The sequence below is a fragment of the Kosakonia sp. genome (assembly GCF_032104925.1).
Classification (GTDB): Bacteria; Pseudomonadota; Gammaproteobacteria; order Enterobacterales; family Enterobacteriaceae; genus Kosakonia.
This window is the reverse complement of the sequence record NZ_DAMCGF010000003.1, coordinates 556,678-613,452: the sequence shown is the minus strand read 5'-3', so window position 1 is coordinate 613,452 and position 56,775 is coordinate 556,678. Positions and strand designations below refer to the sequence as shown.

Genomic DNA, 56,775 nt, shown 5'->3' with positions numbered 1-56,775 from the left:
ATTCTTCTGCTGTCACAATGCGTTCAAACGCGTTCAGTTCCGCCAGCTTGCCGTGATACCACTGATCGCAAAATGCGCTGCCTAAATGGTCTGCCAGGTAAGCGCATTGGCGAAACGCCTCCAGCGCAGGTTGCTGGAACAATGGCAGATCGGGCGAGGCGTGGGTGAAGTTGGCCAGCGCCTCATCATCAATACGCTCCAGGCCGTATAACATACCCGTCAGTAACGTCGCCATCACCAGATAAGGGTTGGCGTCCGCGCCCGCCAGGCGATATTCGATCCGCCGGTTGCGCGCATCAGAGCAGGGAATACGCAGTGCGGCGTTGCGTTTGTTGTAACCCCAGGAGTGAAAAAGCGGTTCGTCCAGATTCTTACGCAACCGCCTGAACCCATTAACGCCCGGCGCCATGATCGCCAGCGACGCGGGCATCAGTTCCAGCATGCCGGCAAGGGAGAGCCGCACCATCTCATTGGGTGCCTCTGCCGGGCTGGCAAACACATTGTCGCCATTCGCGTCATTAAGGCTGACGTGAAAATGCAGGCCATTACCGGCCAGTTCTGAGAAGGGTTTCGCCATAAAATTGGCCTGATAGCCGAATTTCCCGGCCACGGTGCCGGTAAGTTTGCGCAGCGCCAGCACCTGCTCGCAACTATCCACCACGTTGTGCGAATGGCACATGTTCAGCTCAAACTGTCCGGCCTCGGCTTCGCTAACGATGCCGGATAAGGGAAGACGCTGCGCTGCCGCCATACTTTCCAGCTCTTCAATAAACGCAGAGTAGGCAGACGGCACGGCCAGATGAAAACAGCCCTGCGGGCGGTTTTGCTGTGCAGCAGGATCTACAAGGTAGAACTCCATTTCCGCTGCCACCACCGGGTAAAGACCATGCTGGTGAAACTGACGCAGCACATTTTGCAATATAACTCTTGGCTCCAGCGGCCAGGGCATATTATTGCTGTCGAGCATGGTTAATAATAATTGCGCGTTATGGCGCGGATCGTGCGCGCTCGGGCGTAGCGTGCCAGAAACGGGTAAACATACATTATCAGGCTCTTCGTTAATAAGTCTGTCGGGTGAAGAGGTGATTATTTTCCCTTCGCGATCCATGGCGTAAACAGATTGCGGAAAATAACAACCCGAGCTTAGCGAAAATAAGTTTTCGACGGCGACTCTTTTTCCGCGGAATGTGCCATGGGTATCGTTAAGATATATATCAACGTGTTTTGTTTGCGGGTGTTCGTTCAGATATGCCTTGATTTCATGAGAAAAATTCTGCTGAAGCTGTCTGATCTCCTGATCCACCATCAACACAGATCGCGAATGCAACGGTGTTGGAAATGTTGTGGTGGTAAAAAAGGTGCGGATATTTTTCAGCAGCGGAATAGTCATCAGCGAGTTCATATTTTTTCTTTCTGTCAGGCCTTTTGGCGGTGAACTCAGCATAAAAGAGCGCTTTTTATTTTGATATAAACGCCGCGTAAAAAGGAAATACGCGGCGATAAAAATAGTATAAAAATGGCGAGTTTAAAGTGTGGAAGGCATTTTTAGCAGCGGCGAGGGCGCGCTATCCGCGAAATGCGTTTTTACCCAGTCGAGTGTTTTGCGCTGGCCTGGAAAAGTGAGCAATTCGTGGGCATCGGCAAAGCTGACCCAACGGTATTCGCTGTGCTCGTGGTTAAGCGTTATCTCGCAGGCTTCATCGACGTACGCAACAAACACCGGCACGACGGTGATGGCGTCGCGGTGCGCTTCGTAAAACTGCTCGCAGCAGTCGGCGGAATAGAGTTCGCTAAGCTGCAAGCCTGTCTCTTCCTGAGCTTCACGCAGTGCGGTTTGCCAGGCCGTTTCACCGTGTTCAATGCCGCCTGCAATCTGGCACCACAGGCCGTTAAGCATTTTACCGCTGCGTTTAAGCAGCAAAACGCGCCAGCCCGCTGCGGAGTTGCACAGCACAAACAGGGCTATCGAAAAGCAGCGTATCGGGATTTCCTTACTCATTGTTTTCTCCGTGTTAATGGCTAAAGCAGCAATATCAGGGGCTCGACAGGGCTTGTTATGGTTTCGCGCAAATGGCCTTTTTCCTGATTTTTCACAACAACCAGGCAGCAGATCGGTTACACTCGCGGCACAGAAAAGCCACATGACAGGAGGTTTATATGCTGGAAAAATTACGTACCCGCGAGGGGAAAAAATTTATCATTGCGGTGGTGATTGTATTCCTGGTTGCCGTCAGCGTCATTTCGAAAGTGACCTTCGAGGGCGTTGAAGATCAGTACAATTTGCCGATGGAATCCTGGACGGTAACGATGTTTATCATGCAGGGCGCATGGGTTGCTATCTACAGCCTGATGTTCACCATCATTGGATCGCTGCCGTTTGGTTTTTATTTCCTCGGCCCGAAAGACGAGCGCGGCTAATCCTTCCCGCCCTGGCGTGCTGTCGGGGCTGTCTTCTTCGCTCTGTTTAACCTTAATCGAAATCGTGATCTCTCGCGTCCTCAGCGTAAAGCTCTGCAGTAAGCCTCAGTGACCGATAGGTTAACTGCCACTACATTCATTGACCCGTGCAGGCTGCTGTTTCTCGCTTTAAGAAGCGTTTTTACCGCGCAATAACACGTTCGCCAACAATTAAAGATCAAAAAATAACCGCCGATAGAGATCTCACAGGGAGTTCGTGCTGAAAGGAAGATGACGTAAAGGCTGACTCCAGGAGAGCCGTAATGGCCAGAGAACGTGTGACCAAAAAAATGAGCACCCGCGCGCAAATGTTGCTGACGGGGGCCATCACCATCACCCTCGGTTTTGTGGTAACTATCGGGGTACTGAGCTGGCAGTCCAGCAGTGAACAAAAACACCTCGCCGAACAATATCTGCAAAAAATTGCGGAAAGCCAGGCGCTGACTATCCAGCAACAACTGAACTATGCCCGCGATGTGGCGCATAACCTCGGTCACAGTATGATTGCCTTGCCAGAAGCCGGGATCACTGACCGCCAGGCGGCAGATAAACTGCTGATCTCCGCCCTGCGCGATAATCCGGACTATCTCTCTATCTCGGTTATTTTTGAAGAAAACGCCTTTGACGGTCGCGATGCAGAGTTCGCCGACAAACCCGATCAGGCACCGAAAGGCCGCTATGCCTTTTTTGTCGACCACGATCAATCCGGTAATTTTAAGCTCCACCCGCTGATCTCGATCTTTACGCCAGGCCAGGGCGATTACTATCTGCTGCCGCAAAAAAGCCAGAAAGACACGTTAATTGAGCCTTACAGCTACGCCTATAACGGCGTGCCGACGCTGCTGACATCGGTGGCGGCACCGATTGTCAGTGGTGGCAAACTGCATGCGGTTGTGACATCGGATATTTCGCTGGCCTCATTACAGCAGAAAGTGAATCAGATCAAACCGTGGGAAGGGGGCGGCTATGCGGTGCTGCTCTCTACCGCCGGAAAGGTGATTTCTTACCCGGATAAAAACCTGACCAGCAAGCCTTACCCGGGTAAAACGGAGGGCTTCACCAGTAAAGTCGTGGAACAAGATGATCCGATCCTCGGCGAAAAAGCGCTGATCACCTGGCAGCCAGTCTCTATTGGCAACAGTACCGATAACTGGTATCTCGGCGTCGTTGCGCCGGTGAGTTCGGTGATGGCGGCGGCCAACCGTCAACTGATGTACGCCATTGTTCTGGGGGTTATCAGCATCCTGTTGGTGTGTGCGCTGCTCGGCCTGATCTTCAGCCGTAAAGTGTTGAAGCCGATTGGTGGCGAACCGCTGGAAGGGGCGAATATCGCGCTGGCGGTCGCGGACGGCAAACTCGATAACGCCATCCCGGTGAAAGGTAACGATCGCAGCAGCCTGTTCTATGCCCTGCATACCATGCAGGCGCAGTTACGGCAGATTGTCGGGCAGATCAAAGAAGCCAGTGACTCGGTGCGTCAGGGAGCCGGGGAGATTGTCAGCGGCAACATTAACCTCTCTTCGCGTACTGAACAGCAGGCCGCGGCGCTGGAACAGACCGCCGCCAGTATGGAGCAGTTTAGCGCCACGGTGAAACATAACGCCGCCAACGCCCACCAGGCGACGGCGCTGACTGCCAATGCCACGCAGATTGCCAGCCGGGGTGAAACGCTGGTCGGCCAGGTGGTCGAAACGATGGCGAAAATTGACGACAGTGCGAAAAAAATCGGCGATATCACGGCGATCATTAACAGCATTGCTTTCCAGACTAATATCCTGGCGTTGAACGCCGCGGTAGAGGCGGCGCGTGCCGGTGAGCAAGGGCGCGGTTTTGCGGTGGTGGCGTCTGAAGTGCGCAACCTGGCGCAGCGCAGCGCCGATGCGGTGAAAGATATCGGTGCGTTGATTGAGGAGTCCGGCAAACGCGTCGAAGCCGGGGTGCAACTGGTGAATGATGCCGGTCACACCATGCAGGAGATGACGCAGGCGGTGAATTCCGTGCAGACCATCATCAATGAGATTGTCAGCGCCTCGGATGAGCAGGCCAAAGGCATTAGCCAGGTGACAATTGCCGTCAATGAAATGGACGGTGTCACGCAACAAAACGCCTCGCTGGTGCAGCAAATGGCCGCGGCGGCAACGTCACTTGAAGATCAGGCGCAGCAACTGGCGCAGACGGTGCATCAGTTCCGCCTCGACGCGTAACCTGAACAGGGAGTCTGGCAACAGGCTCCCTGCCTTTCTTAGCCGGCAACCAGTTCGATACGGTTATTATCCGGATCCAGAATCACGGCTTCATAAAAACCATCTCCCGTCCACCGCGCGGCGCTGGCTAACCGTCCCTGCTGACGGGCTTTTTCTGCCATCTTATCCACCGCCCCGACATCTCCGACATGAATAGCAATATGCGCCCAGCCGACAAACTCTGCGGCGTTTGGCGCATCGGCCAGCTCCGGCACGGTCATAAGTTCAATGGTTGGCCCGTTGTGCAGCGACATAAAATAGGATGCAAAACCGGGGCGGTTTTGACTGACATATTTCTCGTTACTGGTGGCGGAAAAAAAGTCGCGCCAGAATGCGCGCTGTTCGTCGAGATGGCGTGTCCAGAGTGCGACATGGGCAATGTTCAAGGTGACCTCCAGGGCGTAGGGGATGTGAATTGACAGCGTAATTCAATTGCACGATTATGCTCACTGTTGCTCGATATGAATTTTATAAAGAGGATTTATGCTCGATTATGCAGCTTTCCCCGATCAACGACAAGATCTGATCCGCCAGCGTCTGCAGACGCAGGGACGGGTAGTCTGTGCGGAGTTAGCCGTTGAATTGCAGGTTTCAGAGCACACCATTCGCCGGGATTTGCAGGAGCTGAGTAAAGCGGGCATCTGCAAAAAGGTGTATGGCGGCGCGGTGTTGCAGCTGGCAACCGCCGGGAGTTTTACGGAAAGGAAAGAGCAGGACCGGGCAAAAAAAAGCCTCCTCGCGCAGCGCTGCGTGCAGCTGCTCAAACCCGGTACCTGCGTATTTATCGATACCGGCACTACCAATCTTGAGCTGGCGAAAGCATTGCCGCCAGCGCTAAACCTGACGGTAGTGACGAATTCACCGGAAATCGCCATTGCCGCGAGTAAACAGCCGCATTGCGACGTGATTATGCTGGGCGGGCTGGTGCAGCGCAGCACCGGCGGTTGCGTGAGCGGCCCGGCCATCAGCCAGCTTAATGGGATCATTTTCGATCAGGCGTTTATCGGCGGCTGCGCGATGTCGCCGGAGATGGGGCTGACCGGGTTTGATTACGCCGACTGCGAATTTAAAAAGGCGGTGATCGCCCAAAGCAACCAGGTGGTGGTGGCCTTAACGGCAAATAAGATCCCGGGCGTGGCCCGCTACATTGTTGCCGCCAGCCAGCAGATTGATGTGCTGGTGGTCGAAACCGATCTCAGCAAAGCGTTGCATCAAGCCTTTCGCGCAGAGAATATTGAAATCCTGACGGTTTAAACGCAACCGGCCGTTTCGCGCTTTGCCGCTCAGGGTTCATTTCTTGCCAGCCCACAGCGGAGATGTTAAAAGGTGCCCCTTTAAATGAAACCACAAAGGGGAAGGACGTGAAAAACGCGTCACAGGCGGCGGGAAGCAGCACCGATGCCACGTCGGAAGCAGGGCCAACACTACAACGAGGTTTAAAAAACCGTCATATTCAGCTGATTGCGCTGGGCGGCGCGATCGGCACCGGGCTTTTTCTGGGTATTGGCCCCGCGATCCAGATGGCCGGGCCTGCCGTGTTACTGGGCTACGGCATTGCCGGGGTTATCGCTTTTCTGATTATGCGCCAGCTCGGTGAAATGGTGGTTGAAGAGCCGGTGTCCGGTTCATTTTCCCATTTCGCCTACAAATACTGGGGACCGTTCGCCGGTTTCCTCTCTGGCTGGAACTACTGGGCGATGTTCGTGCTGGTGGGAATGGCGGAACTGACCGCCGCCGGTATCTACATGCAGTACTGGTTCCCGGACGTGCCGACCTGGATTTGGGCCGCCGCTTTCTTTGTCATCATCAACGCTGTCAACCTCGTCAATGTGCGCTTGTACGGCGAAACCGAGTTCTGGTTTGCGCTGATTAAAGTGCTGGCAATTATCGGCATGATTGGCTTTGGCCTGTGGATGCTGTTTACCGGCCACGGCGGTGAGCGCGCCAGCTTCGATAACCTCTGGCGCTATAACGGCTTTTTCGCCACCGGCTGGCACGGGCTTATCCTCGCGCTGGCAGTGATTATGTTCTCTTTTGGCGGCCTGGAGCTGATCGGCATTACCGCCGCGGAAGCCAGCGAGCCGCACACCACCATTCCGAAAGCGGTTAACCAGGTGGTGTACCGCATTTTACTTTTCTATATCGGCTCACTGGTCGTGCTGCTGGCGCTCTATCCGTGGATTGACGTCAAAGCTAACAGCAGTCCGTTTGTGATGATTTTCCACGAACTGGACAGCAATCTGGTGGCATCGGCGCTCAATTTCGTCATCCTGGTGGCGTCCCTGTCGGTGTATAACAGCGGTGTCTATTCCAATAGCCGTATGCTGTTTGGTTTGTCGGTACAGGGCAACGCGCCGGCCTTTTTGACGCGCGTCAGCCGCCGTGGTGTGCCGGTGAATTCGCTGTTTCTCTCGGGGGCTATCACTTCGCTGGTGGTGTTGGTCAACTATCTGTTGCCGCAAAAAGCCTTCGCCATGCTGATGGCGCTGGTGGTGGCGACGCTGTTGCTAAATTGGATCATGATTTCACTGGCGCACCTGAAATTCCGCGCGGCGATGCGCCGCAAAGGGCGCGATCCGCAGTTTAAAGCGCTGCTCTTTCCGGCGGGTAACTATCTGTGCATTGGCTTCATGCTGATGATCCTCGTTTTGATGTGCACAATGGACGATATGCGCCTGTCAGCGGTGTTGCTGCCGGTATGGATTGTGTTCCTGTTTGTCGCTTTCAAACTGCTGCGTCGTACGCCGAAGCGCGGGTAATTCGCGCGACTCCCTACCAGATCCGGTGGGCTGCGGCCTGCCGGACGGGTGATGATGTCTATATCTCAACTGTGATAGCCTCGGATCTTATGGCCAATCGCAGAATATATTGTTGTTATGTCCATTCAGAAAATTGCCAGGATGGCGGGCGTTTCCGTTGCAACGGTTTCACGTGTGCTGAATAACAGCGAATCAGTGAAACCGAAAAATCGTGAACGCGTATTGCAGGCCATCAAGGCGTGCCAGTACCAACCCAACTTATTAGCCCGCCAGTTGCGCACCGCGCGCAGCTCAATGATTCTGGTGTTGGTCTCTAATATCGGTAACCCGTTTTGCGCCGAAGTGGTGAAGGGCATCGAAGAAGAGGCGGAAAAAAACGGGTACCGCATCCTGCTGTGTAACTCCGGTGCAGATATAGCGCGCTCGCGCTCAGCACTCAAATTGCTGTCGGGCAAGATTGTTGACGGCATCATCACCATGGATGCGTGTGCGAAATTGCCGGAACTGGCCACCATGATTGGCGCCGCGCCCTGGGTGCAATGCGCCGAATACGCCGATAACGGCGACGTCTCCTGCGTGGGCATTAACGATGTCGACGCCGTCCGCTGCGTGATTGACCGCTTAGTTGAACGCGGCTGCCAGCGCATTGCCATGATTAACCACGATCTGAGCTATAAATATGCCCGGCTGCGTGAACGTGGCTACCGGAGCGGTTTACAGGCAAAACGCCTGCGCTATGAAAATGTGGCGTACGCCCGCGATTTGAGTTTCAGCGCCGGGAAAACCGCGATGCAGCAACTGCTTAATGCGCCGCAACGCCCGGACGCGGTGTTTGCCGTTTCCGATACGCTGGCCGCCGGGGCGCTGCTGGCGATCCATGAAGCCGGGCTGACAATGCCGCAGGATATCGCGGTGGTCGGTTTCGATGGCACTGAACTGGCAGAAATGGTTACGCCGCCGCTCAGCACTATCGAGCAACCTTCACAGGCGATGGGGCGCGAAGCCGTCCGGCTGTTGCTGAACCGCATTGATAATCCGGCGAGCCCACCAGAAAGCGTAATCATGGACTGGCGTTATATTTCCCGCGCCAGCGCCTGACATTTCAGGCATGATGTGTATAAAGATTTCGCCAGCCGCCGCGCTGGCTTTTTTATTGCTCAGGGAGCCTTGCCATGACCCGGCAACGACAAGCTGATTTATTTCTGGTTCTGACCACACTGATCGCCGCCTGCGGGTGGATTTTCTCGCGCGAAGCCATTAGCGGAATGCCGGTTTTCGCCTTTCTTGGGCTGCGCTTTTTTGGCGCGGCGCTGGTGCTGCTGCCGTTTTGCCGCGGGCAACGCATTGCGCTGGAAAAAGTGCGCCAGGTGGTGATAAGCGGCGTATGGATGGCGCTCAACCTTTGTCTGTGGATCTGGTCGGTATCGACCACGCCATCGCTGGGCGAGGGGGCATTTATCATGAGCCTGTCGATGCTGTTTGTGCCGCTGGTGGCCTGGGTGATGCTAAAAAACCGTCCGGTGCGCGCCTACTGGGAGTGTTTGCCGGTCGCCATTATTGGGTTAGCGCTGCTGAGCCTGCACATGCCCATCACGTTTCATGCCAGCCAGGGCTGGTTTTTGCTGACGGCGTTCGTGCAGTCGATCTATTTTTGCTACACCAGCCGCTGTGCCAGAGAAGTGCCGCTGCTGCCGCTCACGGCGGTACAGCTTGCGATCACCGGCATTGCCGGGCTGGTGATTTCTGCGCTGTTTGAGTCCTGGACTCAACCCTTTACCAGCACCACGGCGATGTGGCTGGCGGCGAGCATTTTAATTGCTACAAGCCTCAGGTTTGGCCTGCAACTGCAAGGGCAAAAATATGCTGCCGTCGCCAGCGCTGCCATCATTATGGTGCTGGAACCCTTACTGACGGTGATTGCCGCTTCGATTTGGTACGGTGAGCGCTTACCGCTGCAAAAAATCCTTGGCGGCGTGTTGATCCTGCTGGCGCAGATTTGGTTCCGTTGGCGGATGATTGCGCGTCTACCGTCAAAGCCGTAACGTGCCGGCCAGCACCGTATGCGCACCGCCACCGATCAGCACGCGTCCATTTTCCCTGAGCGCCAGCGCTAAAACGCCGCCGCGCGGTGAGGCCTGGAAGGCGGTAAGCGAGCGCTTACCCAGTCGCGCCGACCAGTAGGCCGCCAGCGCACAGTGCGCGGAGCCGGTCACCGGATCTTCATTCACCCCCACCCACGGGGCGAAGTAGCGTGAGACGCAATCATACTCATCCTGACCGGGCGCGGTGACTGCCACGCCGCGGCCTGGCAAGGCGCGAAGCGCCGCAAAATCAGGCGTGAGTGCGTAAATTAATTGCGCATCCTCGACCACCACCAGTTGCTTCGCGCCGAACAAACCGTAACCACTCACCTGTTCATGCGCCAGTCCGAGTGCCTTGAGTAATTCCGCTGGCGCTTCGGGCTGCATGTGCGGCGTCAGTAGCGGGAAATCAAGCTCAATGCCCTGCGCTGCGGCGGTTGCCGTCAGCGGGCCGGAAAGGGTGTGAAAGGTGATGGCGTAGCCTTCGGCAAGCCGCCCGTTCTGGCGCAGAATATGCGCGGTTGCCAGCGTGCCGTGGCCGCATAAATCGACTTCGGCCTGCGGTGTAAACCAGCGCAGGTTATTGTCCGCAAGGTTTAAAAACGCGGTTTCGGATACCGCCATCTCTTCGGCTATCTGCTGCATTAATGCGGCAGATAGCCCCTGCGGTGCCATGCATACCGCTGCCGGGTTACCGGAAAAAGGACGCGTACTGAACGCGTCCACCTGGTAAATATCAAGTTCCACTACGGCGCTCCCTTTGTTAACAAGGAGATAACATTATCCCCTTTTTACGCCTGCGGATAGCGCGAATCAGGAGTTAGCCGGGCAGCGCGGCGCCAGTTGATGGCGGGCGCTCACTGCCGCTGCGGCCAGTACCAGCATCATCACCACTTCTGTTGCCAGAAAACCACTCAGCGCCGTGCTGTAGTTGCCTTGCGACTGGCCGACAAGATGCAAAAACAACCCGCCGAGCACCGCCGGACCCAGGCCGAGTGTCGCTTGTTGCAACGTGCTAAGCAGGGCGCTACCTGCGCCCGCATCCTGGGTGGTGATATCGCGCATGCCGATGCGGTAAAAGCTATTTACGATCAGCGCCTGGCCATAGCCAATCAGCGCGGTAGACGGCGCGAGCGCCAGCGCACCCACCGTCCTCCCGGAGAGCTGCAGGGTAGCAATTAATGCCAGCAGGCCACTTACCTGGATTATCAGCCCGGTGAGCAAAATGGTACGCATGGTATAGCGACCAATCATTTTGGGCGCATACCAGGCAGAGACAAAATAGGCGACGCCCAGCGCGACAAAGCTGTTGCCCGACTGGTACGGCGTCATGCCCATTCCGGCTTGCAACGTGAGCGCCATACAGAACATAAAACCCGACCACGCGCTAAAGAACAGCAACGCAATCAGCAGGCCGAAACGGATGCTGTGCAGCTTGAGTAAGCGTGGCGGTAGCAGCGGGATTAAACCCGCTTGTTGCTGTTTTAACGCGCTGGTGCGCATCCACCATGCCAGCGGAATCAGCGCCAGCAGCGCGGCTTTCGTTTCCCAGGGCCAGTGCAGCTCCGGGCCAAGCGCCAGCGGGAACAGCAGGCAGCAGAGGATCATCGCAAGGGCGATCGTGCCTTGCCAGTCAATGCGCGTGCGCGTTTCGTTTTGCGTTTCCGGCACATAGCGGCGGCTGAGCGCCAGCACCAGAAGGCAAATGGGCACATTGATAAAAAAGGCGTTACGCCAGCCAAGACCGGCGATATCGGCTGAGACCAGCCAGCCGCCGCCCATCTGTCCGATGATAAACGCCACGCCGCCAATACCGCCGTAGAGACTGATGGCGCGCGCGTGGGCTGTGCCTTTTAGCGTGACATGCAACGTTGCGAGGATCTGCGGCACAATCAACGCCGCACCCATGCCTTGCAGTGTTCGCGCGCCAAGCAATGCGGAGACCGAATTTGCCAGCCCGCACAACAGCGAAGCGATACCAAACAGGGCAACGCCCCATAGAAACACACGCCGGCGACCGAGGTTATCCCCCAGTTTACTGCCCATCGCCAGACAGACGGCGAAAGCCACGCCGTACAGCGCGACAATCAGCGCCAGCTGTGTGGCGGTGGTGTGCAGCGACAGGGTGATGGAGTCGAGCGCGACATTGGTAATTGAGGTGTCAATCAATGGCAGCATCTGCCCGGTCAGCAGAAGGATCAGGCCTGCCCGGCCCGGAGAAACAGCAGACGTTTTCATGGGAACTCCATTGCGTCATTCATCGGATGGACGTAGCATCGCTTAACAGAAAAACGGGTACCAGTTCTTGCCTATACTGGTACTGGCACTACCATGCTGGAGAGGGTTATGACGTCGATGGTCGAAAAGATCCCGGAACTGACGGTGCTCGATGAGAACCGCAAACAGCTTGGTGCGTTTTTACGTGCGCGGCGGGAAAGCCTCGATCCGCAGCGGCTGGGGTTGCCGCGCAGTACGCGTCGGCGCACGCCGGGGCTGCGGCGTGAAGAGGTGGCGCTGCTGGCGGATGTGGGTGTCACCTGGTATACCTGGCTTGAACAGGGCAGGGACGTCAATCCTTCCGCTACCGTGTTGCAGGCGATTGCCGCTGCTTTGCAGTGTTCGCCAACGGAAACCCGCCATCTGTTTTTGCTGGCCGGGCTAACGCCAACGGAAGCGCTGAATACGCCGCAATGTGAAGGCATCAGTGAAGGCACCCGGCGTTTGCTGGATAGCCTGCTGCCGCAACCGGCCAGTATTCAGAAAACCAACTTTGACATTGTGGCGTGGAATGCCGGTTTTGAGCGCCTGATGGGGGTTAATTTCAGCGAAATCCCCGACGATGATCGCAACTGTATTTATCTTTATCTCACCCACCCGCAATGGCGTACCCGGCTCGGCTATGATGAGAGCGTGTTACAGACCTTTGTCGCCTATTTCCGCGCGGCCATGGCCGAGCACCGGGGCGATGCGGTGTGGGAAGCGAAGCTGGCGCGGTTTTGTGCGGCTTCTGCGGAATTTGAAGCGTTGTGGCGCAAGCATCTGGACGTGCGCGGTGTGGAAAATAAGATAAAAATCTTTAACCATCCGCAGTTAGGCGAGTTTTCACTTCAGCAAATGTACTGGTACTCAGCACCGCGTAACGGCTCGCGGCTGCTGGTTTATCTGCCGGTGGATGAGGCCGGTGAAAAGGCGTTGAACTGGCTGGCGGAAAACGCTTAAGGGCGCAGACGTTTTTGATCTTTGCGCGGCAAGCCGTCGACCACGCGGTTCCATGATTCCTGAATCAGGAACGCGAGCAGCGATTCGTCGATGTCTTCGCCAGCGAATACCGAAATCCAGTGTTTTTTGTTCATGTGATACCCCGGCTCGATGCTGGGGTAGATCTGCTGGTTGAGCAGCGATTTTTGCGGCTCGGCTTTCATCGTCACCATCGGCCTGCCGTGCGCGGTGGTGGTCATCATAAAAATCTTCCCGCACACTTTGAACACGTCATGTTCCGGCCCAAACGGCCAGCAATGTTCGGTGAAGGGCAGTTCGAGCGCAATACGGTGCGCGCTCGCTTGCAGGGTTTTACTGTCCATTATTTTCCTCAATGGCCAGCGCACGCCACATGGCTTCGAAGCCAAGGCGCTTAAACTCGGTGATGCGAGAAGCATCCCGGCTGGCGAAAGTGATCGTGGTGTCCGCCATCGACAGGAAAATCGCATCGCCAAAAGGGGAGTATTCATCGGTCAGAAACACCGGCCGCACTGAACGATGGCATAACTCATGCAGCTCCGGAAAAATTTCCGCGACTTGCTGGCGGGTTGCGTCGGTGAGTTTGTCGCTGACAGCAATCTGGCGTACGGCGCAGTGGCCATTCGGGTGGCTGATGCCCCAGTCAATATAGCTGTTCCAGATGCATTGCGTGTGGTGCCTGGAGTCGTTGATCGAGAGATCGATATTCGCCAGCATGGTGCCGCACAAATCGCTTTTCAGATGCAGGTAAAGTGCGTTGAGCAGATCGTCTTTGGTGGCGAAGTAGCGAAACAGCGTCCCTTCCGCAACACCCGCATTGCGGGCGATTAACGCGGTGGAGGCAGCGATCCCCGACTGTGCAATGGCTTCGGTAGCCGCTTCCAGTAACGCCAGTTTTTTATCTTCACTCTTTGGACGAGCCACTACACTTTTCCTCTCACATTGTAAAAACCACGATTGAAACATGCCCTCTGTAACGCTGCAACGTCGAATGTCATAGAAAAAAATGATCTTGACGGTTGAGCGTTGCTTTCTATAATGAGTGCTTACTCACTCATAATCAAGTTTAACCAGCGTCGTATCTACGGAATGGATCGATTTTGTCGGGTCAGGATATGAAGCGTCTCATTTTCAGCGTGGTTCTTGTTATGCTCGTTGCCTCTGCCGCAAGTTTACCTTTTGTTCTGAATGCCGGATTTGGCCAACTCCCGCAGGGCGAACAGCTTACTGAAGTCGAAAAATCACCGCATTATCGTGACGGGAAGTTTCAAAACCAGTTGCCGACTCCCGGTTTTACCGGAAAGAAAAATATGCTGGCAGCATGGTGGGATTTTCTGGTCACTAAACGCGAGAACGCGCGTCCACAGCAACCGTTACCGACGGTGAACACCGATCTGGCCAGCCTGCCGCTTGAGCAGGATACGCTGGTGTGGATGGGGCATTCGTCCTGGTATTTGCAACTGGCGGGCAAGCGCATTCTGATCGATCCGATCCTGAGTAATTACGCGGCACCATTTTCATTTCTCAATAAGGCGTTTGCCGGTAACGATCTCTGGACGGCGCAAAATATGCCGGAGATCGATCTGCTGATTACTTCGCACGATCACTATGACCACCTGGATTACGCCACGATCAAGGCGCTGATGCCGAAAATCAAAAAAGTGGTGACGCCGCTCGGTGTGGGCTCGCACCTGCGTTACTGGGGAATGGATCCGGCAATCATTCAGGAAGCGGACTGGCAGCAGAAAGTGGTGGTGAGCGACGATTTGGCTGTGCACGTTTTACCCGCGCGCCACTTTTCCGGGCGCGGTCTGAAACGTAATCAGACATTGTGGGCCAGCTTTATGTTCACTACTGCCACGCAAAACGTTTATTACAGCGGCGATAGCGGCTATGGCCCGCATTTCAAAGCGATTGGTGAACAGTTTGGCGTGGTTGACCTGGCGATTATGGAAAATGGTCAGTACGACGAAGACTGGAAGTACATTCATATGATGCCGGAAGAGACTGCGCTGGCAGCGCAGGAACTTAATGCTCGCGCGGTTCTGCCGGGCCATGCGGGGCGTTTTGTGTTGGCAAAACATACCTGGGACGATCCGTACAAACGGCTGGCGGCAGCAAGCCGGGACAAAAGCTATCGCTTACTGACACCGAGGCTGGGCGAACTGGTACTTGCGGCTGACACTGCGCAAGTTTTCCGCGCCTGGTGGGAATAAACCCGTTTATTAATCGAAGAGCAGAGGGGGATCGCAGTATGACTATTTCCGCTCAGGTTATCGACACCATCGTCGAGTGGATCGACGACAATCTCCATCAACCATTACGTATTGATGATATTGCAGCGCATGCGGGCTATTCCAAATGGCATCTGCAACGGCTTTTCTTGCACTATAAAGGGGAGAGTCTGGGGCGCTATATTCGCACGCGCAAATTATCTCTCGCTGCGCGCGATTTACGTAATACCGATCAGAAGGTTTACGACATTTGCCTGAAGTACGGTTTTGATTCGCAGCAGACGTTTACGCGCATCTTTACCCGCACCTTTAATCTGCCGCCGGGTGCGTACCGGCGGGAGAATCATCAGCATACCCATTGATGGAAAACAGATAAAAAAATCGGCCTGCATAAGGCCGTTTTTTTTATTCTGCCAGCGTTTTCTCAATGCCTAAACGGTTTAAAAGCCCGCTAATACCTTCGCGCGCCAGCAGCGTTGAAAGCTGTTTTTGTTCCTCTGCGGTCATATTTTGCAGTACTTTGATAATTTCATGCAGCGCGCTATTTCCACTGGCGTAAACAGGCGCGGGTTCGGCAATAGAATAGGAAGAATTCTGATGGCGCATAGAGGGCGTTTTCATAATGAAACTACGCACCTCTTTCGTAATGTGAATCAGCCTGGCTCGACCGCCTTTTACACCGGGTAACGGTTCTGTTGTCCAACCTTGCTGGCGGATCCAACGATTTACCGTCTGTCTGGCGACGCCGAGAAACTCCGCTAATTCTTCGGTGGTCATTTTGTTAGGTAATTTCATCATATTATTTTTGATCGCGGAGCCCCAGACGTTGCAACAAGCCGGTAATGCCGTCGCGTAATAAAAGCGAAGAGAGTTGTTTTTGCTCCGCGTCTGTCATCTCTTTTGCCAGCCGGATTAATAATGCCTCGAGTGAGGTATCGCTGGCGGTAAGTGTGGCTTTTGGTTGGTCTTCAGTACGCTGTGCGCTGCGAATAAATGCGCGGACTTGTTCATTTACATGGACCAGACGGGCTTTACCTCCTTGTACGCCGGGTTTTGGTGATGTAACCCAGCCTTCTTTGCGCACCCATTTATTGATGGTTTGTCGGCTATATCCTGTAAGGCTTGCCAACTCTTCTGGCGTCATTCGTTCCTTGAGCATGTAATTTCCCGAATTGTTGTAAGGGTAATTAATGGTTTATGTTATAGCACCATTTTAGGGGAAAATGTGACATGTTTAACTACTGGCTGCGAGGGCGTTCGCAATGTCTTTCATTTGCATGCTTTTTCAGCGATTGAATAATGCGGCGCGATTTTGCCGTTGACACCTGGCAAGGGAATTCATATTATGCCGCCCGTCAACACGACACGCTTTACGCGATGGGGCTATAGCTCAGCTGGGAGAGCGCTTGCATGGCATGCAAGAGGTCAGCGGTTCGATCCCGCTTAGCTCCACCAAATTCCGCACCCAACGGAATTGGCGCATAAGGCATATTGTGGGGCTATAGCTCAGCTGGGAGAGCGCTTGCATGGCATGCAAGAGGTCAGCGGTTCGATCCCGCTTAGCTCCACCAAAATTCAAACCCTCGCGTTTACGCGGGGGTTTTTCGTTTTATTCCGCGCTGTGTTAATTCTTTCTGCTATACATTAATAAGCAAACATTCGGTGAAGCGTCAGTAATGGCGGTTATTCGAGCCGCTGCTTACTTGATTCGCTTAATAAATAAACCTATTATCTCGGCTCTTCATTTTTTGACCAGCCCAGAGCATTTCATTAATACTGATGAAACATAATCTATACAGTGCGATAAGAAAATTCTTCCTCGCGTTAATTTTATGCCTGGTAGCTACCTCTCTTTCCCGTTTTATTTCTCCTGTTACTCTTGTTGACGCCAGTGAGGTTTATCTTGCGTGGTTGCCGTTAAGTGTAGCGCTGGCAATAATTTTTTTATTCGGACGGCACGGAATACTGCCTGTTATTATTGGTTTTGCTCTGGTAAATGAGGCTTTTTTTCATTTATCTTTTGCCGAGGCAGCAGTGCTTTTGTTTTGTCAGTTGTTTTTTGTGTTTCTGTTCTGCGGTGTGGTCCGCTGGCAACTAGGCTCCCGCTGGCGGTATAGCCTAACAAACAGAGCTAAAGACATGGGCACTCGTATCCTGTGGTTAGGTGTTATTGCCCCCATAGGTATAAAAATTTCGATGTATACTGCTGGCGTTTGGTTTAACTATCCATTTAGTTTGTCTAATTATTTTGGCCCTGCATCAGTTATTTATTCTATCATCGATATTCAAAGCCTGATTTGCTCTGCGATTATTTTTACCACCTGTGCCTATTATTTTTTACGGATGATCCTCAATCCACGGTTTGCCCGTGCATTATGGTTAAGAAGCATTGAACCGTGTTTTTCAAAAAATAATCGTGTATTTACATTAGGTTGGATTTTTTCGCTGGTCGTTATTGTTACTATTTTATGTATTCCATATAAAAATGATTATATTGCTGGCTATTTAGTGCCCATTGTTTTTATTCTTTTCACCTTTGGCATCAGCAAGTTAAGTACAACGTTGTTGTTATTAAGCTGGGATATTGCGGCGTTTATGCTACTGGCATACAACGATAATTTCCTGCATGGCGTGCGTTCCGATTATTCCCTGGCATTTGTCATGTCCGTTTTTATCAGCTTTACCATCTGCATGCTTTATATGATGCGCGTTTTTAACCGTAGCGAGTGGTTGAAAGCGCGCTGGGAGGTGCAGGCGATGAGCGATCCCTTAACGGGTTTGCCCAATTTGCGCGCGCTTGAACAACAGATGGAACAGCAGCCAAACAGTGTGGTGTGCTGTCTGTATATGAAAAATCTGGAGTTCCTCAGCCGCCATTTTGGCCTGATGATGCGTGTTCATGTGAAACGCAGCATCACCCATGAACTTCAGCCTCTGTTACATAACGGTGAACGTTTTTTTCAGCTTCCGGGCAGCGAGTTATTGTTAATACTCAATGGGCCGGAAATATTATCGCGCTTACAACATATGCTGGATTACCTGAACAGTCGCCGTATTTACTGGAACAATACCGCCCTGGATATTGAGTTCGGCGCGTCCTGGGGGGAATTACAGGGCTCGGGCGAAGAACTGCACCACACGTTGGGCCAGTTAAGCTGGCTCTCAGAACAAGCTAGTGCGGATCATCAGGTTCTGGCTCTTACAAACAGCTTGCAAGAGGTTACCGACCAGACTACGGAGCGCGTGTTACAGCTAAACAAGGTGAAGTGTGCGCTGGATGAAAATGGCATTGTTCTCTATGGTCAGCCGATTGTGAATGCCGAAGGGCGCGGCTACCAGGAAGTCCTCACGCGGCTGGTTGTTGATGGCGAATTTATTACGCCAGATGTTTTTATTCCCGTTATTGCCCAGTTCAACCTTGGTGCACGGTTTGATATGCAGGTAATAGAGTGCCTGCTCCAGTGGATGCAGGCGCATCCTGAGCCTGGCGATTCGGCACGTTATTCTGTGAATTTAATGCCGCTTACCCTGATGCAAAAAGAGTTTGCTACACAATTTCTGGCTCTTTTCGCGCGTTATGCTGTCTCTCCGCGGCAGGTAATTATTGAGATAACGGAAGAGCAGGCCTTCTCTAATTCAGAAGCGAGTATCCAAAATATGAAGCAGTTGCGAAAAGCAGGATTCAAAATCGCGATTGATGACTTTGGCACTGGCTATGCCAACTTTGAACGTTTAAAAGGGCTGCAGGCGGATATCCTCAAAATCGATGGCTGTTTTATCCGGGATATTTTACAGGACAAGCAGGATGCGATGATCGTCAAAGCGATATGCGAACTGGCGAAGGCCAAATCGCTGACTGTTGTTGCGGAGTATGTGGAGAATGAAGCGCAGCGCGAGTTATTGCTGAATGCTGGCGTCGATTATTTGCAGGGCTATTTGCTGGGTAAACCGCAGCCGCTGGCTAAAGCTGAATAAAAAACCGGGGAAATCCCCGGTTTTTTTAGCCTATGACAATCAGATAACCAGTGCGGCGATAGCCGCAGACAGCACGCTCACCAGCGTGGAGCCGTACACCAGTTTCAGACCGAAACGGGAAACCACGTTACCTTGTTCTTCATTCAGGCCTTTGATCGCACCGGCGATAATGCCGATAGACGAGAAGTTCGCGAAGGAAACGAGGAACACGGACAGGATGCCTTCTGAACGCGGAGAGAGGTTAGCTGCGATTTTCTGCAGATCCATCATCGCCACAAATTCATTCGAAACCAGTTTGGTGGCCATGATACTGGCAACCTGCAGCGCTTCGTGAGCCGGTACGCCCAGCACCCAGGCAATCGGATAGAAAATGTAGCCCAGAATGCCCTGGAAGGAGATGCCCAGCACAGCGGCGAACAGTGCGTTCAGGCCGGAAATCAGGGCGATAAAACCAATCAGCATTGCCGCAACAATAATGGCAACTTTGAAGCCCGCCAGAATGTATTCACCCAGCATTTCAAAGAAGCTCTGACCTTCGTGCAGCTTCGCCATTTGCAGGTTTTCTTCGCTCTCATCCACGCGGTACGGGTTGAGAATCGACAGCACAATAAAGGTACTGAACATGTTCAGCACCAGCGCCGCAACAACATATTTCGGCTGGAGCATGGTCATGTACGCACCGACGATGGACATCGAAACAGTCGACATGGCGGTCGCTGCCATGGTGTACATGCGGTTACGGGACATTTTGCCGAGAATATCTTTGTAAGCAATGAAGTTTTCAGACTGTCCCAGAATCAGGGAGCTAACAGCGTTAAACGACTCCAGTTTGCCCATGCCGTTCACTTTGGACAGCACCGTACCGATGGCGCGGATAATGATCGGCAGCACACGAATGTGTTGCAGAATGCCAATCAGAGCAGAAATGAAGACAATCGGGCACAGCACTTTCAGGAAGAAGAACGCCAGACCTTCATCATTCATTTTACCGAAGACGAAGTTAGTACCTTCGTTGGCGAAACCGAGCAGTTTTTCGAACATCTCGGAGAAGCCTTTAACGAAGCCGAGGCCAATATCAGAGTTCAGGAAGAACCAGGCCAGTAAAACTTCAATCACCAGCAGTTGAATAACAAAACGAATGCGGATCTTCTTGCGATCGCTGCTTACGAGCAGGGCAAGCAGCGCCACAACAGCAAGCGCCAGGACAAAGTGCAAAACGCGGGACATATTTGCTCCAAATATGAGACGGGTAGGAATTTCGTGCACATTCTATGTAACAAGACAAAAGAAAACGAGATCAAACACACACTATATTAATGACCTGTGACCAGACTCAAAATTAGTGATCCAACATACATTTCTGTTATGTTAAGTAAAAGCGTGAAAAGTTGCGTCATACTGCTAGACTCTTAACATAACGCTGCGGCAAATGCTGTTGTCGCCGTCACCATCCTTGACATTCAACCCTTCTATTGTTTCTGGCTATCAGAGAAATCAGGTAAACCCATTTAAATGAACTTGATAATCATTCTCATTTTGGTAGCATAAAACATAGCAAAGGCTATATTTAGGGGCAATAAATGAACAGTAGTCGCGTTGAGAATAGTAATGGGCGTGCAGCGCGCAAATTACGGTTTGCCTTAATGGGACCGGCGTTTATTGCTGCTATCGGTTATATCGACCCGGGCAACTTCGCCACCAATATTCAGGCGGGCGCCAGTTTTGGCTACCAACTGCTGTGGGTGGTGGTATGGGCCAATATTATGGCGATGTTGATCCAGCTGCTTTCCGCCAAACTGGGGATTGCCACCGGGAAGAACCTCGCAGAGCAGATCCGCGATCACTATCCGCGCCCGCTGGTATGGTTCTACTGGGTGCAGGCGGAAATTATCGCCATGGCAACCGATCTGGCGGAGTTTATCGGTGCCGCCATCGGGTTTAAGCTCATCCTCGGCGTTTCGTTACTGCAAGGTGCGGTGCTTACTGGCGTGGCGACATTCTTGATTTTGATGTTACAGCGGCGGGGGCAAAAACCGCTGGAGAAAGTGATAGGCGGCCTGCTGCTGTTTGTCGCTGCGGCTTATATTGTTGAGCTGGTTTTTTCTCAGCCGAAACTGGCCCAGCTGGCGCAAGGCATCGTGATCCCGAGTTTGCCGGGTAGTGAAGCCGTGTTCCTCGCAGCTGGCGTACTGGGCGCGACTATTATGCCGCATGTCATTTATCTGCACTCGTCTCTGACGCAGCATCTGCACCAGGGCACTCAGCGCGAGCGTTATTCCGCCACCAAATGGGATGTGGGTATCGCCATGACTATCGCCGGATTTGTAAATCTGTCGATGATGGCGACAGCGGCAGCGGCGTTCCATTTTAACGGTCACACCGGTGTTGCCGATCTCGACCAGGCGTACCTGACGCTTGAGCCGTTATTAAGCCATGCCGCAGCGACCATTTTTGGTCTTAGCCTGGTAGCGGCGGGGCTTTCTTCAACGGTCGTGGGGACGCTGGCCGGGCAGGTGGTGATGCAGGGGTTTGTGCGTTTTCATATACCTCTGTGGGTGCGGCGCACCATCACCATGATGCCATCGTTTATTGTTATCTGGCTGGGGCTGGATCCGACGAGGATCCTTGTCATGAGCCAGGTGCTGCTGAGTTTCGGCATCGCGCTGGCGCTGGTGCCACTGCTGATTTTCACCAGTAACCACAAATTAATGGGCGAGTTAGTCAATACGCCAATGGTTAAACGGGTTGGCTGGGTGATTGTGGTGCTGGTGGTCAGTTTGAATGGCTGGCTGTTAATCGGCAGTGCGGCAGGTCTGTAAATAGCATGAGAAAAAGGAGCGCTCGCGCTCCTTTTTTTGAATTAGTGGTGATGTCCCCGGCCATGGCCACGATGATCGTCGCGGTCGCGCCAGCCTTCACGGTAACCGCGTTCATACGCGTTCTGTTTGTCCCAGCCGCGATGCCAGCCGCGATCATGTTTATACCAGCGGTTGCCGCGCCACTCATAGTTGCGGCCCCAGTAGTCACGGTCGCGCCAGCGGCCGCCGTCCCAGTAGTTACCGTAATTATCGCGATCGCCAATTTGTAATTTCACAGATGGCAACAGGGTGATTTCGCCAGCATTTGCGACCAGCGGCGCAGAAGCCATTAACACAGCTGCCAGAATCAGTGACCTGAACATACTCTTCTCCTTCACGATCGGGCCGAAACGGCCTGTTACAACAATATTACGGGGCGGCTAAACCCCGTATTATTGGCGGAACTCCTAAATCATGAATGGCAGCATTTTTTGCTAAATTTGCGGTTATTTTGCGCCACTGAGAATGGCGTCGATCTCATCGCTTTCAGTCGTGGTGAAATGGCGGTTTGCCAGCATGCCGACCGCATCGTCAAGCTGGCTGGCTTTACTGGCACCAATCAGCACCGAAGTGACGCGATCGTTACGCAGCACCCAGGCCAGCGCCATCTGCGATAACTTCTGTCCGCGCCGTTCCGCCACTGCATTCAGCGCGCGAACAGTCACCAGCTTTTCATCGGTAATCTGCTCCGGATTGAGAAAACGGCTGCCGCTGGCGGCACGGGAATCGGGGGGAATGCCGTGCAGATAACGGTCGGTCAGTTGCCCGCCAGCCAGCGGTGAGAACGCAATACTGCCGACGCCTTTTTCCTGCAACACATCGAGCAATTCGGCTTCGACCCAGCGTTCAAACAGTGAGTATTTCGGCTGATGGATAAGACACGGTGTTCCGAGATCATTAAGGATATCGATAGCTTCGCGCGACTGCGCTGCCGGGTAGTTGGAAAGCCCGACGTACAGGGCTTTGCCCTGGCGCACAATATGATCCAGTGCGCGCATGGTTTCTTGCAGCGGCGTCTCGGGATCCGGGCGATGGTGGTAGAAGATATCAACATACTCCAGCCCCATGCGGCGCAGGCTCTGGTCAAGACTGGCAATCAGATATTTACGTGACCCCCAGTCGCCGTAAGGCCCGTCCCACATGGTATAACCGGCTTTACTTGAGATAATCAGTTCATCACGATAGGGCAGGAAATCCTCCTGCAAAATCCGCCCGAAATTGCGCTCTGCGGAGCCCGGCGGCGGCCCGTAGTTATTGGCCAGATCAAAATGGGTAATACCCAGATCAAAGGCATGCCGCAACAACTGGCGGCTATTTTCCAGCAAAGTGGTATCACCGAAGTTGTGCCACAACCCAAGCGAAATTGCCGGCAGCTTTAACCCGCTCTCGCCGCAGCGATGGTAGTGCATCTTTTCATAGCGTGCGGGATCGGCCAGATAAACCATGCAGTTACTCCTTTTTATCAGCGTAGCGTTAGTGTATGCGTTTACATTCACTGAGCTTACACCGCCAGGTACCGTAAAGCTTGCTTTCCACTTTCTCTCTGACGCGTATCCTGGACTCTCATCACAGTTCTCCAATACTCAGGTAAGTGTCAGTATTTGGAGACGTAGCGCAATGCAAAACGATTATTCAGTTGCCGACTACCTACTGGACAGGCTTGCTGGCTGCGGTATTCATCATCTTTTCGGCGTACCGGGCGACTACAATCTGCAGTTTCTTGATCACGTTATCCAGCATCCGGCGGTGCATTGGGTGGGCTGTGCTAATGAACTGAATGCCGCTTATGCTGCTGATGGTTACGGGCGTTGTCAGGGAGCGGGCGCGCTGCTAACCACCTTTGGCGTGGGGGAGTTAAGTGCGATTAATGGTGTCGCGGGCAGCTTTGCGGAATATGTGCCGGTGTTGCAGATCGTGGGGGCACCCTGTCGCAGCGTACAGCAACGTGGTGAACTTTTGCACCACACGCTGGGTGACGGTGATTTCAGCCATTTCTGGCGCATGTATGAACCTATCAGCGCTGCGCAGGCGGTGTTAACGGCAGAAAACGCCTGCTATGAAATTGACCGTGTGATCCGCGCGATGCTCAGTGAATCTCGCCCCGGTTACCTGATGTTGCCCGCCGATGTGGCAAAAATGGCGGCAACGCCGCCTGTAAACGTTATCACTCCCGCACCGCTTCAGCCTAATGAAGGGCGTCTGGACAGCTTTCGCCGACGTGTACAGGCGATGCTCAGCGAAAGCCCGCGAGTTGCGCTGCTTGCGGATTTTCTCGCTCACCGCTTTGGTGTACAGAAAATGTTGCAGTGCTGGATGAAGGATGCACCCATCCCGCACGCCACGTTATTAATGGGCAAAGGCTTGTTTGATGAAACGCAGCCTGGGTTTGTCGGCACGTACAGCGGTGCCGCCAGCCCGCCGCAGGTGCGGGAGGCGATCGAGCGTGCCGATGCGGTAATGTGTGTCGGCGTGCGTTTTACGGACACCATCACCGCCGGGTTTACCCAGCAGTTACCTGTGGAGCGCACGATTGATATCCAGCCCTTTGCGGCGCGGGTAGGAGAAGAGTGGTTCAGCGGGATTACGATGCAGGAGGCGGTAAATATCCTGATTTCGGTTTGTCGCAATAACCCACGCTGTGTGCTTGACCCTGTTCCCGCGCCCTCCGCCAATTCGCCGCATCACTCCGGCATTTTAAATCAGCATACATTCTGGCAAACACTGCAGGCTTTTATTCGCCCCGGTGATATTTTACTGGCCGATCAGGGAACAGCAGCTTTTGGCGCGGCGTCTCTGCGTCTGCCAGCCGGGGTTGAAATGCTGACGCAGCCGCTGTGGGGATCGATAGGTTATTGTCTGCCCGCCGCGTTCGGCGCACAAACCGCCTGCCCGCAGCGGCGGGTCATTTTGCTTAGCGGCGACGGTGCGGCGCAGCTCACCATACAGGAGCTGGGGTCAATGCTGCGTGACGGGCAACGGCCGATCATTTTATTGCTCAATAATGATGGTTACACGGTGGAGCGGGCGATCCACGGTGCGCATCAGCGTTATAACGATATTGCACGCTGGAACTGGACACATATTCCGCATGCGCTCAGCCATGACTGCCAGGCCGAATGCTGGCGTGTTAGCGAAACGGTGCAACTGGCGGAAGCACTGGAAGCCGCTTCACATCACCACCGGCTTGCGCTGATTGAAGTGATGTTACCGCAAGCCGATTTGCCGGATCTGCTGCGTGATGTCACCCATGCGCTGGAAATGCGTAACAGTGAGTAGTTACTTACTGCGCCGGGGGACAATCATCATCGGTTTTCCGGCCAGCACTAACCAGGCGGGCAGGATCACGATACACAGCAACGGTAGCAAAGTGGTGTCCGGTACGACGACGGCCGCCAGGAACAGGCTCAGCCAGCCATCGCGTGTTACAACCAATACCAACCCTAATACGGCACAGGAAACGGTGACCGCAGCCGGAACGGCGTCGACATGTTCATGCAGCATTAAGCCTAATGCCACGCCGACAAACACCGCCGGAAAAATACGCCCACCGCGAAAACCGCAGGCGGCAGCGATCACCAGCGCGGCGAGCTTCACCAGGGCAAACAACAGGTAATCGGTAACGGTATAGGTATGGGCAAATGCAAGCTGCTGCATCTCATCCAGCCCCTTAAATAAGGTAACGTGGCCGCCAGCCATGCCCAGAAGGCCAAGCAGGAAGCCGCCAATCCCCAACGTCATCACCGGGTTGTTCAGGCGATGCATTAAGTGATGCAGACGCGGTAAACACCAGACTGCCACCATTCCCAGCGCAATGGCGAACAGCGTCACGACCGCACCGCTAAAAATATCAACGATATGCATCTGCGGATAATGGGGAATGGGTAGCGTGAAATGCGGTGGCGAAAAGAGGCTGGTGGTTAGTGCGCCAGCTGCGGCAGCCATCAACGGGGCGAACAGGCGATCCCACAGTGGCACGTCTTCACTGGCTTTCAGGGTTTGCGAGAAGATAAGCGCCGCCGCCACAGGCGTGCCAAACAGTGCGCCGAGCGTGCCGGCGGAGGCAAGGATTGTCCAGTCCAGCGGCGCAACGCGCGGGAAAATGCGCGCGCCAAGTGCAACGGCAAGGGCGATATTCAGCACCATCACCGGTTGTTCCGGGCCAAGACTTACGCCGCCCGCCAGACCGAGGATCATTGCCAGCGTCAGCCCCGGCAGCGCGGTGACCGCAACCGGCGAACCAATCAGCGGCACCGTCGCCGGATCCGGCCCGCCATGACCGGTGCTGAAACGGATAACCAGGCCTACAGCAACGCCGGTGAGTGTCAAAACAATCAGTATCCACCAGGGGGAATCAGGTGAGATGCCGAGCCGCCACGGTATGCCGCTCCACAACACGGTTTGCAGCAGGGCGGCGATTTTCATCACCAGCGCTAATATCAGACCCGACGCGACACCAATAGTGAGCGCAGGCAGCGCCAGTAACAGCAGCGTTCTCGCACGCGGATGGAGCATCTTTTTATCCTTGCAACGAAGCCTGGTCACTCAGGATGCAACCGGGCTGAAACCTTTAAGGTAATCTGTGACGAAGATCGATAATCCTGGGGCACTCATGATATGGTCGTTGTTGTTACAGCGCCTTGAATTTACAGTGTGCCAAAGATTTATTCTGACTTTAGCGGAGCCGTAAAAGAATGACAAAGTATGCTTTAGTGGGAGACGTGGGTGGCACGAACGCGCGCTTAGCGTTGTGTGATGTCGATAGCGGTGACATCTCCCGGGCCAAAACCTACTCCGGCCTCGATTACCCAAGCCTGGAAGACGTGGTGCGTGTTTATCTGAAAGAGCACGACGTCACGGTGGAAGACGGCTGTATTGCCATCGCCTGCCCGATCACCGGTGACTGGGTGGCAATGACCAACCACACCTGGGCGTTTTCGATTGCCGAAATGAAGAAAAACCTCGGTTTCGCTCATCTGGAAATCATTAACGATTTCACTGCCGTATCAATGGCGATCCCGATGCTTAAAGCGGAACACTTGATTCAGTTTGGTGGTTCCGCGCCGGTTGAAGGAAAACCGATCGCCGTTTACGGCGCAGGCACCGGGCTTGGCGTTTCGCATCTGGTGCATGTGGATAAACGCTGGGTGAGCCTGCCGGGCGAAGGCGGCCATGTCGATTTCGCGCCAAACAGCGAAGAAGAGGGGATTATCCTCGAAGAGTTACGTGCGGAAATCGGTCACGTTTCCGCTGAACGCGTGCTCTCCGGTCCCGGTCTCGTTAACCTCTACCGCGCGATCGTCAAATCAGACGGTCGCTTGCCGGAAAATCTGCAACCGAAAGATGTGACTGAACGCGCGCTGGAAGGCAGCTGCATTGACTGCCGTCGCGCGTTGTCACTGTTTTGCGTCATTATGGGGCGTTTTGGCGGCAACCTGGCGCTCAATCTCGGCACTTTCGGCGGCGTTTACATTGCCGGTGGTATTGTGCCGCGCTTCCTCGATTTCTTTACCGCTTCCGGTTTTCGCGGTGGTTTCGAGGACAAAGGGCGCTTTAAATCCTACGTCCAGGATATCCCGGTATTTCTGATCGTGCATGATAACCCGGGGCTGTTGGGCTCTGGCGCTCATCTGCGCCAGACGCTGGGTTACGTGCTTTAAAGATTCATTAACTGACGAAACTCTTTAACTTTGCTGCGGCTGACGGGCACCTGAAACTCCAGGTCCCGCAGCCGCAAAATATAGGTATTGTTAAACCAGGGTTCGATCTCACGGATTTTATCCAGGTTCACACAGTAAGAGCGGTGGCAGCGAAAGAAGTGCGCCGCCGGCAGTTTGCTGCAAAACTCAGTGATGTTCATCGGCATCACGTAAGATTCCCGCTTCGTATAGACGAACGTCATCTTCTCATGTGCTTCCGCATAATAGATATCATGAATACTAGTGACGATAATGCGCTCGTCTTTCACCAGATTAATGGTTGCGTTTTCCCGTGGCTGCGGGCTGGCAACCGGGCCAGATTGTTGCTGCCAGGCCGTTTCCAGTTTTTGCAGCATGCTGATGATGCGCGACTCCTGGTACGGTTTCAGAATATAGTCGAACGCTTCCAGTTCAAAAGCCTCCACCGCATGCTCTTTCCAGGCAGTGATAAAGACGATAAACGGCTTATGGGCAAACTGACTGATATTCTGCGCCAGCAATACGCCATCCAGAGAGGGGATATTAATATCGAGAAAAATGGCGTCGACTTTGTTGTGCTGTAAATATTTCAGCACGTCGAGACCATCGTCGAAAGTGCCGACTATTTCCATCTGGCTATGCGCTTTTATAAGCCAGCTCAGCTCCTGTTGCGCCAGGATCTCATCTTCAACAATGATGACTTTCATACAGCTCTCCTGTTAAGGCAACAATGCAGCGGGAGACAGTTGGCGATGCACAAAAAACGCGATCTCCGTGCCCGGCGTTAAACGGCGGATATGCAGCCCTTCGCCGTACAGCAGCTTTACGCGCTGATGCACGTTCAGCAGGCCAATTTTGTTGCCGGGCATCTCATCGGCTTCAACGCGGGCAATCATCTGCGGATCGATACCGTTGCCCGTATCGCGCACCGCAATACGCACGCGGTTGCCACACTCTTCCACACTGATGGTGACCACGCCTTTGCCTTTACACGGTTGAATGCCATGCACAATCGCGTTTTCAACCAATGGCTGGATCAGCAGGCTCGGGATCACACAACTGACCTCTTCATCGATGTCATAAATCACCGTCAACTTGTCGCCAAAACGGGCCTGCTCAATGGCGATATAGTCTTTGATTTGATAGAGCTCTTTTTTGATATCAATGAGCTCATCATCTTTTAATTCAATGTTATAGCGCAGGTAACGCGACAAATTGAAAATGAGCTGCCGGGCGGTGTCCGGATTCAGGCGAATCGACGACGAGATAGCATTCAGGGCGTTAAACAGGAAATGCGGGTTGATCTTACTTTGCAAAGCGCGCAGCTCCGCTTTGTTCGCCATCTCCCGCAGCTGTTCGGCGCGGGAAACTTCCAGTTGTGTTGAGATAATCTGTGATAAGCCAACGGCCATATCCTGTAATGAGGAGGTGATCTGGTGCGCATGGCAGTAATAGATCTTCAGCGTGCCGGTCACGATGCCCTGTTCACGCAGCGGGATCACCAGCATCGAGTGGATCTCCGGCGTGCGGTGGGCTTCATCATTGTTTTTAATGATAATTTCGCCGGTGTTCATCGCCTGGCGAGTGGTTGGGCTGATAATATCGTCGCTGTCGCGGTAATTATTTTCCCCCACGCCAACGTAAGCCAGCACGTGATCGGTATTGGTGATAGCCACGGCATCGGCTTTGATATCCCGGCGAATAATGTCACACACTTTGCGCAGGGACTCGCTATTCACATTGCGGAACAGCGGCAGTGTTTTATTGGCAATATCCAGCGCCAGCTTCGCCTGACGACCGGCAATCGCCTCTTTTTCCCCTTCCACGCTTTGCACCAGCAGCACAATAAAGCCGATGCAGACGCTGCCGAGGATCATCGGCACCCCAATTTTGGACACAATATCGAGGCCGAGCGCGGTAGTCGGCGCCCACAGCACCACCAGCGTCATGGTCAGGCTTTCGCAAATCATGCCGCCGATGATGCCCACGCGCCAGTGCTGCGCTTTAGGCACTTTGCGGTTAATCATCCCGGACATCACGCCGGCAATAATGCTGGTGATAAAGCAGGGGATCGCCGTCACGCCGCCAATATCAATCAGATAGCGGTGCACCCCGGCAATCACGCCGGTGATAATGCCGACCCACGGGCCGAACAAAATCCCGCCGGACATCACCGCGATAATACGCACGTTAACCAGCGAGCCTTCCACCGGCACGCCGGACCAGGTACTGAACAGGGCAAACATTGAGAAGATGGCCGTCACGCCCAGCAGCTCTTTTGGCGAGTGCGCCGTTTTATGCAGCAGTTCGCGGAACAAGCGGATGCGGATCAAGAAAAACAGGCAGATCAGCATGAGCGCCGCTCGGTCAAAGACGGCCAGCAGCATGTCGAATATTTCGTGCACGGGGGACTCATATGAATAGCGTCAAAAAGCTATGATAAAAAACCGCGGCCCAGATGACCAGCCGCAGTATTCATTCGCTGAATGAGGAAAGACCACTTTACCAAAAGGGGATTGAAAAGATCCGAAAGAAATGATGCGTCAGTGCGCTAACTGGTGAATTTTTAAGGTAATTTTATCTTTATTTTATTGTTAAAATATATGATGGATTTTTCTATAAGAGGATAATCTGGCTTTCCCTTTCCTAAATTAAACTTCCCCTTTTATGGCGTTGCGTTATTTTTGCGCTTACCTCTCGACAGCGAGATTTTTTTCGGGCTATGTTCTGAGTACGCCGCAAATGCGGCGACGTCGCTCGGACGGTCCGGGCGCTAACGTTACTCCGAGGAATCTATGGCTGACTTCAGTCCTGAGCGCCGTTTTACGCGTATCGATCGTCTCCCCCCGTATGTTTTTAATATCACCGCTGAACTGAAAATGGCTGCGCGACGCCGCGGCGAAGACATTATTGATTTCAGTATGGGCAACCCGGATGGCGCGACGCCGCCGCATATCGTTGAGAAACTCTGTACCGTTGCGCAACGCCCGGATACGCACGGTTACTCCACGTCACGCGGCATTCCACGTCTGCGCCGGGCGATTTCCCGCTGGTATCAGGATCGTTATCAAGTGGATATCGATCCGGAAACCGAAGCGATTGTTACCATCGGCTCGAAAGAGGGGCTGGCGCATCTGATGCTGGCGACGCTGGATCACGGTGATACCGTGCTGGTGCCGAACCCGAGTTACCCGATTCATATTTACGGTGCGGTGATTGCGGGAGCGCAGGTGCGTTCTGTGCCGCTGGTGGAAGGTGTCGACTTCTTCAATGAGCTGGAGCGCGCGATCCGCGAAAGTTACCCGAAGCCGAAAATGATGATTTTAGGCTTTCCGTCTAACCCGACGGCGCAGTGCGTTGAACTGGAGTTCTTTGAAAAAGTGGTCGCGCTGGCAAAACGCTACGATGTGCTGGTGGTTCACGATCTGGCCTATGCCGACATTGTGTACGATGGCTGGAAAGCGCCGTCAATCATGCAGGTGCCGGGCGCGCGCGATGTCGCCGTTGAGTTCTTCACGTTGTCGAAAAGTTACAATATGGCGGGCTGGCGTATCGGCTTTATGGTCGGTAATCCGGTGCTGGTCAACGCACTGGCGCGGATCAAAAGTTATCATGATTACGGCACCTTTACGCCGCTCCAGGTGGCTGCGATTGCTGCGCTGGAAGGGGATCAGCAGTGTGTGCGCGATATTGCTGCTCAGTATAAACGCCGTCGCGATGTACTGGTTAAAGGGTTGCATGAAGCGGGCTGGATGGTAGAAATGCCGAAAGCGTCAATGTACGTGTGGGCGAAAATTCCGGAACCGTATGCGGCGATGGGCTCGCTGGAGTTTGCCAAAAAGCTGCTGCAGGAGGCGAAAGTGTGTGTCTCTCCGGGTATCGGCTTTGGTGACTATGGCGATACGCATGTGCGTTTCGCGCTGATTGAGAACCGCGATCGTATCCGCCAGGCGGTACGCGGAATTAAGGCCATGTTCCGCGCCGACGGGCTGCTTCCGGCAGCGCAAAAAAGTGCGGCGGAAGATCTGGAACCGTAACTGTTCCTTGCCCGGCTGGCAAAACAAAAAAGGAGCCTTTTGGCTCCTTTTTTGTACAGCACGGATATGCTCAGGTTAGATCATCAGGGCGAATGTGCCGGCCCACACAATAACCATCACCGAAATGCCCATAAAGAAATATTTCACGTTCATCGCTCCGCACACCTAAGTATGCATTCATGACCATTCAGGACTGAGTATAGAGAGGTGAAACTACGCCACATCGAAAATGAGAATTATCTCTATTTCGGCCACAGCTCCATCTCAGAATTTCGGGTGAATTCCTCACCAAACGGGGCTAATGTACGCTTAATTTTTAGGCCTTACAAGAGCCTTTTTTCTATTTAATTTTAGTAACTTACAATGTGTCGGGCTTTGGCGACACAATACTTTCACTGCTAAATAAATTGCTATTGAGCGACGATAAAAATGGCCTGCTGAAACGGTTCATTTCCGCTTGAATAATAAGGCTAATTTTTTGAAGCGGGTCACAGCATCTGCAATTAGACCGAAGACAAGCGTCGGCGTGTTTCTGCGATGACATGCATAAAAAAATAATCCGCAGGGAAAAAAACCCGTTACGGAAAGAGGGCGTTGGGGAAGCTTGCGGAAGGTACGATGCGATTATTAAAAAAGCGCAAGCTGTGCCTGCGCTTTGCCTTTAAAACCGTTACGGCAAACTCCTGCGTTTAGCCGATAGGGCTTGAGGTGATCCGGCGACTGCGGCATTTCGGGCAGTAATCCGGCGTACCGAAACCAGTGCGGCTGGTCCATTCGTGTTTGCAGTCCAGACATTTCGCCCGGTAAATTGTTGGTGCCATTTGTTCTTACCTCTCAACATCGCTAAGGTTTGCTGTTACGTAATCTGTCGGTGTGTCAGTTTAAATTCGTGCAATTTCAGCCTGCAGAGATTTGACACGTGAAATATGGGATTTGATATCTGAAAGATCGTTTTCCAGCTTTTCTTTATCTTCCCTGCTGGCCGCCGCTATTTCGTCTTCCACTTTCATTATTTGCTCTTCATTTTTTTGCAGATCTTTTGCCAGCATGGTTAGCATATTTTCTTTTTTAGCAAGATGTGAAGAGAGGCGAGATTTGCATTGTGCGACATAATTTGGGTCGCTTCCTTGTGCGCGGATCTGCTCTTTTTCTCTTAGCGCACGCTCTTTCGCTGGCAGCTCATTTTGTAAGCATCTGCGACGTTGCTGATCGTCAGTGCTGTTGATTTCACTGCGGATTCGGCGGATTGCATCCTGCAGGGTCGCGATATCATTGGCTATTTTATTGCGCCAGACATCGGTTGGGTGATGGGCTATTTCATTTTCAAGGTTCTTTTTGACTTTAAGAAACATCTCCGCGCTGGTAATGGCCGATTTTTCAATAATAAATTTAAAAGCATTTGTGGCTGTCGCAACAATGGATTTGCCCGCAACTTCCGCAATACCTGCTATTTTTCCCATCAGATCGTCATTTTCGATGACTTTTTCTTTAAACGTCTTTTTGATGTTATTCCATGAAAACATATGCCCTCCTTATTTATTTTCGTTTTATCTTACTCTTGTTTATTTAACACTTAATACTTCTTATTTTAAAAAATTTTAATTGCCATTAGGTCGGGCTTAAATTTTAAAAAATTAGATAAACAGGCATTGATATAGATGAATAGACTTTTTTATGCGATAAGGGAGGGATAAATAAAGATTCAATGCGGTTGAGTATGTTATCGCTACTGAAAAAACCGCCGGGGTACAAGTCATAAGTTATGCCAATAAACGTCTATACAACCCATCACGGCTCTGACATTTCATCGACGCCGGGTGGCCTCGGCTGATGAGTGCCGCCTGTTGCACCGCAACGAGCACGATCCCTGCCTGCTTATTCGCGGTCATGGATGGTCAATCTTACATACTGTCCTCCCCGCCAGCCTGCTTTTCCTGGGGAGCCGTTACCATTTACAGGGGCATTTCGGCTTCAGATCATTTGCGTCAGTAAAAGCGTGATTGCCGGCGCACTATAATAAAATTGTATCTTTTCTGTTAAATCCTGCCTTGCGCGTAATTGTATAGGCAAGTATATATGTTTACACATCAGGACATGTCCTCAGGAGAGAACACCGATGCCGCACACCCTCAATCGCCAGCAGACCTCTAAAGGCATGGAGCTGAATACGAAAAGCTGGCTCGCCGAAGCGCCATTGCGCAATAACCTTGATCCCGATGCTGCCGAAAACCCGAACGTACTGGTGGGGTATGGAGGCATTGGTGGTAACAAACCTGATTCTGGCGCGGTGGCAAACCCGAACCGCGAAACCGAAGCGATGCGCGACGGTTCTGATGCCGTATCCAACTGGCCGATGTTTAACATTGCCAGCGGCGCGACCCTGGCCTCGCTGCACCACTGCGGTGGTATGCGGATGGGATGTTCCCGGCATGCAGGGATGGTGATCGTTTGTGGTGACACAGATGAAGCGTCGGCACGCATTGCGCGCGTGCTGCCTCACGATCCGACAACTGGCGTGATGCGTCACGCTGAGGCTGAGTATAAGATTGCGATTGAGTGCGCCGCAGCGCAGGCGCTCAATCTTCCGATGATTGCTGTAATGCAGGGGCAGGGCAAAGCATGAAAAATTTCACCCTTATTCCGGGCCAACTCACTCTCGCGCAGCTGCGCGAAATCTACAGCCAGCCACTTCATCTGTCGCTGGATGATGGCGCGTTTGCGGCCATTAATGAGAGTGTTGCCTGCGTCAACACCATTATGGCGGAAGGTCGCACCGCCTATGGCATCAACACGGGCTTCGGTTTGCTGGCGCAGACGCGTATCGCGACGGAAGATCTGGAGAATTTGCAACGCTCGCTGGTGCTGTCTCACGCCGCAGGCGTTGGCGAACCGCTGGATGATGCGCTGGTTCGCTTAATTATGGTACTGAAGATCAACAGCCTGGCGCGCGGTTTTTCTGGTATTCGTCTGCAGGTGATCCAGATGCTGGTGGCAATGGTTAACGCGGAGGTTTATCCGTGGATCCCGGCGAAAGGCTCGGTGGGCGCGTCCGGGGATCTCGCACCGCTGGCGCATATGTCGCTGACGCTGCTCGGCGAAGGCAAAGCGCGCTGGCAGGGGGAATGGTTACCGGCGAGTGAAGCGCTGAAAAACGCCGGGCTGGAGCCAATTACGCTGGCGGCAAAAGAGGGGCTGGCGCTGCTGAACGGTACGCAAACCTCCACCGCCTTTGCTTTGCGCGGCCTGTTTGAAGCCGAAGATCTGTTCGCTTCTGCCGTGGTTTGCGGTGCGCTGACCACTGAGGCGGCGCTCGGTTCTCGTCGTCCCTTCGATGCGCGTATTCATGATGTTCGCGGCCAGCGCGGGCAGATTGACGCGGCGGCGTTATATCGCCATCTATTAACCGATGACAGCGCCATTTCCCAGTCTCACCACAACTGCAATAAAGTGCAGGATCCTTACTCCCTGCGCTGTCAGCCGCAGGTGATGGGCGCATGCCTGACGCAACTGCGTTTTGCCGCGGAAGTGCTGTTAACTGAAGCAAATGCGGTTTCCGATAACCCGCTGGTGTTCGCCGCCGAAAACGAAGTGATCTCCGGGGGAAATTTCCATGCGGAACCAGTCGCGATGGCCGCCGATAATATTGCGCTGGCGATTGCGGAGATAGGCTCGCTGGCGGAGCGCCGTATTGCCCTGCTGATGGACAGCCATATGTCGCAACTACCGCCGTTCCTCGTGAAAAATGGCGGTGTTAACTCCGGCTTTATGATTGCCCAGGTCACCGCAGCGGCGCTGGCAAGTGAAAACAAAGCGTTATCGCATCCGCACAGTGTGGACAGTTTGCCCACCTCGGCAAACCAGGAAGATCACGTTTCTATGGCACCGGCTGCCGGGCGTCGTCTGTGGGAAATGGCGGCGAACACGCGCGGCGTCATTGCTGTCGAGTGGCTTGCCGCCTGTCAGGGGCTGGATATGCGCGAAGGCTTAACCAGCAGCCCGCTGCTGGAACAGGCTCGTCATCTGCTGCGCGAACAGGTTGCGCATTATGAGAAAGATCGTTATTTCGCGCCGGATATCGAACGTGCGATTGCTCTGCTGGCGGAACGCCATCTGACGACATTGCTGCCAGCAATAGTGTCTTGCTGAAGAAGAGAGAGGCATTGCTGGTCGTTCGGATGCGGCGGGCTTTGCCTTTGAAATTGAATACATTTTTGCTGTTATAAAACGTAAGGTGCCTCTGTAAGCCAGCATAATGTTTTGGTGTCAGGGGCTGGCGTCACGCCAGGAATGGATTAAGTGTTAAGCGGTGGCGGGAAATAAAGGCTCAACGACACGGGAATGAATCCCCTCATGAAGGGATGCTTGCGCATCCCTTTTAATGTTAACGGGACAGTCGTTGCTTACCCCAGTCGAGCGCGGTGTTGATCAGGGAAGTCAGTAGCTGGCGGAACGCTTCACTTTTCTCTTCAGAGAAAGCAAAACTCGTCTCATCCATGTAGCAGCACTGCGCCACTTCCAGTTGTATCGCATGGATGTTCTGTTGCGGTGCGCCGTAATGGCGGGTGATATACCCGCCTTTGAAGCGACCGTTGAGCACTTTCGTGTAGCGCGGAAATGCCTCGCAGCATGCCAGTAATGCGGCGCTCAGTTCCGGCGCGCAGCTTGCGCCATCGGCAGTACCGAAGTTCAGATCCGGCAGTTTGCCGTCAAACAAACGCGGAACCACTGATTTGATGGAGTGTGCATCCCACAGGAGCGCGTAACCGAAAGTGTCGCGCAACCGCGCCAGTTCCTGCGCCAGCGCCTGGTGATAAGGCTGCCACACAGTATGCAAAATAGCGGCTTTCGTGGCGTCATCCGGCGCTTTACCCGCTTCGAACAGCGACTCGCCGTCAAAAAAGGTGTCCGGAAACAGGCCGGTGGTCGCGGTAGCGTATAACGGTTTATCATCTGCCGGGCGGTTTAAATCCACCACATAGCGGGAATAATTAGCGCTCAGCACGCTGGCGCCAAGCTCGCGAATCGGCTGATACAGCAGCGGAATATGCCAGTCCGTATCCTCCAGACGTCGTGCCCGCGCGGTGAGGCCGCTGGCAATTTCCGGTGTCAGTTGCGTGCCGGGATGGGGCATGCTGACCAGTAGCGGCAGCCGACCCTGATGTAATTCGAATCCGTTAGTCATGCCAGACTTCCTCCCCCTGATAAATAACCTGTTTTGAAAGTGTTCCTCCCAGCCAGTAGCTGAGTTCTGCCGGATGAGACACATCCCACGCGACAAAGCTGGCTTCTTTACCCGCCTGGAGCGTACCGCAGCGTTCACTGATACCTAATGCACGGGCGGCATGACAGGTCACTCCCGCCAGCGCTTCTTCAGGCGTCAGACGGAACAACGTGCAGGCCATGTTCATCATCAGGCGCAGCGACAGCACGGGCGACGTACCGGGGTTCAGATCGCCGGAAATGGCCATCGGCACCTGATGCTTACGTAATAGCGCCACCGGTGGCTGCTGGCTCTCGCGTAAAAAGTAAAACGCGCCCGGCAGCAGAACGGCAGTGGTGCCGTGCTGCGCCATCAGCACGATATCTTCTTCGCACAAATACTCGAGATGATCGGCGGAAAGCGCACTGTAGCGGGCGGCCAGCCCTGCGCCGTGCAGCAGTGAAAGCTGTTCGGCATGCAGTTTTACTGGTAAGCCAAGCTGCTGCGCTTTGCGGAAAATCCGCTCCACTTGCGGCGGTAAAAAGGCCAGATGTTCACAAAAAGCATCGACCGCATCGATCAGCCCTTGTGCGTGCCAGGCGGGTAGCCAGTGCTGGCAAATCTCGTCGATGTAGTCGTCAGCGCGCCCCTGATACTCGCCCGGCACTGCATGCGCTGCGAGACAGGTGCTGAAGATAGTGAGCGGCATTTCTGCGCCAAGCGCGCGGATCACCTGCAACATTTTGCTTTCATCGGCAAAGCTGAGGCCATAACCGGATTTGATCTCGAGCGCCGTAACGCCTTCTTTGCGCAGTGCGTCAATGCGCTTGCGGGCGCTTTCCAGCAGTTGTTGCTGGCTGGCGTTGCGGGTGGCATTCACGGTACTGATAATGCCGCCGCCTGCTGCGGCGATTTCCGCGTAGCTCGCGCCGTTGAGTCGCATCTCAAATTCCTGGCTGCGATCGCCGCCAAACACGCTATGGCTATGGCAATCGATCAACCCAGGCGTAACCAGCCGCCCCTGCAAATCCACTTCTCGATCGACCACATCATCCGACTGCGTTCCCTCTTCGCCCAGCCATGAAATCTGCGACCCGTTGGTGATCAGCGCGCCGCGAGAGATCAGGTTGTATTTGCCCGCTTCCATGGTGGCAATCTGGCAGTGACGCCATAAAATGCGCATCCGCGTTCTCCCGTCATGGTTCGGCGCGACAATCGCCGCGCCGTCGGTTTTACTTTGCAATCATCGGTAAATTGAGGCCGTGCTCTTTGGCACAGGCGACCGCTGAATCATAGCCTGCGTCAGCATGGCGCATCACGCCCGTCGCCGGATCGTTATGCAGTACGCGGGCAATGCGTTCTGCCGCTTCATCCGTGCCATCACAGACGATAACCATCCCCGAATGTTGCGAGAAGCCCATGCCGACGCCTCCGCCGTGGTGCAGAGAAACCCAGGTTGCGCCGCTGGCGGTGTTGAGCAACGCGTTCAGCAAAGGCCAGTCGGAAACCGCATCGGAGCCATCTTTCATCGCTTCGGTTTCGCGGTTCGGGCTGGCAACGGAGCCGGAGTCCAGGTGATCGCGGCCAATGACAATTGGTGCGGAGACTTCGCCGCGACGCACCATTTCATTAAACGCCAGCCCCAGACGTGCGCGCTGCCCCAGACCAACCCAACAGATACGCGCAGGTAAGCCCTGGAAACTGATGCGCTCTTTCGCCATATCCAGCCAGCGGTGCAGATGCGCGTCATCCGCGATCAGCTCTTTTACCTTTTCATCGGTGCGATAGATGTCTTCCGCATCGCCGGAGAGCGCGGCCCAGCGGAATGGCCCAATACCGCGGCAGAAGAGCGGGCGAATATAGGCGGGCACAAAACCCGGGAAATCGAAGGCGTTGCTGACACCCATCTCTTTCGCCATCTGGCGAATATTGTTGCCATAGTCGAAGGTCGGAATGCCCTGCTGCTGGAAGGCGAGCATTGCTTTAACGTGCTCGGCCATTGAGGCTTTCGCCGCCTGAGTCACCACTGCCGGTTCACTCTTCGCGCGTTCGCGATACGCTTCCCACTGCCAGCCAATCGGCAGATAGCCGTTCAGCGGATCGTGGGCGCTGGTTTGATCGGTCACGAGATCGGGGCGAACGCCGCGTTTAACCAGTTCCGGTAAAACTTCTGCCGCATTGCCGTGCAGCGCCACAGAGATGGCTTTACCTTCACGGGTGTAGCGTTCAATACGCGCCAGCGCATCGTCCAGATCTGTTGCCTGCTCATCCACATACCCGGTACGCAGGCGGAAATCGATGCGGGATTGCTGGCACTCAATATTCAGCGAGCAGGCACCCGCCAGCGTGGCGGCCAGCGGCTGCGCGCCGCCCATGCCGCCCAGACCTGCGGTCAGCACCCAGCGGCCAACCAGCGAACCGTTATAGTGCTGGCGACCCGCTTCGACGAAGGTTTCATACGTACCCTGAACGATCCCCTGGCTGCCGATATAGATCCAGGAGCCTGCGGTCATCTGGCCGTACATCGCCAGCCCTTTAGCGTCCAGCTCGTTAAAGTGCTCCCAGTTGGCCCAGTGGGGAACCAGGTTTGAGTTAGCGATCAGTACGCGCGGTGCATTGCTGTGGGTTTTAAACACGCCGACCGGTTTGCCGGATTGCACCAGCAGCGTTTCGTCATCATTGAGCTGTTTTAGCGCTTCAACCATTTTGTCAAAGCACTCCCAGTTACGCGCTGCCCGTCCAATCCCACCATACACCACCAGCTCTTTCGGGTTTTCCGCGACATCGGGATCAAGGTTATTCATCAGCATGCGCAGCGGCGCTTCGGTCAGCCAGCTTTTCGCATTCAATGTCGTGCCGCGCGGCGCTCTGATCTCAACATCACGATAACGGGATAATTCACTACTCATGCGGTTTACCTTCTCTGTTTGATAGCGGAATACATGCTTACTGACGTTGCGATGCTGCTGTATACGTCTTGTATATACATGATAAGCACATAAGGTGCCAGTTTAATCAATTTATTTATTTCACATATAAAACAATGTGTTGTTATTGATGGCTTTTTTGATCGTAGTGAAAGAAGGGGTATTGGTGCATTTTTTTGCACTGCTATTGTGCTTTAAAGCGTTGAGATGATCATTTTTAGTGCATCTCTGCGCTGTTTTAAAGCGAGCGTGTGGGGAAATGAAGCTGAGGGAATTCGTTTTGTTGTGCTGGATTTATTAACAATGTTTTTATATCTATTTGTTTTTAATTTGTTTTATTTAAATGATCAATGTTGCGATGACGTTATGGCACATGGCTTGCTAGTTGTACATACAAGGATATACAAAAGTTTTTTTGCATTGCCGTCACAACGGGACGGCAAACGATGACCATAAGGCGTAACGATGATTACTTTCAACAATGTGACCAAGCATTATCACGACGGTACCGTCGTGGTTGATGGCCTGAACCTTGTCGCGCCAGGAGGCAAAATTACTGTGCTTGTGGGGCCGTCTGGTTGCGGAAAAACCACCTCATTACGCATGATCAACCGGCTGGTGGAGCCCTCATCCGGGACGATTTTGCTCAATGGCGAATCCACCGCTCAGATGGATGTTGTGCAATTGCGCCGCCGTATTGGTTATGTGATCCAGAATGCCGGCTTGTTCCCGCATAAAACCATCATCGATAACATCGCCACTACCGCGATCCTTAATGGCGCGGCGAAAAGTAAAGCCAGAGCCAGAGCGGCAGAATTACTGGAAGTGGTCGGTCTGGCGCCGCAACTGGCGAAACGCTACCCGTGGCAACTCTCCGGTGGCCAACAGCAGCGCGTCGGCGTGGCGCGTGCACTGGCTGCCGACCCGGAATTTATGCTGATGGACGAACCCTTCAGCGCCGTTGACCCTGTGGTGCGTGAACAGTTGCAGGAAGAGTTTCTGCGCATTCAGAAAGAGGTCAGCAAGACCATCATTATGGTCACGCACGATATTGATGAAGCAATGAAACTGGGTGATTGCGTTGCGGTGCTGAAACCTGGCGGCAAGCTGGCGCAACTGGCGACGCCGGGCGAACTGCTGAATTCGCCGCAGAGCGAATTTGTCGCCGATTTCATTGGCCGCGACCGCGGTTATCGCAAACTCAGTTTCCACACCTCCGCACCGCTGACGGCGTTGCAGGCGGAACCGGCTATCGAAATGGGCGCGTCACTTGCGCAGGCACGCAATATCAGCGCACAACGTTGGCTGCTGGTGACGCAGCAGGGCAGAGCCTGCGGCTGGTTTGACACGCATCAGCAGGTAACGGCGATAGCGCCAGAAAACGTGAACCTTGGCGCGACATTTTCTCCGCAGGGCGGCACGCTGCGCCAGTTGCTGGATTCGGCGCTCAGCTCTCCCTGCCATCGCGCCGTGGTGGTCGATGAACAGCTTGCCCCGCTGGGATCGCTGGCGCTGGACAATGTGCTGGATGCCTGCAAGTCGCTGACGCAGGAGGCGCTATGAGATTTGACTGGCTGTGGGGGCAAAGCGACAGGATCCTCAGCTTGCTGCTCTGGCACTGCTATTTGTCGATTACGCCGATCCTGATCGGCCTGCTGCTGGCAATACCTGTCGGCTGGGCCGTGAACAACCTGCCAAAAGTGAAAGGTCTCATCCTGAATCTGTTTGGCCTGCTGTACACCATTCCGTCGCTGGCGCTGTTTGTACTGCTGCCGCCGCTGCTGAATACGCAAATTCTCGACCCCATCAACGTGGTCGTGGCGCTGACTATCTACAGCTTTGCGCTGCTGGTCAGAACCGTGTGCGACGGGCTGGATTCCGTGGCCGAAGATACCCGGCAGTCTGCTTTTGCGCTGGGGTACAAACCGCTGCAGCAATTTTTGCAGATCGACCTGCCGCTTGCCGTGCCGGTGATCGGCTCCGGGCTGCGTGTGGCCGTGGTTTCGAATGTCAGCATCGTGTCGGTTGCCGCACTGATTGGCGCGCCACAGTTAGGTTCGCTGTTTACCCAGGGGTTTCAGCTTCAGTTTCTCACCCCGATTATCGCCGGGATTGTGCTGTGCATCGCGCTGGCCTTCATTCTGGATTGCCTGGTGGTGGCGATAACCCGCTCTTTAAGCCGCTGGCAACCGCAAAGGGGATAACTGATGAGTGAATGGTTTTTCGATCTCAGCCACTGGTACGGCGACGACGGCATTGTGCCGCTGCTGTTGCAGCATATCGGTTACAGCGCGGCGGCGCTGGCGATTGCCGTCGCCATTGCGTTTCCGGTCGGCTGCTACACCGGCCATACCGGGAAAGGGGAGGCGCTGCTGATTGGCACCACCAACGCCCTGCGTTCGTTGCCCTCTTTTGGTCTGATTATTTTGCTGGTGATCCTGCTGGCGGGGTATTTCGAATCGGATTTGGCCTTTGTTTTACCCTGCATCATCGTGCTGGTGGTGCTGGCGCTGCCGCCAGTGGCGCTGGGCGTACATGCGGGTATCCGTTCTGTCGATCCCAGCGTGCATGACGCGGCAAAAGGGATTGGTCTGACGCCGCTTCAGGTGCTGTTGCAGGTTGAGTTGCCCTGCGCAATGCCGCTGATCCTCTCCGGGATCCGCAGTGCCGCGCTGCAAATTGTCTCTACTGCGACCATTGCGGCCTACGTTTCACTCGGCGGCCTGGGACGATTGATTATTGACGGGCGTGCCGCCAACGACTTTGCGCAGATGACCGCCGGGGCCATCCTCGTCGCGCTGCTGGCATTGATCATTGATCTCTTTTTTTCGCTTTCAGGGAAAGTCGTGGTTTCACCGGGCATCACCCGGAAAACCAAAAACCAGTGATGTTGAGTCCTTTAATTACAGAAGGTTAATAAGATGATTAAGAAACGCTATTTAACGTTGTTCAGTGCCGCACTGCTGTCTGTCGCTTCTTCTGTCTGGGCTGCGGATGCCGGCCAGAAAGTGATTATTGGTTCGGCGGATTTTCCGGAAAACCAGTTGCTGGCGACCATTTACGCCGGGGCGCTGGAAGCGCAAAACATTCCGGTCGAGAAAAAACTCAACATTGGTAGCCGTGAAGTCTATATCCCGGCTCTGCTCGACGGTTCCATCACCGTGATCCCTGAGTACAGCGGCGCGCTGTTAAGCTATCTGGATGCGAAAAACGACGCGCACAGTTCGGAAGATGTGGCGAAAGCGCTGGCCGCCAAACTGCCGGAAAAAGTGAAAATGCTGAACACGTCCACGGCGCAAAACAGCGATGTGCTGGCGGTAACGAAGAAAACCGCCGACAAATACAAACTGAAAACCATCGACGATCTGAAACCCGTCGCCGGGCAGTTAGTGCTTGGTGGTCCGGCGGAGTGGAAAACCCGTCATGAAGGTGTTCCCGGCTTGCGTGAAGTTTATGGCCTGAATTTCAAAACCTTCAAAGTGCTGGATGTCGCTGGTCCGCTGACGCTGACGGCGCTGAAAAATAACCAGATTCAGGTGGCTGATCTGACCTCCACTACGCCGGAAATCAAAAAAGATCACCTGGTTGCGCTGGAAGATCCGAAACACCTGTTTGCCGCGCAGAACATTGTGCCTATTGTCGCCAGCAGCACACTGAACCCGACCATTGAAAGCACGCTGAACAAAATCTCCGCGCAGCTCACCACCGAAGATCTGATCGCCATGAACGAGCAACTTGCAGAGTTCGCCAGCATTGATGATGTGGCGCACCAGTGGCTGGTTAAACACCAGTTGAGCAAGTAAGGAACGGCTGAGAGATGACGACAACAATCCGTTCTTCCATGTCGCATGTGGATGCGGTCACCTTAGGCAGGGATGCCACGACCATTGATGAGCTGGTGCGCATTGCCGATGGCGCTCAGGTTGTTCTGGCTGATGATGCGCTGGCGCAAATGGATAAGGTCAGCGGTTATATTCACAAGGCGATTGCTGACGGGAAGGTGATTTATGGTCTGACAACCGGCGTGGGAGACCTGGTGACCGAGCGTCTCTCTGCGGATCAAATTGCCAGCGTGCAACTCAATATGCTGCGTAGTCACGCCTGCGGGATGGGGCCGGATTTGTCGGTGCGGGAAGTGCGGGCGATGATGGCGGTGATGCTGAAATCGCTGTTGCAGGGCTACAGCGGCGTCAGTTCTGAACTGGCGCAGCGTATGTGCCTGATGCTGAACCGGCAGGTGACGCCGTGGTCGCCTGCCAGCGGTTCCGTGGGGTATCTGATTGCTACCGCGCATATCGGCTTATCGTTATTTGGCGAAGGGCAGTGCTGGTATCAGGGTGAGTTGTTGCCCTCCACCGACGCGCTGGCGAAAGCGGGCATTGCGCCGCGCATTCCCGGCCCGCGCGAAGGACACGCGCTGATCAGCGGCACCTACGAAATTACCGCACTGGCTTGTCTGGCGGTGCGGGATTTCGAGCAGTTGCTGCCGGTCGCGGATATGGCAGGCGGCATGTGTCTCGAAGCGCTGAAAGGCAACACCCGCGGCTATGACGCGCGTCTGCACGCTCTGCGTCCGCATGACGGGCAACAAGAAACAGCGCAGAATTTGCGCCGTTTACTGCACGGTAGCGAGATCCTTCAGCGTTACCGCGATCACCGGGTGCAGGATGCGCTCAGCTTACGCTGCATCCCGCAAATCCATGGCGCGGTGCGCGATCAACTGGCGCATTGTCGTCATATCGTTACTACCGAACTCAATTCGGTGACCGACAACCCGGTGTTTTTGATTGAAGACGATGCGCTGGTGATTTTGCCTGGCGGTAACGGTCACGGTGCGCCGCTGGCGCTGGCACTCGATGCGCTGGCGGTGGCTATTGCGCAACTGAGCACGGCGTCACAGGCGCGTTCTGACCGTATTACCAACGTCCATCTCAGCGGCTTACCGGCATTTCTGGTCGGCAAAAGCGGAGCCAATTCCGGGATGATGATCCCGCCGTATGTCGCCGCCGCGCTCGCCGGGGATAATCGCAGCCTGGCGGCACCCGCCAGCGTACATACGGTTTCCACCTGTGCCGGGCAGGAAGACCATATCAGTATGGGCGTCTCCTCGGCGCGAAAAGCGATGCAGGCGGTGGCAAACGCGGTGGATATCGTGGCTATCGAGCTGCTGTGCGCTTGTCAGGCGATTGAATTTCATCGCCCGCTGCGCGCCTCGGTGGGGACAGAACTGACGCTCTCGCGGGTGCGCCAGCAGGTCGCGTTTCGTGAAACCGATACGCCGCTGTACACGGATATGCATGCCGTCCGGGATCTGATTGCGGATGGCGAACTGAGCCGCCAGCTTGCTTTACTGATAAAGGAGGGGGCTGATGAGTGAAGCTAATCGTCTGCTCAAGAGAAAATGGAGACTGGAGCTGTCGCGTGTGTAGGCAGGCATAGGGTGCGCTTTGCGATTACCTGGCGCACGCCTCTGCTGTTGCGTGCGCCAGGGAAATCCCTGGCGATGCGGCTCGGTGTATGAATGGTAAAGAGATGCCCTGCAGGGCTGATTAGCCAGCAGGTTCAGCCTGATGAACGGGGCGCGCAGGCACTAAGCATCGCGTGATAAATCACCCAGACCGCACTGATGGCGGTGGTCAAGTTCGTAGCTGTGCTGGCCCGCGACGCGTGCGGGAGTGATTTATGAGCGGGTTAATTGCCGATAATGAAGAGGGCTGGCGGCGTTTCAGAAGGTCGACGCCGCAGTTTAGGCGGTGTAACGGGATGTCAGCGTCACGCAGGCGAAAAGCGTGTCGCTGCCTGCGTTAACGGTAACCGTCGCCGGGTTATCAAGCAGCAGGCTGTCGTAATGTTGCAGCGTATGGCGTTCGCCCCCGACGATGACGTCAAGACGATGTCCGGCATTGAACAGCAGCATTGCTCCCTGCCGATGTTGCCATGTGCCAGCGCGCTGCCAGCGCACCGTTGCCAGGGTGGTTTCATGGCGATAAATCACGTTGAAATCAAGTAACGGCCCGCCGACAACCTCGCAGAACACCGCGCTGTCGCCGTTAAAATCCGTCGCCTGAAACGGTGGAATTAACGCGCTGCGCTGGTCATCAATCGTCAGAAACATGCCTTCGCCTTCCAGTACGCTGATGTTTCGCAGGTAACCGGCGAAACGTGAGAACGCCCCGTCTTCGCGGATTGTCGCAACCGATATGCGCCAGTCATACTGGTCGCTGGCGGGAAAACGGCACACTTCGCGGGTGACACCCTGGCCATTTTTCCAGCGCATCTCAGCGTAGCCGCTAGAAGGCAGCAGCCTCATTTGCGCATACTTCCTTCCAGACGGTAACGTGAACCCGGATAGACCAGGCGCACGCTGGTGACGATTTTCTTGTCCTGACGACCAGTCCAGGTGCGGCGGTTTACTTGCAGGCAGGGGGTGTGTTCATCTATTTCCAGGTAAACGCACTCGGTGCGGGGCACGTTCACCGCCTCGATAATATGCTCACCTTCGACAATCGGTGCGATGGAAGAGAGATAAGCATTCGGCGTGATACGGGTAAAATCCTGCTGCAGATAGTCTGGCACAATCAGCGCATTCACCAGCCTGTCTTCCAGCATCACCGGAACGCCGTCTTCATAATGGCAAATCAACGAATGGAACAGGCGGCTGCCTTTCGGCAGATTAAAAGCCAGTGCTTGCTGAGCATCTGCATGCTGCTGGGTCAGTTCCAGCACTCTGGCATGATGGCGATGGCCGCGGCTGGCAATCTCATCGGCAATGTTGTTGATTTCCAGCAGCGCCGACTGCCCGCGGACTTCGGCGACAAAGGTGCCAATGCCCTGCATACGCACCAGCAGCCCTTCGGCGGTCAGTTCACGCAGCGCGCGGTTAATGGTCATCCGGCTGTAGCCAAACTGGCTGACCAGCTCGCTTTCTGACGGCACGCGGTAGTTCACCGGCCAGGCGCCGCTGTGGATATTGGTTTTAATCATGCTCTTCACCCTTTCATAGAAAGGGGCGGGCTGATCAAGACGAGTCTCGCCTGCGGCTGCTTTAAAAATATCGCTTTGCTCCATGAACCCTTTCCTCGGCCGGATAACCGTTGAAGTTTACTCTACACATATTTGGATGTATATATATAAGCATGTATATACATATCAAATAACGGTAGGCGGTGAGGGGATATATGACAGTATATTTCGCGGCAAAAGCATTGTTGTCGCAGGGCTGGGCGGAGAATGTTCGCATCACGGTTTCCCCGCAGGGCATCATCACCGCGCTCGAAAGCGGTAGTCAGCCAGACGACACGGCGATTCGCCTGGAAGGTTTTTTGGTGCCGGGCATGCCAAACCTGCATTCGCACGCTTTTCAGCGTGCAATGGCCGGGCTAACCGAAGTGGTGGGCGATCCGGCGGACAGCTTCTGGACATGGCGCGATTTGATGTACCGGCTGGTGGATAAAATCACACCCGAACAGCTGGAAACCATTGCCAGCTATCTGTACATCGAAATGCTGAAGGCCGGTTATACCTCCGTTGCCGAATTTCACTATTTGCACCACGATCGTGGTGGAAAACCTTACGCACAGCCAGCCGAGCTGGCGATGCGTATTTCGCAGGCGGCGAAAACGGCGGGTATTGGCCTGACATTACTGCCGGTGCTTTACAGTTTCTCCGGTTTTGGTGGGCAGCCAGCGACCGCCGGGCAGAGCCGCTTTATTCACGATACGGAAGGCTACCTTGCACTGCATGACACGCTGACGTCGCAGCTTGCTGCTGAGCCGATGCAGCGTACCGGGCTGTGCTTCCACTCGCTGCGAGCCGTTACGCCGGAACAGATGCAGAGCGTGCTTAAAGCCTGTCCGCAACCGCAGCCGGTGCATATTCATATTGCTGAGCAGCAAAAAGAGGTTGATGACTGCTTGGCCTGGTCTGGATTGCGTCCGGTGGAGTGGCTTTATCAGCATATGCCGGTGGATGAACAGTGGTGTCTGATCCATGCCACGCATATTACGCCGCAGGAAACCCAACAGATTGCCGCTTCCGGCGCAGTGGCGGGCCTGTGCCTGACCACTGAAGCCAATCTTGGTGATGGTATCTTTCCGGGGCCGGATTATCTTGCGCAGCAGGGGCGCTGGGGAATTGGCTCCGACAGCCATATCAGCGTCAGCGTCAGCGAGGATTTGCGCTGGTTTGAGTACGGGCAACGGTTAAACAAACGGCGGCGCAACTTACTGTCTTTGCCGGATGAGCCTTATATTGGCAATGTGCTGTACCAGGGGGCATTGCAGGGCGGACGCCGTGCGCTGGGGCAGGCGATTGGTCAACTGGCGGTCGGCGATCGCGCGGATATGCTGTTGCTCGACAGCCGCGATCCCTTCCTTGCAGCCGCAGGCGATCGTGAACGTCTGAACCGCTGGATTTTCGCCTGCTCAACAAACCCGATAAAAAGGGTAATGGCGGGAGGACGCTGGGTGATTGAAGAGGGGCGTCACGCACAGGAGGAGCAGGTGACCTCTGCATTTATTAAGGTGATGCAGCAACTGGTGGCGTAACACTAAGCAGCAGGACGTTGATAAGAACCTATGGCAGTTGGCAGACGCGGGAAGTGATTTAACTTACTGAATCTGTAGGGTAATGACGACTTTGATCGATGTTCGCAGGAAGGGGGATATTGTCCCCTGCAGGAATCGAACCTGCAACTAGCCCTTAGGAGGGGCTCGTTATATCCATTTAACTAAGGGGACAAAGCGGCGGGAGTATAACGTTATTTACGTCTCGCGTTAAGCTCACATGCCGCCAAGTGATTAAACTGTCGCCGTTTAAGCCTCTTTTTCTGCGCCGTCGCGTTGCTGTTTTTGCTCGTCGGCGCGGGCTTCGGCTTTACGCGCGTTGATCATATCGTTACGGATCTGCGCGTGGCTGAGCAGAGCAAAAATAAAGGTGCCGCCGCAAATATTCCCGGCGAGTGTCGGCAGGGCGAAAGGCCAGATAAATTCGCTCCAGTGCAGCGTACCGTTAAACACCAGATAGAAAATCTCCACCGCACCGACCACGATATGCGTGGTATCCGCCAGCGCGATAAGCCAGGTCATTAAAATGATCACCACAATTTTCGCCGCGCCCGCTGAAGGGAACATCCACACCATGGTCGCGATGATCCAGCCGGAGATAATGGCGTTGGAGAACATCTCCAGCGGCGTGTTCTTCATCACCTCCATGCCGATTTTGACAAAAGCATCGCGGGTGGCTTCATCGAATATGGGCATATACTCGAACGCCCAGGCAGCAATAGCCGTACCAACCAGGTTCCCGAGTAACACCACGCTCCATAAGCGCGTCATCAGGCCAAAGTTAACCCAACTGGGTTTTTGCATCACCGGTAATACGGCCGTGACGGTGTTTTCGGTAAACAACTGCTGGCGAGCCATAATGACAATAATAAAGCCAAAGGTGTAACCGAGGTTCTCCAGCAGAAAACCGCCGGGAATGCCGTCGAGCTGTACGTGAAAAATCCCCTTTGCCAGCAGCGACGCGCTCATCGATAAACCCGCCGCAATCGCTGACCAGAACAGCGCCATCGCGTCGCGTTCCAGCTCTTTTTCGCCGTCCTGGCGAATATGTTCATGAATCGCCATGGCGCGTGAGGGCAGGCGTTCTTCATCAAGTTCTATTTTCTTCCCACTCTTCTTCTCGTCGCTCTCCACTTGTATGTCATCGCTGTGTTTGTCGAGTTTCTCTTCTTTAATATTGTCCACGATGGCCTCGCTTGGTGATGGCGGCAAAATTTAAGCGTAGCGGTTTTCACGCTTATTCCGTGACGGCATCGTCCTAAATTGCGCGAAAAGCAATAATGGCAATACGATATTGAGGAAGTTTGTATAGAATTGTTAACGAGCCGTAAAGGTGAGTTCGGTTAGGCTGAGTGAGAGTTGTTCGCTACGTGGACATCAGAATATGTGCTGATACAATGCGTTGCGCATTGTCTGCGCAAAACGGATTTCCGCGTTTGCGTTATTCAAAATGGCATTCAGCGATGACCATTTTCTTCAGGGAGACACCTATGAAATTCCGCCTGTCGGCGCTTGCGCTGGCTACCACTGTGCTGGTCGGTTGTGCCAGTTCCGGTAAAGATTCGCAGGGACGTTCAGACCCGCTGGAAGGGTTCAACCGCACCATGTACAGCTTCAACTTCAATGTGCTGGATCCGTATGTTGTCAGGCCCGTTGCCGTTGTCTGGCGTGATTACGTGCCGCAGCCAGCGCGTAATGGTCTGAGCAACTTCACCAGCAACCTTGAAGAACCGGCGGTGATGGTGAACTTCTTCTTACAAGGCGATCCGTACCAGGGAATGGTTCACTTTACGCGCTTCTTCCTGAACACCCTGCTGGGGATGGGCGGCTTGATGGATGTCGCGGGTGCTGCGAACCCGAAATTGCAGCGCGTTGAACCGCACCGTTTTGGTAGCACGCTGGGGCATTACGGCATGGGTTACGGCCCTTATATGCAACTGCCGTTCTATGGCAGTTTCACGCTGCGTGAAGACGGTGGTGATATGGCCGATACGCTCTATCCGGTGCTGTCCTGGCTGACATGGCCGCTGTCGGTGGGCAAATGGACGGTTGAAGGCATTGAATCGCGCGCGCAACTGCTGGATTCAGACGGCCTGCTGCGCCAGTCTTCCGATCCGTACATTCTGGTGCGTGAAGCCTACTTCCAGCGCCACGACTTTATCGCCAATGGCGGTAAGCTGAAACCGCAGGAAAACCCGAACGCGCAGGCGATAGAGGGCGATTTGAAAGATATCGACTCGCAATAAGCCCAGCAAATAAAAAAGGTGAGCACGGCGCTCACCTTTTTTTATGCCTGATGGTTTATCAGAACGCGTAGTTGAAGTTCGCGCCGTACAGCCATGCACGACCTTCAGAGCTGAAGGTATACGGGCCTTCGGTGAATTTCACTTTCTGACCGTGCATATAAGAAACGCCGACGTCGACGGACGCATCTTTATTAAATGCATAGGTCGCACCGGTGCTCAGCCAGAGGCGATCCTGATCCGGGATGGAGATGGAGCGTTTGTCTGCCGGAACCGGGCTGTCATCGAAGGCGATACCGGCGCGGAAGGTCCAGTTATCATCCATATAATAGGTAGTACCCAGCGCGATACGGTAGGCGTCTTTAAAGCTTTCATCTTTATAGAACAGCGTCTGGCCGTTGTCGCCGGTCGCTTTCAGCTCCTGGAACTGGCTCCAGCTGGTGTAAGTCAGGCTGTAATGAATGGCCCACTGCGGGTCGACACGGTTATAACCCGACACTTCCCACATTTCCGGCAGGTGCAATGAGAGCGAACCGTTGGTGGTGGCACCGCCGGTACCGTATGGCAAGTTAAGATTGAGCGCCGCATTGATCGGGTTCAGCGCTGCGGGCAGGCTGCTCTTATAATCGCCGTCGAAGTCGACTTTGACTTCAGAGCGATAGGTGAAAGCGTAGCGGTTGTTTTTATCCAGCTCGTAGAGAATACCGGCATTCCAGCCAAAGCCCCACTCATCGCCTTTCAGATGGGCGATTTGCGTATCGCGGCTAATACCACCAGCCTGCGCGGCGAGTCGCTGTGCATCTTGTGGTGACAGGCGACCCGATTGCACCAGCCCTGGCAGACCTGCGCCGATGATTTGCGGCAGGTCACCCGCGTAGCGCTCCACTTTCGCACGTGCATAAACAGCATCGAAACCGAGGCCGAAGCTCCAGTGGCTATCCAGACGATACGCACCGCTCAGGTTGAGGTTCAGCGTTTCGAGATCGGTTTTACCGCCCATTGAACCGGCTGCATAGCTGTTGTTGAACTCGGTGGCCAGCCCGTAGTTAGAGGTCACGGACGCGCCCCAGCCAAATTGATCGTTAATCGGTGCCACGAAGTGCAGGTTCGGGATCCACGCGGTCGGGGCGATGTTGTCCTGGCTGGCATTGTTACCAATGGCAGAACGGCCTTTTACGTTAACATCCGGATCGACAAACACCGCACCACCAGAGAAGGTTGGGCGATCGAACATGGTGATCAGCGCCGGGTTGCGGCTGACGCTGCCTGCGTCATCAGCAATGGCGCCTTCACCGGAATAAGCCCGGCCAAGGCCAGAGGATGAAAACTCGTTGAGTTGAAAGCCTGCGGACCAGGCCTGGGTAGAAACGATTGCCACTGCGACTGCCAACGCAGACTTGGTAAACCGGGTTTTCTGGCTCATGACCATAACCTCATTCGAAATCGATTTATTTTTATACAAACTTTGTTACGCGGGGTAACAGGAGCGCGAAGTGTAGGGTCTGAGGTACATCTGAGAAATCAGACCAGTGGCGAGAGTATAGGTCTGACCAGAGGAAATGTTGCAAGTATGTATATAAGATTTTTCAATTGTGATCTTCGAAACGGGATCTGCGCAGCAAAATTGCCCCCGGTGTTAATCAGTCGATTAGATGATTTTTGTTTTAGATCATTTTTAAGTGTGATTTCGGTCACTTATCACCGCTTGCGGAATTAACGACTGGAGCCACATTCCCTCGCGGCGTAAAATATGCGCAACGTTTATCTGGCACCTTGGGTGCGAATTCAGAGGAAATCTACCATGAGTAAATGCAGTGCTGATGAAACCCCGGTTTGCTGCTGTATGGATGTTGGCACCATTATGGACAACTCCGACTGCACCGCCTCTTACAGCCGCGTGTTCGCTAAACGCGCCGATGCAGAAGAAACCCTGGCTGCGCTGAGCGCCAGAGCCCGCAGCGTGGAATCCGATCCTTGCCAAATCACTTCCACGTTCACGGAAGTGGCAGACGGTGTGCGCCTGGATATCGATTTTGTCTTCGCTTGCGAAGCCGAAACGCTGATTTTCCAGCTCGGTCTGCGTTAATTATCCCGCCAACGCTCCCGTTCAGCGGGAGCGTTTTGTTAAGTATCTCTGTGCCTTAGCTCCCATTTTTTTCTCCCTCCCATTGGCTAAATGTAAAAAATTGGTTAAGACTGTTATCAGGTCAGACCACTTAATGCATTACGCTGTTAACAGGGGAGTGTTATGAAGGCATTACCGCTTGTCACCCGCCAGGGCGACCGCATTGCCATTGTCAGTGGGTTACGTACCCCTTTTGCCCGCCAGGCGACCGTCTTCCACGGCGTGCCGGCCATCGATCTTGGCAAAATGGTGGTGGGAGAGATGCTGGCACGCAGCGAAATTCCCCCCGAAGTGATTGAACAACTGGTTTTTGGCCAGGTGGTTCAAATGCCCGAAGCGCCGAATATTGCGCGCGAAATTGTGCTTGGCACCGGCATGAGTGTGCATACCGACGCTTACAGTGTAAGCCGTGCCTGTGCGACCAGCTTTCAGGCGGTGGCGAATGTCACCGAAAGTCTGCTGGCGGGCACCATCCGTGCCGGTATCGCCGGTGGGGCCGATTCGTCTTCGGTGCTGCCGATTGGCGTCAGCAAAAAACTGGCGCGAACGCTGGTAGATGCCAACAAAGCGCGCAGCATGGGGCAAAAACTGAAGCTCTTCTCGCGCCTGCGTCTGCGCGACCTGCTGCCGGTTCCTCCGGCGGTAGCGGAATATTCCACTGGCCTGCGCATGGGCGATACCGCTGAACAGATGGCGAAAACCTACGGTATCAGCCGTGAGCAGCAGGATGCGCTGGCGCACCGTTCACACCAGCTTGCCGCCCAGGCCTGGGCAGAAGGCAAACTGGCAGAAGAGGTGATGACCGCTTACGCACCGCCATTTCGTGACCCGGTCGAGAAAGATAACAACGTACGTACAAATTCGAGCCTGGCGGATTATGCAAAACTGCGCCCGGCGTTTGATCGCCAGCACGGCACGGTGACGGCGGCCAACAGTACGCCGCTTACCGATGGTGCCGCGGCGGTGATCCTGATGACGGAATCCCGCGCCAAGGAGCTGGGGCTGGTGCCGTTGGGATACCTGCGCAGCTATGCGTTTACCGCCATTGATGTGCGTGAAGATATGCTGCTTGGCCCGGCGTGGGCAACGCCGCTGGCGCTGGAGCGAGCCGGATTATCAATGACGGATTTAACCCTGCTTGATATGCATGAAGCCTTTGCTGCGCAAACCCTGAGCAACCTGAAGCTGATGGCCAGCGAGCGTTTTGCCCGCGAGGTTCTGGGGCGTTCACAGGCAACCGGCGAAGTGGATGACAGCAAATTTAACGTGCTTGGCGGCTCTATCGCTTATGGGCATCCGTTTGCCGCTACCGGCGCGCGTATGATCACTCAGACCCTGCATGAGCTGCGCCGTCGTGGCGGCGGTTTTGGTCTGGTGACGGCCTGTGCCGCGGGCGGTCTGGGTGCGGCAATGGTTCTGGAGGCAGAGTAATGACCACTACATCGGCATTTACCCTTAGTGTGCGTCCCGACAATGTGGCGGTAGTCGCTATTGATGTACCGAACGAGAAGATGAACACCCTGAAAGCGGAGTTCGCAACGGATGTTCGCGCCATTTTAAAACAGATCCGCGAAAACAAAGCGTTGCGCGGCGTGGTGTTTATCTCAGCAAAACCGGACAACTTTATTGCGGGCGCGGATATCAATATGATCGCCCGCTGCCAGACGGCGAAAGAGGCCGAAGAGCTCGCCCGTCAGGGGCAGCAACTGATGGCGGAAATCCATGCCCTGCCGATCCCGGTCATCGCCGCGATTAATGGCCCGTGCCTCGGCGGTGGGCTGGAGCTGGCGCTGGCGTGCCATCGCCGGATTTGTACAAACGATGCCAAAACGGTGCTGGGATTACCGGAAGTGCAACTGGGGTTGCTTCCCGGTTCTGGCGGTACGCAACGTTTGCCGCGCCTGATCGGCGTGAGTACCGCGCTGGAGATGATCCTCACCGGTAAGCAGTTACGCCCACGGCAGGCATTAAAAGTGGGTCTGGTTGACGATGTGGTTCCGCCTTCCATTTTACTGGACGCCGCCGTCGGGCTGGTTTCGCAGGGGCGTCCTGCCAGCCGCCATTTACCGGTGCGTGAACGCATTCTTGCCGGGCCACTTGGCCGCACTTTATTGTTCCGCATGGTCGCGAAGAAAACCGAACAGAAAACCCAGGGGAATTATCCTGCTGCGTCGCGCATTCTCTCGGTGGTTGAAACCGGCCTTGCCCAGGGGCGCAGCAGCGGTTATGACGCCGAGGCACGCGCGTTTGGTCAACTGGCGATGACGCCGCAATCGCAGGCGCTACGGCATCTCTTTTTTACCAGTACCGATATCAAAAAAGATCCTGGCAGCGTCGTCGAACCCGGCCCGCTTAACAGTGTGGGCGTGCTGGGCGGTGGGTTGATGGGCGGCGGTATCGCGTTTGTCACGGCCAGCAAAGGTGGGTTGCCGGTTCGCATTAAAGATATTAATGCGAAGGGCATTAACCATGCGCTGAAATACAGTTGGCAACAACTGGATAAAAAAGTGCGCCGTCGTTACCTGAAACCCGCCGAGCGCGACAGCCAGATGGCGAAGATCTCCGGTTCGCTCGATTATCGTGGCTTTGCCCATCGCGATCTGGTGATTGAAGCGGTGTTCGAAGATCTTGCGCTGAAGCAGAAAATGGTCGCTGAAGTCGAAGCTAACTGCGCAGCGCATACCATTTTCGCCTCCAATACCTCGTCTTTACCGATCGGCGATATTGCTGCGCATGCGGCGCGTCCGGAAAAAGTTATCGGATTACATTTTTTCAGCCCGGTGGAAAAAATGCCACTGGTCGAGGTGATCCCCCATGCCGGCACCGATGAGCAGACCATTGCCACGACGGTGAAGCTGGCGAAAAAACAGGGCAAAACGCCGATTGTGGTGGCAGATAAAGCGGGCTTTTACGTTAACCGCATCCTCGCGCCTTATATTAATGAAGCGATGCGCCTGCTAAGCGAAGGGCAACACATTGAAACTATCGATCAGGCGCTGGTGAAATTCGGTTTTCCGGTGGGGCCCATCCAGTTGCTGGATGAAGTGGGGATCGATACCGGCACCAAAATTATCCCGGTGCTGGAAGCTGCCTATGGAGAACGTTTTAGCGCGCCTGCAAGTGTGGTTAACGCAATCTTGAATGACGATCGCAAAGGCAGAAAAAATGAGCGCGGTTTCTATCTTTACCCGACGAAAGGGCGTAAAAGCAAAAAGCAGCCAGACCCATCGATCTACCGTTTAATTGGTGTTTCAGATGGCACGCAGTTACCGCCTCAGCAGATAGCAGAACGGTGCGTGATGTTGATGCTGAACGAAGCGGCTCGCTGCTTTGATGAACAGGTGATTCGCAGCGCGCGCGATGGTGATATTGGTGCCGTGTTTGGCATCGGTTTCCCACCGTTTTTGGGCGGGCCGTTCCACTATATGGATGCGCTGGGCGTAAGCGAAGTGGTGGCGACACTACAGCGGTTACAGGCGCAGTACGGCGAGCGTTTTGCTCCTTGCGAGCCGCTGTTACGCATGGCGGAACAAGGTGTAACTTTCTGGCCGACAAAAGAAACCGAACGTTTCAGTTAGTGTCTAAAAAAGTAATTCTGTTATACCTCATGGGCTTTACGGTTATTTAATAAACAGTGATTGACTATAGTTGCGCCATTGAGGTAAAAAACAGCGTTTCATTCAACGAATGGATCAGGCACAATGCCCGGCCATTAATATTTTCCGATGTCGTGAAATGATTTTGCGGTGAAAGTATTAATGATTCTGGTTAACAAAAGCGGTGCAATATGCAAGTTTTTATCATGCGTCACGGCGACGCTGCCCTCGATGCAGCCAGTGACTCGGTTCGTCCCTTAACCCCTTGTGGCTGTGACGAAACCCGTCTGATGGCAACATGGTTGAAAGGCCAAAAAGTGGATATTGAACGTGTTCTGGTCAGCCCTTTTTTACGTGCTGAACAGACGCTGGATAAGGTAGGGGAGTGTATGAACCTGCCTGACAACGTGGATGTCCTGCCGGAACTGACGCCCTGCGGCGATATCGGCCTGGTTAGCGCCTATTTGCAGGCGCTGGCAAACGAAGGTACTTCCGCCGTGCTGGTGATTTCTCACCTGCCGCTGGTCGGATACCTGGTGTCCGAACTCTGCCCGGGTGAAGCGC

51 protein-coding genes, 3 tRNA genes and 2 pseudogenes (2 of these 56 cut by a window edge) are annotated in these 56,775 nt (G+C 54.3%); 30 read left to right on the top strand and 26 right to left on the bottom strand.

Features of this window, described 5'->3' with window-relative positions; genetic code table 11:
• Nucleotides 1-1,402 carry the 5' portion of a glutamine synthetase family protein gene (locus tag RT644_RS09090; RefSeq protein ID WP_160269272.1) on the bottom strand. Its footprint begins 8 nt before the window's first position, so the window shows 1,402 of its 1,410 coding nt (coding positions 1-1,402); the start codon lies at nt 1,400-1,402; its stop codon lies beyond the left edge, outside the window.
• 123 nt (nt 1,403-1,525) lie between these two features.
• Entirely contained in the window at nt 1,526-1,999 is a 474-nt protein-coding gene (locus RT644_RS09085; RefSeq protein WP_020454620.1) for an NUDIX hydrolase, read from the bottom strand.
• Nucleotides 2,000-2,157: 158 nt separating this feature from the next.
• Here RT644_RS09085 and RT644_RS09080 point away from each other — a divergent pair, with 158 nt between their 5' ends.
• Nucleotides 2,158-2,418, top strand: a complete 261-nt coding sequence (locus RT644_RS09080; protein ID WP_269230614.1) for a DUF2534 family protein — start codon at nt 2,158-2,160, stop codon at nt 2,416-2,418.
• 302 nt (nt 2,419-2,720) lie between these two features.
• Nucleotides 2,721-4,661: a methyl-accepting chemotaxis protein gene (locus tag RT644_RS09075; RefSeq protein ID WP_045513896.1), complete on the top strand. Its 1,941-nt coding sequence runs from the start codon at nt 2,721-2,723 to the stop codon at nt 4,659-4,661.
• 38 nt (nt 4,662-4,699) lie between these two features.
• On the opposite strand, the gene RT644_RS09070 is transcribed toward RT644_RS09075, so the two are convergent.
• Nucleotides 4,700-5,086: a VOC family protein gene (locus RT644_RS09070; protein ID WP_020454618.1), complete on the bottom strand. Its 387-nt coding sequence runs from the start codon at nt 5,084-5,086 to the stop codon at nt 4,700-4,702.
• A 97-nt stretch (nt 5,087-5,183) separates the two neighbouring features.
• Here RT644_RS09070 and RT644_RS09065 point away from each other — a divergent pair, with 97 nt between their 5' ends.
• The 4 genes from RT644_RS09065 to RT644_RS09050 all read left to right on the top strand — a co-directional run bounded on the left by RT644_RS09065 (nt 5,184) and on the right by RT644_RS09050 (nt 9,501).
• Complete coding sequence (locus RT644_RS09065) at nt 5,184-5,954, top strand: DeoR/GlpR family DNA-binding transcription regulator (RefSeq protein ID WP_313626409.1); 771 nt, start codon at nt 5,184-5,186, stop codon at nt 5,952-5,954.
• Between the two features lie 107 nt (nt 5,955-6,061).
• Nucleotides 6,062-7,459 carry a phenylalanine transporter gene (gene pheP / locus RT644_RS09060; RefSeq protein WP_020454616.1) on the top strand — a complete coding sequence of 466 codons (1,398 nt, stop codon included), beginning with the start codon at nt 6,062-6,064 and terminating at the stop codon, nt 7,457-7,459.
• 117 nt (nt 7,460-7,576) lie between these two features.
• On the top strand, nt 7,577-8,557 hold the full coding sequence (locus RT644_RS09055) for a LacI family DNA-binding transcriptional regulator (protein WP_313626408.1): 981 nt from the start codon (nt 7,577-7,579) through the stop codon (nt 8,555-8,557).
• Between the two features lie 74 nt (nt 8,558-8,631).
• Nucleotides 8,632-9,501 (top strand): DMT family transporter, encoded by an 870-nt coding sequence (locus tag RT644_RS09050; protein WP_313626407.1) that lies wholly within the window; start codon nt 8,632-8,634, stop codon nt 9,499-9,501.
• On the opposite strand, the gene RT644_RS09045 is transcribed toward RT644_RS09050, so the two are convergent.
• Complete coding sequence (locus RT644_RS09045; protein WP_313626406.1) at nt 9,490-10,287, bottom strand: PhzF family phenazine biosynthesis protein; 798 nt, start codon at nt 10,285-10,287, stop codon at nt 9,490-9,492. The two genes, RT644_RS09050 and RT644_RS09045, sit on opposite strands and share 12 nt — an antisense overlap.
• Nucleotides 10,288-10,353: 66 nt before the next feature.
• Nucleotides 10,354-11,778 (bottom strand): MFS transporter, encoded by a 1,425-nt coding sequence (locus RT644_RS09040; protein WP_020454612.1) that lies wholly within the window; start codon nt 11,776-11,778, stop codon nt 10,354-10,356.
• A gap of 117 nt (nt 11,779-11,895) precedes the next feature.
• On the opposite strand from RT644_RS09040, the gene RT644_RS09035 reads away from it, so the two are divergent.
• Nucleotides 11,896-12,759 carry a helix-turn-helix transcriptional regulator gene (locus RT644_RS09035; RefSeq protein WP_370447818.1) on the top strand — a complete coding sequence of 288 codons (864 nt, stop codon included), beginning with the start codon at nt 11,896-11,898 and terminating at the stop codon, nt 12,757-12,759.
• On the opposite strand, the gene RT644_RS09030 is transcribed toward RT644_RS09035, so the two are convergent.
• A complete protein-coding gene (locus RT644_RS09030; RefSeq protein ID WP_313626405.1) occupies nt 12,756-13,121 on the bottom strand; it encodes an MmcQ/YjbR family DNA-binding protein in 366 nt (121 codons plus the stop codon). The two genes, RT644_RS09035 and RT644_RS09030, sit on opposite strands and share 4 nt — an antisense overlap.
• Nucleotides 13,111-13,701, bottom strand: a complete 591-nt coding sequence (locus RT644_RS09025) for a TetR/AcrR family transcriptional regulator (RefSeq protein ID WP_313626404.1) — start codon at nt 13,699-13,701, stop codon at nt 13,111-13,113. Before RT644_RS09025 ends, RT644_RS09030 begins: the two co-directional genes overlap by 11 nt.
• A gap of 176 nt (nt 13,702-13,877) precedes the next feature.
• Between RT644_RS09025 and RT644_RS09020 the strand changes: the two genes are divergently transcribed.
• Entirely contained in the window at nt 13,878-14,993 is a 1,116-nt protein-coding gene (locus tag RT644_RS09020; protein ID WP_313626403.1) for an MBL fold metallo-hydrolase, read from the top strand.
• A 38-nt stretch (nt 14,994-15,031) separates the two neighbouring features.
• Nucleotides 15,032-15,373 (top strand): RamA family antibiotic efflux transcriptional regulator, encoded by a 342-nt coding sequence (locus RT644_RS09015; protein WP_045513916.1) that lies wholly within the window; start codon nt 15,032-15,034, stop codon nt 15,371-15,373.
• A gap of 43 nt (nt 15,374-15,416) precedes the next feature.
• Here RT644_RS09015 and RT644_RS09010 read toward each other — a convergent pair whose 3' ends face one another.
• On the bottom strand, nt 15,417-15,809 hold the full coding sequence (locus tag RT644_RS09010; RefSeq protein ID WP_313626402.1) for a YfeC-like transcriptional regulator: 393 nt from the start codon (nt 15,807-15,809) through the stop codon (nt 15,417-15,419).
• Nucleotide 15,810: 1 nt separating this feature from the next.
• Nucleotides 15,811-16,170 (bottom strand): YfeC-like transcriptional regulator, encoded by a 360-nt coding sequence (locus RT644_RS09005; protein WP_044489437.1) that lies wholly within the window; start codon nt 16,168-16,170, stop codon nt 15,811-15,813.
• A gap of 220 nt (nt 16,171-16,390) precedes the next feature.
• Between RT644_RS09005 and RT644_RS09000 the strand changes: the two genes are divergently transcribed.
• From RT644_RS09000 to RT644_RS08990, 3 genes are all read left to right on the top strand, one after another.
• A tRNA-Ala gene (locus RT644_RS09000) sits at nt 16,391-16,466 on the top strand.
• Nucleotides 16,467-16,506: 40 nt separating this feature from the next.
• Nucleotides 16,507-16,582: transfer RNA gene (locus tag RT644_RS08995), tRNA-Ala, on the top strand.
• Between the two features lie 208 nt (nt 16,583-16,790).
• Nucleotides 16,791-18,986: an EAL domain-containing protein gene (locus RT644_RS08990; RefSeq protein ID WP_313626401.1), complete on the top strand. Its 2,196-nt coding sequence runs from the start codon at nt 16,791-16,793 to the stop codon at nt 18,984-18,986.
• 39 nt (nt 18,987-19,025) lie between these two features.
• On the opposite strand, the gene RT644_RS08985 is transcribed toward RT644_RS08990, so the two are convergent.
• Nucleotides 19,026-20,213 (bottom strand): NupC/NupG family nucleoside CNT transporter, encoded by a 1,188-nt coding sequence (locus RT644_RS08985; protein WP_020454603.1) that lies wholly within the window; start codon nt 20,211-20,213, stop codon nt 19,026-19,028.
• Between the two features lie 353 nt (nt 20,214-20,566).
• On the opposite strand from RT644_RS08985, the gene RT644_RS08980 reads away from it, so the two are divergent.
• A complete protein-coding gene (locus RT644_RS08980; RefSeq protein WP_313626400.1) occupies nt 20,567-21,805 on the top strand; it encodes an Nramp family divalent metal transporter in 1,239 nt (412 codons plus the stop codon).
• 41 nt (nt 21,806-21,846) lie between these two features.
• Here RT644_RS08980 and ypeC read toward each other — a convergent pair whose 3' ends face one another.
• Both ypeC and mgrA read right to left on the bottom strand, forming a co-directional pair.
• On the bottom strand, nt 21,847-22,167 hold the full coding sequence (gene ypeC, locus RT644_RS08975; protein ID WP_017458671.1) for a DUF2502 domain-containing protein YpeC: 321 nt from the start codon (nt 22,165-22,167) through the stop codon (nt 21,847-21,849).
• Nucleotides 22,168-22,290: 123 nt separating this feature from the next.
• On the bottom strand, nt 22,291-23,289 hold the full coding sequence (gene mgrA, locus RT644_RS08970; RefSeq protein ID WP_313626399.1) for an L-glyceraldehyde 3-phosphate reductase: 999 nt from the start codon (nt 23,287-23,289) through the stop codon (nt 22,291-22,293).
• 172 nt (nt 23,290-23,461) lie between these two features.
• Between mgrA and RT644_RS08965 the strand changes: the two genes are divergently transcribed.
• Nucleotides 23,462-25,120, top strand: a complete 1,659-nt coding sequence (locus RT644_RS08965) for a thiamine pyrophosphate-binding protein (protein ID WP_313626398.1) — start codon at nt 23,462-23,464, stop codon at nt 25,118-25,120.
• Here the strand turns inward: RT644_RS08965 and RT644_RS08960 are convergent, their stop codons facing one another.
• Entirely contained in the window at nt 25,121-26,356 is a 1,236-nt protein-coding gene (locus RT644_RS08960) for an ion channel protein (protein ID WP_045513942.1), read from the bottom strand.
• A 179-nt stretch (nt 26,357-26,535) separates the two neighbouring features.
• Between RT644_RS08960 and glk the strand changes: the two genes are divergently transcribed.
• Nucleotides 26,536-27,501, top strand: a complete 966-nt coding sequence (gene glk, locus RT644_RS08955; RefSeq protein ID WP_313626397.1) for a glucokinase — start codon at nt 26,536-26,538, stop codon at nt 27,499-27,501.
• Here the strand turns inward: glk and RT644_RS08950 are convergent.
• Together RT644_RS08950 and RT644_RS08945 are read right to left on the bottom strand one after the other, a co-directional pair.
• Entirely contained in the window at nt 27,498-28,226 is a 729-nt protein-coding gene (locus RT644_RS08950; RefSeq protein ID WP_020454597.1) for a LytR/AlgR family response regulator transcription factor, read from the bottom strand. The genes glk and RT644_RS08950 overlap by 4 nt on opposite strands.
• A 12-nt stretch (nt 28,227-28,238) precedes the next feature.
• A complete protein-coding gene (locus tag RT644_RS08945; protein ID WP_313626396.1) occupies nt 28,239-29,924 on the bottom strand; it encodes a sensor histidine kinase in 1,686 nt (561 codons plus the stop codon).
• A 390-nt stretch (nt 29,925-30,314) separates the two neighbouring features.
• Here RT644_RS08945 and alaC point away from each other — a divergent pair, with 390 nt between their 5' ends.
• The gene (alaC, locus tag RT644_RS08940) at nt 30,315-31,556 is read left to right on the top strand and encodes an alanine transaminase (protein ID WP_045513945.1); all 1,242 of its coding nucleotides are present in this window, start codon (nt 30,315-30,317) and stop codon (nt 31,554-31,556) included.
• Nucleotides 31,557-31,631: 75 nt separating this feature from the next.
• Here alaC and ypdK read toward each other — a convergent pair whose 3' ends face one another.
• The 3 genes from ypdK to RT644_RS08925 form a co-directional block, all read right to left on the bottom strand.
• On the bottom strand, nt 31,632-31,703 hold the full coding sequence (gene ypdK / locus RT644_RS08935; protein WP_099458783.1) for a membrane protein YpdK: 72 nt from the start codon (nt 31,701-31,703) through the stop codon (nt 31,632-31,634).
• A gap of 542 nt (nt 31,704-32,245) precedes the next feature.
• Nucleotides 32,246-32,377: a hypothetical protein gene (locus tag RT644_RS08930; RefSeq protein WP_313626395.1), complete on the bottom strand. Its 132-nt coding sequence runs from the start codon at nt 32,375-32,377 to the stop codon at nt 32,246-32,248.
• Nucleotides 32,378-32,437: 60 nt separating this feature from the next.
• Nucleotides 32,438-33,079, bottom strand: a complete 642-nt coding sequence (locus RT644_RS08925) for a hypothetical protein (RefSeq protein WP_313626394.1) — start codon at nt 33,077-33,079, stop codon at nt 32,438-32,440.
• Nucleotides 33,080-33,672: 593 nt separating this feature from the next.
• Between RT644_RS08925 and RT644_RS08915 the strand changes: the two are divergent.
• From RT644_RS08915 to hutH, 3 genes and pseudogenes are all read left to right on the top strand, one after another.
• Nucleotides 33,673-33,810: pseudogene (locus RT644_RS08915) on the top strand (hypothetical protein); the annotation flags it as partial.
• A 3-nt stretch (nt 33,811-33,813) separates the two neighbouring features.
• Nucleotides 33,814-34,179: pseudogene (locus tag RT644_RS08910) on the top strand (hypothetical protein); the annotation flags it as partial.
• The gene (gene hutH, locus RT644_RS08905; RefSeq protein ID WP_020454592.1) at nt 34,176-35,702 is read left to right on the top strand and encodes a histidine ammonia-lyase; all 1,527 of its coding nucleotides are present in this window, start codon (nt 34,176-34,178) and stop codon (nt 35,700-35,702) included. The pseudogene RT644_RS08910 and the gene hutH, both read left to right, overlap by 4 nt.
• A gap of 235 nt (nt 35,703-35,937) precedes the next feature.
• On the opposite strand, the gene hutG is transcribed toward hutH, so the two are convergent.
• The 3 genes from hutG to hutU are packed head-to-tail and all read right to left on the bottom strand — an operon-like array spanning nt 35,938 to nt 39,665.
• Nucleotides 35,938-36,738, bottom strand: coding sequence for an N-formylglutamate deformylase (hutG, locus tag RT644_RS08900; RefSeq protein ID WP_097407733.1), 801 nt, complete (start codon nt 36,736-36,738; stop codon nt 35,938-35,940).
• Complete coding sequence (hutI, locus tag RT644_RS08895) at nt 36,731-37,939, bottom strand: imidazolonepropionase (protein ID WP_313626393.1); 1,209 nt, start codon at nt 37,937-37,939, stop codon at nt 36,731-36,733. The genes hutG and hutI overlap by 8 nt, the downstream gene beginning before the upstream one ends.
• A 49-nt stretch (nt 37,940-37,988) precedes the next feature.
• Nucleotides 37,989-39,665, bottom strand: coding sequence for a urocanate hydratase (gene hutU / locus RT644_RS08890; protein WP_020454589.1), 1,677 nt, complete (start codon nt 39,663-39,665; stop codon nt 37,989-37,991).
• A 483-nt stretch (nt 39,666-40,148) separates the two neighbouring features.
• Between hutU and RT644_RS08885 the strand changes: the two genes are divergently transcribed.
• Genes RT644_RS08885 through RT644_RS08865 form a run of 5 tightly spaced genes read left to right on the top strand, consistent with a single transcriptional unit; the run spans nt 40,149 to nt 45,060 of the window.
• Nucleotides 40,149-41,246: an ATP-binding cassette domain-containing protein gene (locus RT644_RS08885; RefSeq protein WP_313626392.1), complete on the top strand. Its 1,098-nt coding sequence runs from the start codon at nt 40,149-40,151 to the stop codon at nt 41,244-41,246.
• A complete protein-coding gene (locus tag RT644_RS08880; RefSeq protein WP_020454587.1) occupies nt 41,243-41,887 on the top strand; it encodes an ABC transporter permease in 645 nt (214 codons plus the stop codon). The genes RT644_RS08885 and RT644_RS08880 overlap by 4 nt, the downstream gene beginning before the upstream one ends.
• Before the next feature lie 3 nt (nt 41,888-41,890).
• Nucleotides 41,891-42,571 (top strand): ABC transporter permease, encoded by a 681-nt coding sequence (locus RT644_RS08875; protein WP_020454586.1) that lies wholly within the window; start codon nt 41,891-41,893, stop codon nt 42,569-42,571.
• 33 nt (nt 42,572-42,604) lie between these two features.
• Nucleotides 42,605-43,486: an ABC transporter substrate-binding protein gene (locus RT644_RS08870; protein ID WP_045513091.1), complete on the top strand. Its 882-nt coding sequence runs from the start codon at nt 42,605-42,607 to the stop codon at nt 43,484-43,486.
• A gap of 14 nt (nt 43,487-43,500) precedes the next feature.
• A complete protein-coding gene (locus RT644_RS08865) occupies nt 43,501-45,060 on the top strand; it encodes an aromatic amino acid ammonia-lyase (RefSeq protein ID WP_313626391.1) in 1,560 nt (519 codons plus the stop codon).
• Nucleotides 45,061-45,429: 369 nt separating this feature from the next.
• On the opposite strand, the gene RT644_RS08860 is transcribed toward RT644_RS08865, so the two are convergent.
• On the bottom strand, nt 45,430-45,993 hold the full coding sequence (locus tag RT644_RS08860; RefSeq protein ID WP_313626390.1) for a HutD family protein: 564 nt from the start codon (nt 45,991-45,993) through the stop codon (nt 45,430-45,432).
• Entirely contained in the window at nt 45,990-46,751 is a 762-nt protein-coding gene (hutC, locus tag RT644_RS08855; RefSeq protein WP_045513082.1) for a histidine utilization repressor, read from the bottom strand. The genes RT644_RS08860 and hutC overlap by 4 nt, the downstream gene beginning before the upstream one ends.
• A 110-nt stretch (nt 46,752-46,861) precedes the next feature.
• Between hutC and RT644_RS08850 the strand changes: the two genes are divergently transcribed.
• Entirely contained in the window at nt 46,862-48,229 is a 1,368-nt protein-coding gene (locus RT644_RS08850; RefSeq protein ID WP_313626389.1) for a formimidoylglutamate deiminase, read from the top strand.
• Between the two features lie 120 nt (nt 48,230-48,349).
• Here the strand turns inward: RT644_RS08850 and RT644_RS08845 are convergent.
• Nucleotides 48,350-48,421: transfer RNA gene (locus RT644_RS08845), tRNA-Arg, on the bottom strand.
• Nucleotides 48,422-48,496: 75 nt separating this feature from the next.
• The gene (locus tag RT644_RS08840) at nt 48,497-49,432 is read right to left on the bottom strand and encodes a formate/nitrite transporter family protein (protein ID WP_313626388.1); all 936 of its coding nucleotides are present in this window, start codon (nt 49,430-49,432) and stop codon (nt 48,497-48,499) included.
• A 305-nt stretch (nt 49,433-49,737) separates the two neighbouring features.
• Between RT644_RS08840 and mlaA the strand changes: the two genes are divergently transcribed.
• Nucleotides 49,738-50,493: a phospholipid-binding lipoprotein MlaA gene (gene mlaA / locus RT644_RS08835; RefSeq protein WP_017458648.1), complete on the top strand. Its 756-nt coding sequence runs from the start codon at nt 49,738-49,740 to the stop codon at nt 50,491-50,493.
• Between the two features lie 58 nt (nt 50,494-50,551).
• On the opposite strand, the gene fadL is transcribed toward mlaA, so the two are convergent.
• Complete coding sequence (fadL, locus tag RT644_RS08830; protein WP_020454579.1) at nt 50,552-51,913, bottom strand: long-chain fatty acid transporter FadL; 1,362 nt, start codon at nt 51,911-51,913, stop codon at nt 50,552-50,554.
• A 378-nt stretch (nt 51,914-52,291) separates the two neighbouring features.
• Here fadL and RT644_RS08825 point away from each other — a divergent pair, with 378 nt between their 5' ends.
• From RT644_RS08825 to sixA, 4 genes are all read left to right on the top strand, one after another.
• A complete protein-coding gene (locus RT644_RS08825) occupies nt 52,292-52,576 on the top strand; it encodes a YfcZ/YiiS family protein (protein ID WP_020454578.1) in 285 nt (94 codons plus the stop codon).
• A 162-nt stretch (nt 52,577-52,738) separates the two neighbouring features.
• The gene (gene fadI, locus RT644_RS08820; protein ID WP_160269318.1) at nt 52,739-54,046 is read left to right on the top strand and encodes an acetyl-CoA C-acyltransferase FadI; all 1,308 of its coding nucleotides are present in this window, start codon (nt 52,739-52,741) and stop codon (nt 54,044-54,046) included.
• Nucleotides 54,046-56,193, top strand: a complete 2,148-nt coding sequence (gene fadJ / locus RT644_RS08815) for a fatty acid oxidation complex subunit alpha FadJ (protein WP_313626387.1) — start codon at nt 54,046-54,048, stop codon at nt 56,191-56,193. The genes fadI and fadJ overlap by 1 nt, the downstream gene beginning before the upstream one ends.
• 209 nt (nt 56,194-56,402) lie before the next feature.
• Nucleotides 56,403-56,775: the 5' portion of a phosphohistidine phosphatase SixA gene (gene sixA / locus RT644_RS08810; RefSeq protein ID WP_020454575.1), read on the top strand. 113 nt of this gene lie beyond the right edge of the window; only the first 373 of its 486 coding nucleotides appear in the window; the start codon lies at nt 56,403-56,405; its stop codon lies off the right edge, out of view.

What these genes read in the sequence shown, in the direction of transcription:
- RT644_RS09005 (WP_044489437.1), bottom strand. Translation starts at nt 16,170, where the DNA reads ATGCTCAAGGAACGAATGACGCCAGAAGAGTTGGCAAGCCTTACAGGA.
- RT644_RS08930 (WP_313626395.1), bottom strand. Translation starts at nt 32,377, where the DNA reads ATGGCACCAACAATTTACCGGGCGAAATGTCTGGACTGCAAACACGAA.
- RT644_RS09035 (WP_370447818.1), top strand. Translation starts at nt 11,896, where the DNA reads ATGGTCGAAAAGATCCCGGAACTGACGGTGCTCGATGAGAACCGCAAA.
- RT644_RS08950 (WP_020454597.1), bottom strand. Translation starts at nt 28,226, where the DNA reads ATGAAAGTCATCATTGTTGAAGATGAGATCCTGGCGCAACAGGAGCTG.
- ypeC (WP_017458671.1), bottom strand. Translation starts at nt 22,167, where the DNA reads ATGTTCAGGTCACTGATTCTGGCAGCTGTGTTAATGGCTTCTGCGCCG.
- RT644_RS09040 (WP_020454612.1), bottom strand. Translation starts at nt 11,778, where the DNA reads ATGAAAACGTCTGCTGTTTCTCCGGGCCGGGCAGGCCTGATCCTTCTG.
- RT644_RS08875 (WP_020454586.1), top strand. Translation starts at nt 41,891, where the DNA reads ATGAGTGAATGGTTTTTCGATCTCAGCCACTGGTACGGCGACGACGGC.
- RT644_RS08880 (WP_020454587.1), top strand. Translation starts at nt 41,243, where the DNA reads ATGAGATTTGACTGGCTGTGGGGGCAAAGCGACAGGATCCTCAGCTTG.
- glk (WP_313626397.1), top strand. Translation starts at nt 26,536, where the DNA reads ATGACAAAGTATGCTTTAGTGGGAGACGTGGGTGGCACGAACGCGCGC.
- hutH (WP_020454592.1), top strand. Translation starts at nt 34,176, where the DNA reads ATGAAAAATTTCACCCTTATTCCGGGCCAACTCACTCTCGCGCAGCTG.
- RT644_RS09065 (WP_313626409.1), top strand. Translation starts at nt 5,184, where the DNA reads ATGCTCGATTATGCAGCTTTCCCCGATCAACGACAAGATCTGATCCGC.
- RT644_RS08825 (WP_020454578.1), top strand. Translation starts at nt 52,292, where the DNA reads ATGAGTAAATGCAGTGCTGATGAAACCCCGGTTTGCTGCTGTATGGAT.
- RT644_RS09080 (WP_269230614.1), top strand. Translation starts at nt 2,158, where the DNA reads ATGCTGGAAAAATTACGTACCCGCGAGGGGAAAAAATTTATCATTGCG.
- RT644_RS08990 (WP_313626401.1), top strand. Translation starts at nt 16,791, where the DNA reads ATGAAACATAATCTATACAGTGCGATAAGAAAATTCTTCCTCGCGTTA.
- hutU (WP_020454589.1), bottom strand. Translation starts at nt 39,665, where the DNA reads ATGAGTAGTGAATTATCCCGTTATCGTGATGTTGAGATCAGAGCGCCG.
- RT644_RS09030 (WP_313626405.1), bottom strand. Translation starts at nt 13,121, where the DNA reads ATGGACAGTAAAACCCTGCAAGCGAGCGCGCACCGTATTGCGCTCGAA.
- RT644_RS08870 (WP_045513091.1), top strand. Translation starts at nt 42,605, where the DNA reads ATGATTAAGAAACGCTATTTAACGTTGTTCAGTGCCGCACTGCTGTCT.
- RT644_RS09010 (WP_313626402.1), bottom strand. Translation starts at nt 15,809, where the DNA reads ATGATGAAATTACCTAACAAAATGACCACCGAAGAATTAGCGGAGTTT.
- RT644_RS08865 (WP_313626391.1), top strand. Translation starts at nt 43,501, where the DNA reads ATGACGACAACAATCCGTTCTTCCATGTCGCATGTGGATGCGGTCACC.
- RT644_RS09055 (WP_313626408.1), top strand. Translation starts at nt 7,577, where the DNA reads ATGTCCATTCAGAAAATTGCCAGGATGGCGGGCGTTTCCGTTGCAACG.
- mgrA (WP_313626399.1), bottom strand. Translation starts at nt 23,289, where the DNA reads ATGGTTTATCTGGCCGATCCCGCACGCTATGAAAAGATGCACTACCAT.
- RT644_RS08960 (WP_045513942.1), bottom strand. Translation starts at nt 26,356, where the DNA reads ATGCTCCATCCGCGTGCGAGAACGCTGCTGTTACTGGCGCTGCCTGCG.
- hutC (WP_045513082.1), bottom strand. Translation starts at nt 46,751, where the DNA reads ATGGAGCAAAGCGATATTTTTAAAGCAGCCGCAGGCGAGACTCGTCTT.
- fadL (WP_020454579.1), bottom strand. Translation starts at nt 51,913, where the DNA reads ATGAGCCAGAAAACCCGGTTTACCAAGTCTGCGTTGGCAGTCGCAGTG.
- RT644_RS09075 (WP_045513896.1), top strand. Translation starts at nt 2,721, where the DNA reads ATGGCCAGAGAACGTGTGACCAAAAAAATGAGCACCCGCGCGCAAATG.
- alaC (WP_045513945.1), top strand. Translation starts at nt 30,315, where the DNA reads ATGGCTGACTTCAGTCCTGAGCGCCGTTTTACGCGTATCGATCGTCTC.
- RT644_RS08850 (WP_313626389.1), top strand. Translation starts at nt 46,862, where the DNA reads ATGACAGTATATTTCGCGGCAAAAGCATTGTTGTCGCAGGGCTGGGCG.
- RT644_RS09050 (WP_313626407.1), top strand. Translation starts at nt 8,632, where the DNA reads ATGACCCGGCAACGACAAGCTGATTTATTTCTGGTTCTGACCACACTG.
- fadI (WP_160269318.1), top strand. Translation starts at nt 52,739, where the DNA reads ATGAAGGCATTACCGCTTGTCACCCGCCAGGGCGACCGCATTGCCATT.
- fadJ (WP_313626387.1), top strand. Translation starts at nt 54,046, where the DNA reads ATGACCACTACATCGGCATTTACCCTTAGTGTGCGTCCCGACAATGTG.
- RT644_RS08985 (WP_020454603.1), bottom strand. Translation starts at nt 20,213, where the DNA reads ATGTCCCGCGTTTTGCACTTTGTCCTGGCGCTTGCTGTTGTGGCGCTG.
- RT644_RS08860 (WP_313626390.1), bottom strand. Translation starts at nt 45,993, where the DNA reads ATGAGGCTGCTGCCTTCTAGCGGCTACGCTGAGATGCGCTGGAAAAAT.
- RT644_RS08885 (WP_313626392.1), top strand. Translation starts at nt 40,149, where the DNA reads ATGATTACTTTCAACAATGTGACCAAGCATTATCACGACGGTACCGTC.
- RT644_RS09015 (WP_045513916.1), top strand. Translation starts at nt 15,032, where the DNA reads ATGACTATTTCCGCTCAGGTTATCGACACCATCGTCGAGTGGATCGAC.
- mlaA (WP_017458648.1), top strand. Translation starts at nt 49,738, where the DNA reads ATGAAATTCCGCCTGTCGGCGCTTGCGCTGGCTACCACTGTGCTGGTC.
- RT644_RS08925 (WP_313626394.1), bottom strand. Translation starts at nt 33,079, where the DNA reads ATGTTTTCATGGAATAACATCAAAAAGACGTTTAAAGAAAAAGTCATC.
- hutI (WP_313626393.1), bottom strand. Translation starts at nt 37,939, where the DNA reads ATGCGCATTTTATGGCGTCACTGCCAGATTGCCACCATGGAAGCGGGC.
- hutG (WP_097407733.1), bottom strand. Translation starts at nt 36,738, where the DNA reads ATGACTAACGGATTCGAATTACATCAGGGTCGGCTGCCGCTACTGGTC.
- RT644_RS09085 (WP_020454620.1), bottom strand. Translation starts at nt 1,999, where the DNA reads ATGAGTAAGGAAATCCCGATACGCTGCTTTTCGATAGCCCTGTTTGTG.
- RT644_RS08980 (WP_313626400.1), top strand. Translation starts at nt 20,567, where the DNA reads ATGAACAGTAGTCGCGTTGAGAATAGTAATGGGCGTGCAGCGCGCAAA.
- RT644_RS08965 (WP_313626398.1), top strand. Translation starts at nt 23,462, where the DNA reads ATGCAAAACGATTATTCAGTTGCCGACTACCTACTGGACAGGCTTGCT.